This window comes from Xenorhabdus sp. PB61.4 (genome assembly GCF_963894935.1).
Taxonomy (GTDB): domain Bacteria; phylum Pseudomonadota; class Gammaproteobacteria; order Enterobacterales; family Enterobacteriaceae; genus Xenorhabdus; species Xenorhabdus stockiae.
This window is the reverse complement of record NZ_CAWQJR010000150.1, coordinates 1-43,284: the sequence shown is the minus strand read 5'-3', so window position 1 is coordinate 43,284 and position 43,284 is coordinate 1. Positions and strand designations below refer to the sequence as shown.

Below are 43,284 nucleotides of genomic sequence, written 5' to 3'. Positions count from 1 at the left end.
ATAATTAAGTGTAGAGTAAAGATGTCATTCATCAAGTGACAAAATGGGGGGGGATATAATAAGGGAGGGGATTTTAATATAACCCCCTTATTAATTTAAAAATTATAATGTGAATTTATTTTTTTCTCTTACTGGCTTTCTTTACTTGTGTCACCTGGCTCTCAACCCAACCATCCTGTACTCGTGTTTTCAGTGAATCACCCACTTTTACCTGCTTAACCTGCTTCAGCAACTTCCCATCCGGCGTTTCGCTGATACTATAACCGCGACTCAAGGTTGCCAGCGGGCTGACAGCTTCCATACGCGAACAGGAAACAGCGAATTTCTCTTTATAGCGGGATAATTGCCGCTCAATTGCCTGTTTTAAGCGAAAATCAATTTGTTGAATATGCTGGCTATAATGTCTTATCTCCTGCTCAGGAGTGTGTTGTAACAGACGCTGAATTAATTTTTCACTGGCAGCAGAATTCTGTTTTAAATGACGTAATAAACCGTCAATTAATTTCTGGCGTAATTCAGATAAACGATTTTGTTGACGAGCCAGCCGTAAATCAGGGCTTTGTTGCTGGAGGCGGTGGTGTAATCCATTAAAAACACGTTGCTTCTGGGCAAAGAAGTAATCCATTGCCATTTCGAGGCGCTGTTGCAGGGACTGAACTTGTCTCAGTAGCTCAAGTTGATTACGACTAACTAACTCAGCCGCAGCGGAAGGTGTGGGTGCACGTAAATCAGCGACGAAATCTGCAATGGTGACATCAGTTTCATGCCCGACGGCACTGACGACAGGAATTTGGCTGTGGAATATCGCCCGTGCTACTTGTTCATCATTAAAACACCATAAATCTTCCAGTGAGCCACCACCGCGCCCGAGAATGAGAACATCACATTCCTGCCGGATATTAGCTAATTCAATCGCCCGAATAATTTGTAACGGTGCTTCTGCTCCCTGAACTGCGGTAGGGTAAACAATAACGGGTAGAGAAGGGTCACGACGTTTCAGAATATTCAGAATATCGTGTAACGCAGCACCACTGGCTGAAGTAATCACACCAAGCCGTTTTGCAGGCGAGGGAAGCGATTTTTTATAAATCTGCTCAAATAACCCTTCAGCGGTGAGTTTTTGTTTTAAAACTTCAAATTGTTGTTGCAGCAACCCATCACCGGCAGGCTGGATACTTTCCACAATCAACTGATAATCACCCCGTGGCTCATACAGAGTGATCTGTGCTCTTACTAACACCTGCTGACCGTTTTGTGGCCGGAATGTTGCCCGTAAATTGTAACTACGAAACATTGCAGCCCGGATTTGTGCCCGCTCATCTTTCAGCGTGAAATACCAATGACCGGACGAAGGCTGGGAAAAGTTAGAAATTTCAGCACTGAGCCAAATTTTACCCATTTCCAGTTCTAATAGCTGACGAACCGTCTGATTCAGACGACTAACAGAAAAAATTCCAGTGTTGGTTGGCAGTGACATGTGAGCTAGATCAAATTTTAAAACAAGGACTTAATTGACTGATAATAACTGCTCGCCACCACTAATCAAGAAATTTTTTCAGAAAATGCTGGAGGCAACCGATTACGGCCTGTATAATGCCGCGGCAATATTTTATCCCTTATTGACGCCCCATAGCTTGGTGAGATATTGCTCATGTTACGAATTAAAAAAGAAGCATTAACTTTTGACGACGTTCTGTTGGTTCCTGCCCATTCTACAGTTCTGCCTAACACGGCAGATTTGTCCACACAATTAACATCTACTATTCGCCTGAACGTGCCTATGCTCTCAGCAGCAATGGATACCGTGACGGAATCTTCTCTGGCTATCGCGCTGGCACAGGAAGGGGGAATTGGTTTTATTCACAAAAACATGCCTATTGAACGTCAGGCTGAAGAAGTCAGCCGCGTGAAAAAACATGAAAGTGGTGTTGTCACCGATCCTGTCACTGTAACGCCACAAACGACACTGCGTGAAGTCAATGAATTAGCTGCGCGTAATGGCTTCGCTGGTTATCCTGTCGTAACTGAATCTAACGAACTGGTTGGTATCATCACTGGCCGTGATGTGCGTTTTGTTACAGATTTGGAATTGCCAGTTACCGCAGTCATGACGCCAAAAGAGCGTCTGGTGACGGTAAAAGAAGGTGAAGCCCGCGATGTAGTATTGCAGAAAATGCACGAAAAACGCGTTGAGAAAGCATTGGTTGTTGATGATAACTTCCATTTGCTCGGCATGATCACAGTGAAAGATTTTCAGAAAGCAGAACGTAAACCAAACGCTTGTAAAGATGAGCAGGGTCGTCTGCGTGTAGGTGCTGCTGTTGGTGCCGGTGCTGGCAATGAAGATCGTGTTGATGCGCTGGTAGCGGCTGGTGTGGACGTGTTGCTGATTGACTCATCCCACGGTCATTCTGAAGGTGTTTTGCAGCGTATCCGCGAAACCCGTGCTAAATACCCTAATCTGCAAATCATTGGTGGTAACGTAGCAACCGGTGAAGGCGCTAAAGCGCTGGTAGAAGCAGGTGTGAATGCCGTTAAAGTCGGTATCGGCCCTGGTTCTATCTGTACTACCCGTATCGTGACCGGTGTTGGTGTACCACAAATTACCGCGATTGCTGACGCAGTAGAAGCACTGGAAGGAACAGGGATCCCGGTTATTGCTGACGGTGGTATCCGCTTCTCCGGTGACATCGCTAAAGCGATTGCCGCAGGTGCTGCATGTGTGATGGTTGGTTCAATGCTGGCAGGTACAGAAGAATCTCCGGGTGAAATCGAACTCTATCAGGGCCGCTCGTTTAAATCCTATCGTGGAATGGGTTCTCTGGGCGCAATGTCCAAAGGTTCTTCTGATCGCTACTTCCAGACTGATAATGCGGCAGATAAATTAGTACCGGAAGGTATCGAAGGCCGTGTTGCTTATAAAGGATTGCTGAAAAATATCATTCACCAACAAATGGGTGGACTACGCTCCTGTATGGGTCTGACAGGCTGCGCTACGATTGATGAACTGAGAACTAAAGCAGAATTCGTTCGTATCAGTGGCGCTGGTATTCAGGAAAGTCACGTTCATGACGTGACTATCACGAAAGAATCACCAAATTACCGTTTAGGTCTGTAATTTACTTACACAGTGGCTCGCAATAGCGGGTCACTGATTTTTTTACTTTTTAATTGCCACTTGTTTTGGGAATTCACCTCTAATGACAACTAATATCCATCAGCATCGCATTCTGATCCTTGATTTTGGCTCGCAATATACACAACTTATTGCCCGCCGTATCCGTGAAATCGGTGTTTATTGTGAACTTTGGACATGGAATGTCACTGAAGAACAAATCCGTGCATTTAACCCTAGCGGTATCATTCTTTCTGGTGGCCCGGAAAGCACAACTGAGAACAACAGTCCACGTGCGCCAGAATATGTGTTCAACGCGGGTGTGCCGGTATTGGGTGTCTGCTATGGCATGCAAACCATGTCTATGCAATTGGGTGGAGAAGTTTCTACCTCTAATGAGCGTGAGTTTGGCTATGCTCAGGTTGAGCTGAAAGGTGATAGCGAACTGTTCCGCGGTATTCAGGATGCACTGAATGAATCAGGTACACCGGTACTGGATGTGTGGATGAGCCATGGCGATAAAGTTACTGCCATTCCGGAAGGCTTCACTACTGTAGCCAGCACTGATAGCTGCCCATTTGCTATCATGGCGAATGAAGAAAAACGTTTTTATGGTGTACAGTTCCACCCGGAAGTAACTCATACTCATCAGGGTCTGAACATCCTGAAACGCTTTGTGCTGGATATTTGTCAGTGTGAAGCCCTGTGGACACCTGCCTCTATCATTGATGATATCGTAGAGCGTCTGCGTGCGCAGATCGGTGATGATAAAGTTATCCTTGCTCTGTCTGGTGGTGTCGATTCCTCAGTAACAGCGCTGCTGCTGAACCGCGCAATTGGCAAACGTCTGACCTGCGTATTTGTAGACAATGGCCTGCTTCGTCTGAATGAAGCGGATCAGGTGATGGACATGTTCGAGGGTAAATTCGACCTGAACATCATCCATGTTAAAGCTGAAGATCGCTTCCTTTCCGCACTGGCGGGAATTAATGATCCTGAAGCTAAACGTAAAACCATCGGTCACGTATTTATCGACGTGTTTGATGAAGAAGCTTCAAAACAGACTCAGGTTAAATGGCTGGCACAGGGCACGATTTACCCGGATGTTATCGAATCAGCAGCATCAGCGACAGGTAACGCACATGTAATCAAATCTCACCACAACGTGGGTGGTTTGCCTGAAGATATGGCTCTGGGTCTGGTTGAGCCTCTGAAAGAGCTGTTCAAAGACGAAGTTCGCCGCATCGGTCTGGAACTGGGCCTGCCATATGACATGCTGTACCGCCACCCATTCCCGGGCCCGGGTCTTGGTGTACGTGTACTGGGTGAAGTGAAGAAAGAATACTGTGACTTGCTGCGTCGTGCTGATGCTATCTTTATTGAAGAGTTGCATAAAGCCGATCTGTATAACAAAGTTAGTCAGGCATTTACCGTATTCCTGCCAGTTCGTTCTGTCGGCGTAATGGGTGATGGACGTAAATATGACTGGGTTGTCTCCCTGCGTGCAGTAGAAACCATCGACTTTATGACCGCGCACTGGGCACACCTGCCATATGATTTCCTTGGCCGTGTATCAAACCGTATCATCAATGAAGTCAGTGGGATATCGCGCGTAGTCTATGACATAAGCGGTAAACCACCAGCAACAATTGAGTGGGAATGATATAAAGCCTTCCCAAGCCTCACCAAATCATCATGATTTTTAAATTAAGACCCTGATTTCAGGGTCTTTTCATCCCCAAACCTCACCGTATCAGCATGCGATTATTGACGGTATCAGAAAGATAAAAAGGATGCGGCTATGCTGACAGACACTAAGTTAAAAAACCTCAAACCTACCGATAAATTATACAAGATTTCTGACCGTGACGGACTCTAGTCTTAGACTGCCCCTATAGTACAGGACGGGGTTGCCTTCGGTGCTGTATTGTCTGTGGGAAAAACAGCCCAATTATGGATTTCAAGGTGCGAATTTCAACCAATGTCGCTTTGATATAATAACCAGAGTGGGTGCCAACAAAAACAAACTATAACGTTAATCAAATGAAAAAATTATCATCATTAAAAGTGACAGCAATTTTTGCTATTAGCGCTTTGCTATCTGCGTGCGCTGATAGCAATTACACAATGTTCCCAGATACGATGCCTGAATGGTGGTACAACCAGCATCATAGCGTCTATACAGGACCTGACTGGAACGCAAAAGAAATAAACAAAATGATAGAGTTAAAGAATCAGCAAAGTCATTAAATCTGATAGTATGCGCACCTGTGCGCATACTATCGTTATATGTAAATCGGGTTCGGGTGCCCCATGCCGACGCAGTCGCGGGGCTGAACCCGATTCAACATAACGGTGTATCAATTTCAGGAGCCGAATTTATAGTGCAAAATTGGCTCATTTGCCTGTTAAAAATGCCAAAAGTAGACAATGATGCATTCTTTTATCATCTAAAACAAAGTAATAACCAATATGCTGGATTTTGGAATAGATCACAGTGTTATCTCATTGATTTAGAGTATAAAACAGCACCATTTAAATCTAGGCGGGGTAATAGACAGTGCATACGATCGAAAAAACGATCCATCTGGCAGATTTATTTGTTTCTTATCGTAAAGACTTTAGTGAAAATCAGGAAAACTCCCAGAACCCAGTGATGTTTCTGCATGGTACAAATAGCGATGGAAATAGTAGTTTTGGAAAGATAAAAACTCCATTTAATCGTGACCGGACAGTTATTATCCCTGACTATGCGGGCTGTGGTAATTCCAGTTTGCCATCCGGAGAGCTGACGATTGAACACCTTGCAGAGCAAGTAGTCGCAGTTATCAATGATAGTAGCGATGAGCCTGTGGATTTAGTGGGGTTCTCTTTGGGGGCCGTTGTTGCTGTGGTTGTTGCCGCGACTCATCCACAATTAGTAAATCGACTAGTATTGACTGCTCCGTGGGCAACCAATGACGATCCCTATTTTAGGTTGATGTTCACAACTTGGTTAAAACTGGAAAACAGTGATCAGGCTTTAGCAACTGCCTTTGGCTTATCCCATGTTCTTAGCCCGGAATTTATTTCATCACTGGGGCAGGATACTCTCAATCAAATCTGTGCCAGACCCTCAGAAAAAGAGACGGACAAACGCATAGCTCTGGGGTTATCAGTAAATATCGAGAATCACCTGACCCGGATAAATAAAGACACATTAATTATCGGATTAAGTCACGATACGCTTATCCCGCCTTATCTGGTACGAGAAGTTCATCAGTCTGTGAAAAATAGCCAGTACAGGGAAGTGAAGAGTGGTCATGCTGTACCGCTGGAAAACCCAACAGAATGGGTGAGTGTTATCAACGATTTTTTACAGCGTCGCTAGCCAGAGCCGTAGTTTTTACTCTGAAAGGGTTGACGTAGAGGCTAAATTCACGGGTAAATATTTATAAATGGTTGACAGTGATACATCATAAATAATGGATAGTTGCTTTCGGGTATGGCCTTTATGCAGTAATCTGGCGGCCTGTTGTCGATCTTCTTCGGTAAATCTGACAGGCCGTCCGCCGATCCTGCCTTGTTCCCGGGCCGCAGCCAGGCCTGCATTTGTTCTTTCGACGATCAACTCACGTTCCATTTCTGCCAGTGCACTCATTACATGGAAGAAAAAACGCCCCATAGCGGTACTGGTATCAATACTATCCGTCAGACTTTGGAAATGAATTCCCTGTTCATTCAGTTCTGAAATTAATGTCACCAGATTTTTTACACTGCGCCCCAGACGATCCAGCTTCCAGACAACCAGCGTATCGCCAGATTTCAGATGCTTCAATGCACGTTTTAATCCCGGACGATTGGCGGTTCTTCCACTGATTTTATCTTCAAAAATCATTTCACAGTGGATATTGGCTAGTGCATTTCTTTGTAAATCACTATTCTGGTCACTTGTTGATACCCTGATATAACCAATTTTTGCCACGGATAACCCTTAATTATGTAATGAACTATTCATAAGGAGATAATACCGACTTTTCCATTATAAAAACCTAAAATTTACCAAATTACGTGATAAAAATTCACAAAATAGTGCTTTGTCCTTGATTTTGTTATGGCGAAGGACAGTATTAAATAAAATCATTAACATGCCGCCTGACTCGGTGATCATACTCACAGTATTAAGTTTTATTAACAAGAGATAGCAATTAGTTCTCGATTATTTTCTCAAAATGCTCTTTATTTAGTTGAAACAATTTTGTTGCTAACTTGTTATTTATAATTCCGAGGGTTGTATATGGAGCTGATCACACAATGGTTAGGTGCAATAAACGGGGTTGTATGGGGAGTACCAATGTTGATTGGTCTTCTGGGCATTGGTATTTTCATGCAAATCCGCCTGTCTTTCCTGCCTATCCGTAAATTAGGAACAGGTTTTAAATTACTTTTCCAAAAAAACAAACAACGTGGCGAAGGGCAGATTTCACCTTTTAATGCATTAATGACCGCATTATCCGCAACAATAGGTACAGGAAACATTGCCGGGGTAGCGACCGCTATTGTCATGGGTGGGCCAGGAGCACTGTTCTGGATGTGGATGACGGCATTGGTAGGAATGGCGACTAAATATTCTGAAGCCGTGCTGGCAGTACGTTACCGTGAAACAGACAAAAACGGTAACTATGTGGGCGGCCCCATGTACTACATCAAAAATGGATTAGGAAAAAAATGGGTCTGGCTGGGAACGTTATTTGCCTTATTTGGCAGTATGGCCGGTTTTGGTATTGGTAATACAGTACAGGCCAACTCGGTTGCTGAAGTACTACACAGTAGCTTTGGTATTGATAAAGCCATTACTGCCGTTGCACTGGTTCTTCTGGTTGGTGCGGTACTGATTGGTGGCATTAAGCGTATCTCTGATGTTGCAGGTAAACTGGTTCCTGTGATGACCGTCGGTTACTTGGCGATCGGGATTATCGTTCTGGGGCTTAACGTGACTGCTATTCCGGAAGCAATCGCTTTGATCATTAAGTCTGCGTTTACTCCTGTTGCGGCTCAGGGCGGATTTGCCGGTGCAGCAGTCTGGGCTGCAATCCGCTTTGGTATTGCCCGTGGTGTATTCTCTAACGAAGCCGGTATGGGAAGTGCGCCTATCGCTCACGCAGCAGCAAAAACTCAAAACCCTATCCGGCAGGGCTTAATCGCCATGTTGGGCACTTTTATCGATACCATTATAGTTTGCTCCATTACCGGGCTGACAATTGTTATTACCGGTGGCTGGCTGACAGGAGAAACCGGCGCAACACTAACAGCGAGTTCTTTCTCAGCAGTTATTCCGGGAGGGCACTACCTTGTTGCGCTTGCTCTGGCTATCTTTGCTTTCACAACCATCTTAGGCTGGAGTTTCTACGGTGAAAAATGTATCCAGTACTTATTTGGAACGAAAGCCATTACACCTTTTCGTATTGTCTGGATCATTGCCCTGCCAATTGGCGCGACTCAGTCACTAAGCTTAGTTTGGCTATTAGCAGATACACTCAATGCAATGATGGCTATCCCTAACTTAATTGCGATTGCCCTGTTAAGCCCGGTGGTATACCGTTTGACCAAAGATCATATCCATGATGTGAATGCGGACAGCCTTGAAATTAAGGCAAACAGCATTGAAATTAAAACGGCAATGAAAACAGATTAATAATTATTAAATAAAAGCTATAAATTGAAATTGCTCCTATGTCTCCAGCTAAGTGTTATCAAGCTTAACGCACAGATTGAGATATGGGAGCATGCTATTTATGAGAGGTACGAAATTAATGCAATTAATATAATAATGAAAATTAGAGGCAATAATAATGAAATATAGCCATGTCGTACCTCATTCTCAGCAAATTTTGACTACTTCAACTGAAAACTGGATTGACTGGCGCTGGCAGCAAAAAAATGCCATCCGTGATGAAGAAGCTTTACGTTTAGCCTGTGGCGGATGGAGTGAAGAAATAACCCAGCGTATTCAACAAAATCTACAAGGGCAAAAGATGCAGATCACCCCTTATTATCTGCGTCGTATTTTAGCCACCAGTCAATCTGACGATATCACTGCAAATCCACTCTGGCGGCAAGTTGTTCCATTCTGGAGTGAAGAAAAGTTGAATGGTTATGATGGGGAATCAGAAAACTGGGAACTGAATCATGAAATGAAAACCCCTATTTGCCAGCATAAATATGACAATCGAGTCATTTTGCGCATGGTCAATGCCTGTAATTCCTACTGTCAGTTCTGTTTTGAAGCCCTGCGAACATTGAAAGTTGATTCAGAAAAATCCAATGCAGGCCGTAGTTCCTTCCAGCAATCCATCGAATACATTAAGAATACGCCTTCGATCGAAGAAGTTATCCTGAGCGGCGGTGATCCCCTTATGCTGACGGATAACAAATTAGCTGAATCCCTCGCAGCTATCAGAGAAATCAGGGGTGATCTGTTAATTCGTATTCATTCCCGTGCTCTCACTTTTAATCCTTACCGTATTACCGATAATCTGTTAGAAGCTCTGGAAAAATATCGGGTTAATGCTTTTGGTGTACATATTTGTCATCCACTGGAAATCAGTGAGGAATTCCAGTCTGCGGTACGTCGTATTCAACAAGTTGTGCCGATTGTTTTTTCCAATATGCCTTTTTTACGTGGAATTAATGATAGTGAAGAAACCCTGCATAAGTTATTTATAGCGCTTTATCGTATTGGCGTGAAACCTTATTATCTCTATCACTTTATGCCTTTCTCGCCGGGTTCTTCAGAATATAAAGCCTCAATTAATGATGGTATCGCTATCATGAAAAAGCTCAAGCGCCGGGTTTCTAACATTGCCTTGCCGGAATATGTTTTGCCACATATGAAGGGGAAATTTACTGTTCCACTGTTCACGGATCCTGATGAAATTCCTTATTTCGAAACGCGTGGCAGTCAACATTATTACCGCTTTATCAATTGGAAAAATGAGCAATGTGAATGGTTAGATAATTAATCCCATTTATTGTTTTATCAACGGTTAATTTAATAAATTCAAAAATAAATGTATACCCGATAGATTTCAGGGCGTTGACAGCTGAGAGTCAGTCATCCAGCTATCTGAAATACTAAGGGTATATAGACTATGCATTTTAAGGATACCAAATGAAACCGAATGCAATTCTATTTGTTGATATTGATGAAGCGGATGTAACACGTTATTACTACCGAGAACCTCATTTTGCAGAAGCAAAAAAGATGGGAATATCTTGCCTGACGGTAGCGCATAAAGGTCGTCAGAATACAGAACGGCTTTTTGCTGACAGTGATGAAGTTTTTTTCTTAGCATCGTTATCGGCTGAATCCTTGCAGGAGTTTGTTATTAGCTTGCAACAAACTTACAATCTGTGCGCAATTCTCTGTTATGCGGGACAGGCTTCTGCCTATGGGCAGTTGGGCTGTATTATTGCTGAAATTTGCCAAAAAATCGGGATACCTCACACGTCTTCTGCTTCTATTGCTGCCTGTAACAACAAATTTCTTATGCGTCAGGCATTACAAAAGCATGGAGTTAGATCAATAAATTATGCATTGTGTAACAGTGAAGAGGAATTATATAAGCAGGCAGAAATAATTGGTTATCCGGTTATAGCAAAACCCCCTTTTGGCGCAGGTTCAGTTTTTATTAAGAAATGCAATAACTGGTCTGAATTACAATCTCATTACCAATTATTTAAAATACAGTACAAATCTACCGCTTCAATTCAGTTTCTGGGAATGATTGAGACCTATTTTACCGCTGAGGGTATATCACTCCTAAATCAGCCCGGACAAAGTATGCTGCTGGAAGAATATATTGAGGGTATTGAAGGGACTGTTGAGTGTGTAATGACTCAGGATGAAACTTATCCGATATTAATAAATGAAAAACTGATTTTGACTGAAAAAAATAATACGATATTAGAGAATTTGCTTATTTCTCCGCCTGTTTCATTTACCGAAACAGAACAGGAACAAATCAGAGATTATGCCATTGCCTGCATACAAGCTGTCGGGTTGAACTATTCTATTGCTCATCTTGAATTCCGCATGACGGCGGATGGCCCGATAGTTATTGAAATTAATCCGCGGCTTGGTGGTTTATTTGTAAGTACCGCATTTCGTGATGTTGCAGGATTAAATCCTTACCAGCTTTATCTTTCTATTCTTTTACATGAGCAAGATATTGATGCTCAGATTAAACTAGGCCAACAAAAGGCGATGACAGGCAAACAGCATTATTCTATGTTAGCTATTTATCCGGAAAATAGTGGTTATTTTCATGGAATAGAAAATATTGAGTACATCAAAAACAATGCTTGTGTCATCGAATGCCGGACTCAGCCGGCTGGCTGTTATATTGATGCGGAAACAGAAGAACATTACCTGATAAGGTGCTGGGCAAAAGTTGATAATGCTTTCCATGCCTATGCATTACACGATGAAATAATACAGCATGTAAAACCCATTATTACACCAATTTTATAAGGGCTGTCACTCATGCGAATTGCAGAAATTTCGGCACAATTAATGGATGAGCATTATTGCCATATTCCTCATTTTGATGAACTTATTTCATATTATGAAGAAGATGCCAGAACATTTAAAAATTATTGGAATAATTTAAAACTGGATCAGAACTTTAAAAACTATACGCACAGGGAAAGGCGAATTCTGCGTTACTATTATTATCCCGGCATGGAAAATCCTTTGCAACTTAACCGAGACAGTGAATATCGTTCATCAGTAATCTATAACGTTGAATATACAAAAGGAGTTAACCAACTTAGCTATGCGGAAGAAGGGTTTATTAACCACCCTATTATGCAACGTATTCTTTCAACGAATATTGCTATCTTGGGCGGACGATTAGTAAAAGGTCATCGTTATTCGATTGATATCCACCAATTCCGGGTGAAAGCTTCGTCAGGAAAAGAGAGTCCGACAACTTCCGGTATTCATCAGGATGGACAGGAGTGGATCTTTATGCATTTTATTCAGGGCAATAATATTGCTCCTGTGATTTCTGAGGTTCATGTAAGTAGCGATGAAGCTCCGCCTTTACTGCAAACAGCGATGACTAAATTTCTGGAAACGCTCGCAATAGATGACAAACAACTTTATCATCGGGCAAGCAATGTTCGGCAAATATCTCCTACCTCTGAGGCATTTCGGGATTTATTGTTGGTCACTTTCCGGCAGTTTCCTGAATAATAAGAGAGCTAATAATAATGTTAAGTCAGGAAAATAGTTTGAATGTGCGTTGGTCTGGCCGTAATGCGTTATTTATCGTGAGTGCGAGGTTTGTCTCTGATTTCGGCGCGTTTCTGAATATGGTGGCGTTATCCACTTACGTTTACCTGCTTAGTAACAGTGTCATGCACGTCAGTATTTTTCTGGCTTGTCGTGTTGCTGGTGGGGTTATTGCCAGTTTAATTGGAACCCCTTTTTTCCGGCGATATACAGGGCGATGGCCGCTGGTTTGTTTCGATTTATTGCGGGTTTTATTGCTGTGTTTGTTACTGATAATTCCGGTTTCACAGCAATTATTGATCTTACCAGCGATTGCTTTTGGGATTGGGCTGGGTAACTCAATGTTTGCCATCGGGTTAAACAGCCAGCTTCCACATTGGGTATCTGCTTCACAACGTATATCAACGAATTCCTGGCTGACTTCCGTTGCGGCCACCGGTGCAGTACTTGGCAGCCTGATATCCGGTTTACTGGTTGCCGGCAGTGGTTACGAAATGGTGTTTATTGTCAACATCATTACCTATCTGGTGGCAGCAATATTGATTATGCCACTGCGTTTTCTCACCAAACCAGAGTCACAAGGAACACGCGCTTTAGGGAGCGAATGGCGAGAATTACGTCTTGGGTTACGCGGAGCACCGATACTGGCCGGAATGTTATTTCTCAGTCTGGCGGATACACTGGGCAGTGCTGCCCATAACGTCGGTTTTCCTATCATTTCCAAGCTCCTGAACCCAGATAATGCCAGTACGGTAATGGGCCTGTTATTGGCAACATGGGCGGTGGGAAAATTCAGTGGTGCGCGTTTAGCCAGTTATTTGCTACGTAGCCGCAACTTATTGAAAATGGAAAAGCTGTTTTTTCTCGGTGTTGCATTGATGTCAACGGGCTTTATCCTGACGTTTCAACAAACTGACCAGCTTTGGTTGCTGGTGTTTGCAGTCTGGGCAGGGATTGGGGATGGAATTGCAGAAGTGAGTTTAATTTCCCGGGCACAAAGTGAACCGGAAAGCCTGCGGTTGCCCATTTTCAGTCTGCTGACCCTACTGCAAATGACAGGATTTGGTGTAGGAATGCTATTGGTCGCACCGTTCTACGTCTGGCTGCCACCTTCCAGCGTCATTATCATATTCCACGGTTTGCCACTGGCTGTGTTAGTTATGATTTTGCTATGGGCACGGCGTTTTACTGTCAGTAAGGTGTGAATTTCATCTATCTGCCACTTTCGAAATTCTTACCTTATTGGTTGCACTGAATACTTTTAATTCATGGGGCGTATAATGCCCCAAATATCCTCGCAAATTCCGCAGTGTTCCCGCCATTGAATTTCGTCGCTTTTGTCATGCTTAGCAATATTTTATTTGTCCTTTGCTGAAGCTTGTTAAGGACAAATTTCCTGCATGCAATAACGAATGCTCACCAAGGAAAGCTGTGGCTGAAGATAGCGATCTCGAAAAAACCGAAGAACCCACGCCCCATAAACGGGAAAAAGCTCGAAAAGAGGGGCAGATAGCGCGTTCGAAGGAACTCACTTCTATCCTGATGTTAGCGGGAGGTGTCAGTTTGCTCTGGATGAGCGGACAATCACTCACTCACGAACTTTCATTGATGGTATTCGAAGGATTTAATTTTGACCATAACATGGTCAGTAATGATAAACAGATGGTGCAACAGGTGGGTCGCTTGTTGAAACAGGCTGTCTGGGCAGTATTACCTGTGTTTACCGGATTGGTTTTGATTGCCCTGAGCGCACCAACGTTAATGGGCGGGCTGATATTCAGTTCGAAATCAATCAAATTTGATCTGACTAAACTGAACCCGATTGCGGGTCTGAAGAAAATCTTCTCCATGAATGCGTTGGCAGAGTTGTTCAAGGCAATTCTGAAAGCGTCATTGGTAGGAGGAGGGGCCGCACTATTTATCTGGGCAAACTGGCCTGCCATGCTGAACCTGACAACTCAACCACCGCTGGTGGCGTTGAGTGATGCCATGATGATGCTGATTTTTGCAGGCTACATTGTCCTGTTTATGCTGATACCAATGGTGGCGTTTGACGTGCTTTATCAGATCCGCAGCCACCTGAAAAAACTGAGAATGACCCGTCAGGAGATCAAGGATGAATTTAAGGAGCAGGAAGGGGATCCACATGTAAAGGCGCGTATTCGCCAACAGCAGCGTGCGGCTGCACGTAAGCGCATGATGGCGGATGTGCCGAAAGCGGATGTCATTGTCACGAACCCGACTCACTACGCAGTAGCTTTACAGTATGACAGTAACAAAATGGGCGCACCTAAAGTACTGGCGAAAGGGGCTGGGCTTATTGCCTTGCGTATCAAAGAGATTGGTGCGGAAAATCGAATTCCGTTATTGGAAGCGCCTCCATTAGCAAGGGCATTATTCCGTCATGCTGAAGTGGGGGGCTTTATTCCGGCAGCACTTTATGCTGCCGTTGCTGAAGTGCTTGCCTGGGTTTACCAATTAAAACGTTGGAAACGGGAAGGTGGCCTGAAACCAAAAACACCTGAAAATCTGCCAGTGCCGCCAGCACTGGATTTTGCTGGAGAAAATAATCGTCATGGCTAATCTGGCCTCATTATTACGTTTATCAGGGAATCGTTTACCGGGGAATATGAAAGGTTCCGAGTGGCAAATGCTTGCGGGGCCTGTACTGATCCTCATGATCCTGTCGATGATGGTACTACCGTTACCACCATTTCTGCTCGATCTCCTGTTCACATTCAACATTGCACTTTCCATCATGGTCTTGCTGGTGGCAATGTTTACGCGTCGGACACTGGATTTTGCTGCTTTTCCGACGATCCTACTGTTTTCGACTTTATTGCGTCTGTCACTGAACGTAGCTTCTACGCGTATCATTCTGATGGAAGGACATACCGGATCAGCGGCGGCAGGGCAGGTGGTAGAAGCCTTCGGCCACTTCCTTGTCGGTGGTAATTTTGCCATTGGTATTGTTGTGTTCGTCATCCTTATCCTGATTAACTTTATGGTCATCACCAAAGGTGCGGGGCGTATCGCCGAAGTCGGTGCGCGCTTTGTACTTGATGGAATGCCCGGCAAACAGATGGCGATTGATGCTGATTTGAATGCCGGATTGATTGGTGAAGATGAAGCGAAAAAACGTCGTGCAGAAGTGACACAAGAAGCGGATTTCTACGGTTCAATGGATGGTGCGAGTAAATTCGTGCGTGGAGATGCCATTGCCGGATTAATGATTCTGGTAATCAATATTATCGGTGGCTTAATTGTTGGTGTTGCCCAGCACAATATGAGTCTGGGTGATGCTGCGGAAGCCTATACGCTGTTGACCATTGGTGACGGTCTGGTTGCCCAGTTACCGGCGTTGATCATCTCTACCGCTGCGGGTGTTATCGTTACTCGCGTAGCGACTGACGAAGATGTTGGTCAGCAGATGGTGACTCAGCTTTTCAACAACCCTAAAGTTTTAATGTTGAGTGCTGGTGTATTAGGTTTACTTGGTTTAGTGCCGGGAATGCCTAACTTTGTTTTCCTGTTGTTCACTGCTGCATTAGCGGGAGTCGGTTATTTCCTGTTGCGTAAGGATAAAGATCCGTTTACGGCACAACATGCAGAGATGAAAGCGGTGGAAGAGCAACAGCAAACCGCGGAAGCTTCATGGTCTGATGTCCAACTGGAAGACCCACTGGGAATGGAAGTCGGTTATCGTTTGATCCCGATGGTTGATTTTCGTCAGAATGGCGAGTTGCTTGGTCGTATCAGTGGTATCCGTAAAAAATTCGCACAGGAAGTGGGTTATTTACCGCCTGTTGTCCATATCCGTGACAACCTTGAACTTGCTCCTGCAAGCTATCGCATCATGATGAAAGGGGTAGAAATTGGTCGTGGTGAAGCCCATCCGGGACGTTGGCTGGCAATTAATCCGGGTGGAGCAGTCGGTGATTTACAGGGTGACCTGACGAAAGACCCGGCCTTTGGTCTACCTGCTGTCTGGATTGATGACAGTTTAAGGGAACAGGCTCAGGTACAGGGTTATACCGTGGTAGCGGCAAGTACGGTTGTGGCGACACATCTTAACCATTTATTGTCTCAGCACTCCAGTGAACTGTTCGGCAGACATGAAGCACAGCAACTGTTCGAACGAGTGAGTCAGGAAATGCCGAAACTGACAGAAAACTTTATCCCTGATGTTGTCAGCCTGACGACCTTACATAAGGTTCTACAAAATCTGTTAGCGGAACAAGTACCAATCCGTGATATGCGAACTGTTATTGAAACGCTGGCGGAACATGCACCGGTACAGACTGACCCTTACGAACTGACAGCTGCCATCCGAATTGCACTGGGTAGAGCAATTGCTCAGCAATGGTTCCCGGGCGTGGATGAAATTAAAGTGATTGGTCTGGATGCAAACCTTGAGCGTATTCTGCTTCAGGCATTACAGGGTGGTGGCGGACTGGAGCCGGGATTGGCTGAAAGTCTGGAGCGTCAGGCGGCAGAAGCACTGGAGCGTCAGGAAATGCTGGGAGCACCACCGGTACTGTTGGTCAACCATGCGCTGCGCCCATTACTGTCACGTTTCTTGCGCCGTATATTGCCTCGGTTGGTTGTACTTTCTAATCTTGAAATTACCGATAATCGCCAGATAAGAATGACGGCGACAATTGGTGGTGCTAGGTAGTATTAGTTGTTGGAATAATAAGGTGATCATCTCAATGATCACCTTACTATAAAGTCATTAATCTTCAGGTCCTTTCCATTCTAATTTATTTCTCATTTCATCTGGCACCAACTCAAATAACATTTTGATTCTCTTTTTATGATAGTTATAGTTAGAACACATTCTGTCATTTGCATTTTCTAGATAATATCTGGCTTGACTATTTAAAAAATAAATATCGTGCTCACAAATTTCTGTCTCTTTTAGATAAGAAACAATATTATGTAATAATTCCGCCTCTTGATAGCAGGATTTATCTCGCCCTTTGCGAATAAAACCGTGTGTTTGCACATTTCTGATATGGGGAAGTGCAAATCTCAACATGTCAATATATATATCAATACGATTCATGATGTAATCCTAAACATAAAATTACCTTTCCTTAAAAAGTGGCCTGTTGTACAGTTACACAAATTTAATAGATATTTCTATAAATTCCTAGCTGCCATTGATTGATTTATTTAAAAGTAAAAATAGAGATAATATGTTTTCGTATAAAGATAATCCGATTCGAGCATTTTACACCGAACAATATATTCGGGTATATCAGGCATTTTCAGACTCAATTGCCGATAGCGCTATACAAAATAATACTTTCGTTTCTCCTCCTTTTAGTATGACACGCATGACATGGATCAAACCCTCATTCTTATGGATGATGTACCGATCCGGCTGGGGGATGAAAGACGAGGGTCAAAAACGCATTTTAGCAATTGATATTACCCATGAAGGATTTCGGGAAATTATCCAACAAGGTGTTATTAGCCACTATCATTCTGAATTCTCTGATTCAAGGGAAGTCTGGAAAAAGAAAGTACAACACAGTGATGTTGTTATTCAGTGGGATCCGGAACGGGATATCTCATTGAACAAATTAGAGCAGAGGACAATCCAGATCGGATTGCGAAATCAGGCTGTTGAAAACTATGTTAGTCATTGGATTAGTAATATCACTGATATCACCGACACAGTACATCACATCCATGAGTTGGTAAAAAATAATCAGTTGGATTTAGCCAAAGGTTTATTACCGGAAGAAAGAATTTATATTGAGCAATAAAGATAAATTTTTCCACAAAAGTGGATAATAAGGAATAGAAGAGATCTATGGAAACTAAATATAAAATTCTTTTAGGATTAGTGGCATTTGTTGGAGTTTTATTTCTTTTTGGTGCATTTCATTCTGCTAAATCGACAGTAGTGCTTATGTTGGATGGGGTGAAAACAACAGGGGTTGTAACAAAATTAGAGTTACATATCTCAAATTCAAATAAGTCTAAAGGAAAAAAAGAGAGCAAATATTATCATCCGGTTATTAATTTTACAACCGAAGAAGGTAAAGAAGTTCAATTCACCTCCTCTTCCGGAAGTAATCCAGCCAGCTATAACATTGGTGAAAAATTAGAGATTATCTATTTGAAAGATAATCCTGCTAATGCTCAATTAAATAATTTTTCTAGCCTTTATGGTATTGCTCTTATTTTTTCACTCTTTGGGTTTTTATTTTCTCTAATAGGCTTTTTCCCTCTGTTTAGAGCACGAAAAAGCAAAACAGTAAAACTATCGAAAAGAAGTAAGATCGTATCTTAATGTAATGAAAAGATTAGGAAATGCATCAAATTCAAAAGGCGCGAAAAGCGCCTTCTTTTTTTATTGATTATTTCTTTTTCTCTACCTGAAGGAATGGCATAGGAGCACCGCTGCCTAAATATTGAGGCATTACGCCATCCCATTTATTTACGGCTTCCAGTTGCAAAACTTCTGGGTTTTTACGCAGAGCTTCACCACGTAATGCGATGGCATCAGCTTCAGCCAGAGCTTTTAACCTGATGGATTCCGCCTGACCACGAGCCTCTTCAATCATTTTATCGGCTTCTGCTTTAGAGCGTTCAACTTCATTTTTGCGCATTTGCGCTTCTTGAACTGCTCTGTTTTTCTTATTGATTGCATCGATCACTTCATTTGGATAATCCATTTTACCAAGCCAGCTGACTTTTTGGATCTCAATACCTACAGGCTCCAATTGTTTACGCAAGTCAGTTGTTACTGACTCTAGTAATTGAGTTTTTCCACCGGAAGATAATTTATCAATATCCATTTTTGAGCCATGATTGATTAAAGAGTCAGCAATTAATTGGCGAATATTGCTATCTGTAATTTCTTTAACACCGGCTCGGTAAGTCTTAAATACTTCAATGACTTTATCTTCTACAACGCGATATTCTATGCCAACAGATGCGCTGACTGACATAGAATCAGAGGTTTGAAATAAAAACGGATCTTGATATTGGTGTAATTGCTTAAACAGAGGGAACAAATAAACTTCCTCGTTCCAACTTAGCCAATATTTTCCTGTACCTAACTTTTCGTTTTGTACTCCCTTATCTGAACCATACAAATCGACTTTGATCCCTACATTTCCGGCGGGTACCTTCGCCCGCTCACAACCAGCCAATCCGACCGCAATAAGTGAAACTAATATTGTTTTAATAAATCCCTTTCTAATACTCATTTATTTTTACTCCATTTTATTAGTTTTTTGATGGTGAAATAGAGGATGGCAGGCACCACAAATAAAATAATGATAATTGCTATAACTACAGATAAATCACTTTTAGCCGAAAATAGTGTTGGAGCGACACCAAAGACTAAAAATAAAGATAATAATATACTCGTTGTTATTAATAGATATTGCTTCATATTAATCTTCTCCATGATTAAGCGACTATATTTTTATACTTTTTTATCAATAAGTAAATGGAAAAATTAAATCCAGCTTATGTCATTCTTTTAAATTAAAAGAAATGGAGTTTAAAAAAAAGAAGCAACGATAGAGTGATAAGGTCAATCAAGTCTGATTGACCTTGAACATAAATATACACTTCGTCTTTCAGGTTGCCTCTTTGTTGGCTACGCTCGTTCACCCCAGTCACCGTTTTTATAAACATACGGTTATCTATGCTCCCGGGGATTCACTCCCTTGCCGCCGCGACGCATCTTGAAATCCATTGTGTATATCTAATGTCTTTGTCAGGCTACCCACGGCACTATGAAAATAGTTATTGCAGCAATACTGGCTGCCACATAGCCGATATTGATTAATCCTCACTCAGAAATCACTAACCCGCCAATGATTGCACCTAAACCAGTAATTTACTCAATCGCTTTATATTTTCATTAATTTCGGCTGGTGTATGGGCGGCGTAGCCGAAAAGAATCGCTTTATCAGAAAAGGAGTGAATACAGTAGCGTGATAATGGCTGAGCACCTAAACCTAATTGCCTGCATTTTGTAATAATCCCTTTTTCGGTAAAACCGTCTTTTAACCGGCACACCATATGGATGCCCGAATCAGTGATATTCACATCGAAAATATGAGGAAGGTATCGATTTATGGCATTAAATAATGCGGTTTGCCTTTCATAACATAATTTTCTGACGCGACGTACATGGCGCGCATAATGGCCTTCTTGTATGAAATGAGCTAATACTACCTGTTCCAGATAACCAGAGAGTGTATCGCTGTAATATTTCATCATCGTGAACGTATCAATTAATGCCTCTGGAACGACTAAAAAACCAATGCGTAAACCGGGGTACAGCATTTTTGAGAAGGTGCCGGCGTAAATGACCCGCTGAGTGGTATCCAATCCTTGCAGTGCCTGAATGGGCTTAGAAAAATAGCGGTACTCACTGTTATAGTCGTCTTCAAAAATCCATGCATTGTGTTGATTAGCCCAGTCAAGAAGCGCTAAACGCCGTGATAGTGCCAATGTAGTTCCCAGCGGGAATTGGTGGGAAGGGGAAGTATAAACTAACCTTGCATCGGAGTGATTGGCTGCGCCATAAGCAATATCCATCCCTTGTTCATCGGAAGGAATAGGCGCGATTTGTGCGCCCATCGAGGTGAATATGGCTCTGGCACTGTCATAACCGGGGTCATCTAACCAGACTTTATCATCAGGTTGTAATAATGCCTGAGCAGTTAAATTGATTGCCTGCTGAGTACCGTTAACAATAATAATTTGATCTTCGTGGCAATTTACACCGCGGGTCGAATGAACGTAATCAGCCAGCACTTTTTTTAGTAATGGATAGCCATCAGGTCGGTTAAATTGGCCAATTGCTTTTTTAGAGTGACGCCAGACTCTGCCGGTTAACCGTCCCCATAATTCATGAGGAAATTGATCCACACAACCGACACCAATATTAAATGTGGAAGATTGGCCATTCGTTAATGGTATTTTTTCCCAGAATGGTATCAGTCTATTTGCAGTAGCGCTGAGGTCTGGTGCTGAAATCACTTTTCTTTTCGGGTAATCAGGAGAAGGATTTGTTGTGATCAACTCATCCGGGATCGTGGTTGATACATAGGTTCCTGAACCTTTACGTGCTGTCAAATATCCTTCATCTATCAGGCGCTCAAAACCGGCAATCGCGGAATTACGTGAAATTGCCATCATTTCAGCCAGTGCTCTTGTGGATGGGATTTTGGTGTTTTCGGTGAGCCGACCATCAAGAATAGCATTTCTTATCGTGTGGTAAACCTGATCCTTAATGTAGCCATTATTTAAGAGTAAATGCGGAAACGGGGACTGTGGTTTGCACACCATGATAAAGTGGATCCTTAAATAATAATAAAAGTGTATCTTATTAAGTACCAAATGGAATTGTAATATTGCTCCGTCATTTCGTCATTATGATTTTTACGATCAAAATCAAATAGGATGGCTTTTATTTGAGAGGAGTTATCATGAGCAATGATTTATTACCGGTTACTGTTGAATTTGTTTCTCCTGAACATTATTCGCAATGGCTGGTTTATTGGCAGGCATATCAGGATTTTTATAAAGTTGATTTAGCGAAAAATATTACTGAAAAGACGTGGGCCAGATTTTTTGATGTAAAAGAACCCATGCACTGTGCGGTCGCATTAGAGAGCGGTAAAATTCTTGGCTTTGTTCATTATCTCTATCACCGTGCTACATGGTCTGAAACTGACTTTTGTTACCTTGAAGATCTCTTTGTTTCACCGGAATTCAGAGGGCGTCATATCGGTAAAAAGCTGATTGAATTTGTCCAACATGAAGCACAAAAACAACATTGTGGGCGGTTATACTGGCATACACATGAAACGAATCTGCGTGGTCAGCGCCTTTATAACTGGGTGGCTGAAAAGTCAGGCATGATTGAATACCGTATGCCATTGTAATTGGGTTTTGTTAAATAAATATGCCGATCTTCAGGATCGGTATTTTTCTTTAACAAAAGAAAAACAATTTGATGATTTAATAATTCAAATTCCTTCCTGGTTTAATTTCTCCATTCATTTTCGCCATACCTAAATTATTACACTCTAATTTCTATTTATGATTAATTTTATCTCTGGTTAATTTTTGATTAGTGTTTTCAATTTATTCATTAAATTATTTTTGATGGTTATTAAACGTTATTAAGTGCTACAAAAATTAATTTATTAATTCGGGAAGGTGAATTTGCATAAAAAGCAATTTGCATTATTGGCAATGTACTCAATATAAAATTTTCGGCACGATCAATGCCGATATAAAACTAACAACGCTACAAAAATTTTTCAGAAGAAAGTTTACTTTCATTTTGTGGCGGTAGCTTTATCTAAACAAATGCTTTTCTGCACCCTAAGTAATTTAATCAACCATAATCACTTTTATTTAAAAGAGAGGCTATTATGTCTACAAGTACGTCTCAAATTGCTGCTGAATATCCTATTCCTTCTTATCGTTTTGTTGTTTCTGTTGGCGGTGAACAGATTCCATTCAATAGCGTTTCAGGTCTGGATATTAATTATGAAACCATCGAATATCGTGACGGTGTAGGTAATTGGTTCAAAATGCCAGGTCAACATCAACCTATTAATATTACCCTGCGTAAAGGTGTTTTTCCGGGTAAAACTGAGTTATTTGACTGGATTAATTCTATCCAACTGAATCAAGTTGAGAAAAAAGATATTACCATTAGCTTAACCAATGATGCAGGTTCTGAATTATTAATGACCTGGAATGTCGCTAATGCTTTTCCTACTTCATTAACGTCTCCTTCCTTTGATGCCACCAGCAATGATATTGCCGTTCAGGAAATTACGCTGGCGGCTGATCGCGTCACTATGCAGGCTAATTGAGGCATTGATAGTTAATCATTCCATATAAGGGATTTTTTATGACAACAGTTACCAGCTACCCCGGCGTTTATATTGAAGAATTAAATAATCTGGCGCTATCTATATCCAGTAGTGCTACAGCCGTTCCTGTTTTTGCAGTGAATGAAAAAAATAATGTTATTGCCGAAAACACCGCATTCCGAATTAACTCCTGGATGGAATACCTTAATAAGGTATCAAACAAATTTGATGCAGAAGATAAATTATCAGTTTCTCTGCGGGCTTATTTTACTAATGGCGGAGGTTATTGTTATCTCATCAAGACCAGTAATTTAGAAAAAGTGGTTCCAACCTTAGATGATGTCACTTTGCTGGTTGCTGCGGGTGAAGATATTAAAACAGCCGCAGCAATTTTATGTCAGCCGGGAAAAGGATTATTTGCCATTTTTGATGGCCCTGAAGAAGCCTTGACTATCACGAATGTAGAAACCATCAAGAGTAAATATGACGCTACCGCGTTTGCCGCAGTTTACTACCCATGGCTGAAAGCGGATTGGGCAAAAATTACTATTCCACCGAGTGCGGTTATGGCTGGTGTTTATGCTTCCGTCGATCTCTCCCGCGGTGTATGGAAAGCCCCTGCCAATGTTGCATTAAAGGGCGGACTGGAACCGGCATTTTTGGTCACGGATGAAGTTCAGGGAGCATATAACGCTAAGCGTGCCATTAATATGATCCGCACTTTCAGTAATACCGGCACCACCGTTTGGGGAGCAAGGACGTTGGAAGACAGTGACAACTGGCGCTATGTCCCTGTGCGTCGTTTATTCAATACCATCGAGCGGGATGTTAAGCGCACCATGAGCTTTGCCATGTTTGAACCTAACAGCCAGCCAACGTGGGAACGTGTTAGAGCAGCAATCAATAATTATCTTTATAGCTTGTGGCAACAAGGCGGATTGGCGGGCACCAAAGAAGAGGAAGCCTATTTCGTGCAGATTGGCAAGGGAATTACGATGACAGAAGATCAAATTAATCAGGGACAAATGGTAGTCAAAGTCGGTCTGGCTGCTGTTCGACCTGCGGAATTTATCATCCTCCAGTTTACGCAAGATGTAGAACAGCGTTAATCATATTGATTGATAAGGAATTATCATGGTAGCTGATCTAAAAACGCCCGGCGTTTATATTGAAGAAGATGCTTCCCTTGCATTGTCTGTCAGCAACAGTCCCACAGCTGTGCCTGTTTTTATCGGTAAGTTTACCCCAAATACGGTAGAGCCAGTCCAGGCCTGTATCCGTATCAATAATTGGCTTGAATTTACTTCCGCTTTTTCTTTGGCACCAGTGACAGATGTTGTTATCAAATCAAGCCTCCCTTCTGATAGTGGAACAAAAAAAGAAGCCCAAGAAACACCTGAGGTTCAGATTCTCGCTGCTTCTGTTGCTGAAGGAGAAACCCAAAAATGGATCCACAGTATTGAGAGAATTAATCAATCTCTGGCCGTAGAAGCCCTGAGGCTCTATTTTCAAAATGGAGGAGGGAGCTGTTATATCTACCCATTAAACAATATTAATAACGAGTTGGCTTTGGCAGCTATTCCCGAATTAATTGAACAACAAGGGGATATCACTCTGCTGGTTTGTCCGGAAGCAGAATGGGATTACAAAAACAGAGTTTATGATGCAGCCAGTTCATTACTAAATGATAACAAAGTAGGCTATTTTCTGATTGCAGACAGCCCTGATGGTGAATCGATACCAAGTTCGGGAACTCGCACCAGAATTGCCGCTTATTATCCTCAGTTGGAAACTAACCTGACATTCTCTGCCTTGCCCGTTGATAAGAATGTGATTATCAGTGGATACGAGGATGAATCAGGTAAAGATAAACTGAAAAATCTGGATGAACTCAGGAAAAAAAATGAAACGCTGGCGCGGAATATTGATGCCAGATTAAAACAGGAACAACAACGCCAGCTTATTCTTCCTTCCAGCCCCGCCATTGCCGGAGTTTATTGCCAAACGGATAACCAGCGTGGTGTCTGGAAAGCACCTGCGAATGTTGCACTTACTGGTATCAAAGGACTGACTGATAAAGTTGACGATGCTCGGCAAGGAACCATGAATGACAAAGGCATTAATGTCATCCGATCATTTACCGGTCGTGGTTTTATGGTTTGGGGAGCCCGTACTTGTACGGAGGTTAACAACACCAGTTGGCGCTACATTCCTGTCCGTCGTCTGTTCAATTCTGTTGAGCGTGATATTCGTCAGGCACTGCGGGCTGTGTTATTTGAAACCAATAATCAACCGACCTGGATGCGTGCCAAGGCTGCCGTTGACCACTATCTTTATGCTCTCTGGCAAAAGAATGCGCTGATGGGAAATACCCCTGAAGAGGCTTATTTTGTCCATATCGGTCAGGATATCACTATGTCTGATGCGGATATCAAACAAGGCAAAATGATCATGAAAGTGGGTCTGGCCCCAGTACGACCGGCTGAATTTATCGTTCTGCAATTTACGCAGGATATTGTTCAGTAATCTCCGTGATTAAACATAAGGCACTGTATTGACAGTGCCTATCTCACCCAATTAAAGGAGATGATGATGGAAAGAATTCAACCGGGCGTAACATTAACAGAAAGTATCATTACCACAGGGCAACAGGAAATACCCAGTGCAGTGCCTGTATTTATTGGTTATACCAGCCGTAATCAACAACACGCAAAAACCGCAGTTCGTATCGACAATCTGGCGGAATATATCCGGCTCTTTGGCGACAACTATTTGATGGCATTTGCAGTCAGGCACTATTTCGATAATGGCGGGCAACAGGCTTTTGTTTTACCGCTGCAAGGAAATATACCTTCGGCAAACATCACCCAAACGGAAGCGGAAACCCTGATGGCAGCATTAAGCAGCAACGCGGTGCAAGAAGCCATTAGCGCAGAAACACAAATTACCCTGATTCTGGCACCGGATATCGCCCGCATGAATGACAATGTCATTGATGATCAACAAATTTTATCCAATTTGTGGTCTGAAGTCTGGATGGTATTGCTGCAATTGAGTCAGACCCGTTCTAATCTCTTTGTGCTGCTGGATGCGCCGGATGAGATAGAGCAGGCAAAGCAATGTCTGAAAGATCTCTCATCAGGATATCGTCAATGGGGTGCCGCCTATTGGCCTCGTCTGGAAACGACATATCAGGATATATCCGGCTCCAAAAATATTGTGCTCTCGCCTACCGCCGCTATCGCAGCACTTATTCAACATACGGATAGTGAAGTCGGTGTATGGAAAGCGCCCGCCAATATTGCTCTGTCTCAGGTTATCCGGCCGGTTAAGTCGTATCTTCAAGGAAGTGAACTATTTAACAGTAATGGGACTTCTCTCAATGTGATCCGCACTTTTCCCGGTAAAGGTATACGCGTATGGGGATGTCGTACTCTGGAAAACACAGATAACACGCCGTGGCGCTATCTGCAAACACGGCGCCTAGTTTCTTATGTCATCGCGCATTTGGCGCAATTGGCCCGTATGTACATCTTTGAGCCTAATAACGAACTGACATGGATGAAATGCAAAGGGCAAAGTTATAACTGGCTGCGACAACTATGGTTACAGGGAGGCTTGTACGGTTCACGTGAAGATGAAGCATTTACTGTGTTGTTAGGCGTAAATGAAACGATGACCGAAGAGGATATCCGAACAGGGAAAATGATCATGAAAGTCGCCTTAGCCGTGTTGTCTCCCGCCGAATTTATCGAAATCAGTTTGGTATTTGATACCCAAACGGGCGCGCTTTTATCTTAAAAAGGAAAGATCACAATGACCGATTTTTTCACTCCTGTGGTATCCCACCGTTTTATGGCGAGTTTTATTTTCAACGGTATTCCTGACCCACTGGATATCCGCTTTCAGCGTATTGCAGGCCTGAACCGGGAACTTCAGGTCACCCAGCACAGTCAAGGCGGTGAAAACGCCCGTAATAACTATCTGGCTGAAAAGATCCAGCACGGCACATTAACGCTGGAGCGTGGTGTGATGACAGTTTCTCCTTTGACCCTGATGTTTGACCGTGTGTTGCGTGGGGAAAATATCGCCTATGCGGATGTGGTGATTATGCTGTTAAACGAAAATTCATTGCCCTTGTCCAGCTGGATATTGAGCAATGCCTTACCGGTACGCTGGCAGACCAGCGATTTTGATGCGAACAGTAATGCCATTTTGGTGAATACCCTTGAACTGCGCTATCAGGATATTTGCTGGCTGGGAGTCAAAGTATGACAGTCGAAATCAGAGAATTAATTATTCAGGCAAAAGTGGTTTCATCAATGCCGCCAACCGGCTCAGAGCAACAAAGCTATTCGTTGGTTCAGGAAAGTCTGGATGAGGCGGCTTTAGTTGAAAAAATTAAACGTGAAGTGCTGGCTGCATTACGCGATGAGGAAAGGTGGCGCTCATGAGTTTAATTGAACGTGGTTTAGCAAAGCTGACCATTAACGCTTATAAAGACAGAGAGGGCAAAATACAGGCAGGTACCATTCAAGCTATGTATAACCCTGATTCCCTGCAACTGGATTACCAAACGGATTACCAACAATCTCTGGCAATTAATAGCGAAAAACAGAGCAGCATTTATGTACAGGCTAAGCCCGCAGGGTTATCCCTTGAGCTGATTTTTGACGGCACAATGCCGGACAATAAAATCCCTGTTGAAGCTCAGTTAATGCAACTCAAGCAGTTGTGCAGCGTGGATGCCACCAGTTATGAAACACAATTCCTGCAAATCAAATGGGGAAAAATGCGTTGGGAAAACCGCGGCTATTTTGCCGGCAGGGCAAAAAGTTTGTCTGTGAATTATACCTTGTTTGATCGTGATGCCACACCTTTGCGGGCACGGGTTATCCTGACACTGGTGGCGGATGAAAGTCTGGTTTTACAGGAGACAGAACAAAACCTGAAATCACCGGCGCAAATCGCTTTACGGGTACAGGATGGCGTTTCACTGGCTATGATGGCGGCCAGCACGGCATCGACGCTGTCTGGAGGTGTTGATTACCTGACACTGGCTTCGCAAAATAATCTGGATAATCTCAACGGGTTTGCACCGGGTGAGATATTGCAGGCCACCAGAGGAAATCCCTGATGAACCATCAACTGAAAATCATTGCCGATGGTCAGGAATTGTCCTTGCTGGCTGTCGTTGATGTCGATACCAACTTCTGCGTTAACAGCATCCCTTCTGCAACATTGAAGCTCAGTTTACCGGACAGGCCACTTTCTTTTTTCAGTCAGGCAGATGTACAGGCTGAATTGGCTCATTGTCAGACAGGGAAAACACTGCTTCTGGAATTGATTGAAGGGGGACAAAAATCAGTACTGTTTAACGGCCAGATTACCCGCAACTCACTAAAGATCAAAAATAAGCAATTATTGCTTACTTTGGTAGTCCGGCATCGACTACAACTGATGGCAGATACTCAGCATTCACAGTTGTTTAAAGCCAGTAACGAAAAAACTATTCTGAATACCTTGCTGAGTCAGGCGGGTATCAAGGCACGTTTTGATCAGATAGCCGCATTGGATCAAAAACATGAACAGATGGTGCAATTTCGTTGTTCCGACTGGCGTTTTCTGTTGTGTCGGCTACTGGCAACGGGTGTATGGTTGTTACCCACGATAGAAGGCGCTCAGCTTGTTCAACCTAATACCCTGAAATCCAACCCAACTCATATCCTGAAAAGTCGTGGAGATGAGGAAAAAGATATCCTCGTCAAAGATGCCAGCTGGCAATTTGATAACTATCTGAATCCTGCTTCGTTGGAAGTCAGTGGTTGGGATATCAATAAGCAACAAGAATTGTCAGGCGGGCGCTACAGCAGTATTGCGGTGGGGGAAGCGGCACTCTCTTCTGATCGGTCAGCGTTTTTAAATAAAACAAACTGGGACATTCGCTACAGCCGCCCGTTAACTACCCAAGAGAGTGGTCATCTGGCACAGGGGTTATTGCTGAATCAGCGAATTTCTGGGGTTACAGGCGACTTCCTGCTTAAAGGTAATGGGCGTTATCAGCTAGGTGACAACATTCAATTAACGGGGTTCGGTTCTCAATTGGATGGTACAGCAAGTATTACTGCGGTCCGCCATCATTTTAACCGACAAATTGATTGGGAAACGACGTTAAGCATTGGCTTGCAAAGGGAGTATCTGCCGATGCTTCCCGATGCGACTGAACTCCATATTGCGACTGTCGCAAAGTATCAGCAGGACAAAGCAGCCCTGAACCGTATTCCTATTATTCTGCCGGTACTGAATCGTCCGAATGAATTTTTATGGGCTCGATTGGGGAAACCTTACGCCAGCCACGAAAGCGGTTTCTGTTTTTATCCAGAACCCGGTGACGAAGTCATTGTCGGTTTTTTTGAACATGATCCGCGTTATCCGGTCATTCTGGGGGCAATGCACAACCCGAAAAATAAAGCGCCTTTAGAACCCAGCCAAGATAATCAGGAAAAAGCGCTGGTGGTGAAAAAAGAACTCACGCTGAAAGGGCAGACCATGAATGCCGAAATGAGCAAATCACTCAATATGTCAGGCAAGAACAGTGTTGAGATCAAAGGCAACAAAATTAATCTTACCCAGTGAAAGGTGAACAATGGAAAACCAAATACTGACACACCTCTATGGTCGTGGTTGGGCTTTTCCTCCCGCTTTTTCCCTTGAAGAAGGGGTGAAAATGGCAGAAGGAGCAGAAGATGTGCGCCAGAGTCTGCACATCCTGTTCAAAACTGAACCGGGGGAACGCTTAATGCGAGAAAATTATGGCTGCGGATTAAATGATTTTATGTTTGAAAATATTCGCAACGAATTATTTGCTGAAATTGAGTCCCATATTCATGACAGCGTATTGCGTTATGAGTCACGGGCGGATATTACCGAGATTCAGGTTCGTCAGTCGCCAAATAATAAAAGTACCTTACAAGTAAAGGTGATGTATCGCCTGCGGGGAAGCGATATCCATCAGCAGATTCAGGGGACACTGGCGCTGAGTGAAGGCCGAGGGATGGAGGTATCATGAGTGAATCTATTGTAACAGACGGTGATATTCTACAGTTTGAGCCTCAATTTGGGCATAGACAGGTAAAAGTTACCATCCCCGGCAAAATTAGGGGCACAGGTCATGCGCGGGTCAACGGTAAAAAAGTTTGTATTTTGGGGGATGAGAAACGGGTTACTGTTTCTGCAACTTATACCACAATAACGCATATGACACCGGGAATTGGCACTCTGACCATCAGTATGCTAGATATCAGCCAGCTGGCTCTTCAATATACCAGTGGTGCGGCCTTAATTATCAAAGGGAAAAAATTCATGGCGATATTTACGCCTAAATTCCCGGCCATAAATAATACAGTGATCCCACCACAACCAGATATTATGACACCTTCGTTAGGTACAGGAAGTTTTATTACTCAACAAAATTTTGCCACTGTAAATTAAGATATTGGCTGAACTTTATATATCTAAAATACAAATGGTATACACACAATGAATTTCAAGATGCGTCGCGGCGGCAAGCGAGTAAATCCCCGGGAACATAGATAACCGTATGTTTATAAAAACGGTGACTGGGGTGAATGAGCGTAGCCAACAAAGAGGCAACTTGAAAGACGAAGTATATAGAAAGTTAAATGGTGTGAATAATTAATATATTCACAAAAGAATCGCTGTGTCATACAGGTGATATCATGGAATTAACTGAGTTAAATAAAAAACTGTCAGATTTGGTGCCGATGAGCGACTTTAAATTAGATAGTCGAACCAGTTTGCAATTACTCCAATATATTGAAGAATACACTAAAATAATTCCTTTTAATGAAATCTCTGCTAAATCTTCTAATGAAGAAAATAAACATTGGAATGATTTTTTCTTTATGGCAAATAATACGCCAGAAAAACTTGCCGAATTATACCAAGGGAAAATGGAAGCCAATGGAAAATTATTACCTCATCAGGCTTTTCTATTGGCAATATTACGATTATTAGAAACACCGATATCTTTATTTAATGCTTTACCTGCAACTCACCGTAATCTCTATTATCGGGCATTGTTGGGATTATCTCCTCGTCCGGCACAATCTGACCAAGTCGCTTTATCTGTGGAACTGAATAGTACGGTCACAGAACAGCAGCTCACTAAAGGCACCTTATTTGAAGCAGGACAAGATGAACAGGGCAATCCCCTGCAATATGCGCTGGATACCAGTTTGCTGGCGAATCGTGGCTATATCAGTGAATTGTACTGGTTACGAAAAAAAGAAAAAAATCAGTGGGTAACCTCTGCGCCGTGGGATTCACAGACACAATCATCATTACCGTCTGGTGGAATACGATTATTCAGCGAAACTGATTCGGATAAAACTGTACAGGGTGGCGTGTTTATCACTTCGAAACTTCTGGCGATGGAAGAAGGAACAAGAGAGATAACGGTTACCTTTGAGAAGAATATTAATAGTCAATATTTAGCGGCACAAATCAGCAGTGGAAACCAATGGCTAGACTTGACTGCCAAGGGAAAAGGAACAGAAATCATACTGACTCTTTCAGATAAAGAGCCTGCAACCAGTGCGCCAGAAGATTTGGATAATCTTGTTTTTAAGGAACCGGTGCTCAGGCTACAGGGAAAAAACAGCCCACCATTGCCGACGATAACAGCCCTCAAGATACAAGGTATAGCTGAAGCTCCATTCCAGACATATTACCTTACCCCGTTTGGCTATGGCCCTGAGGTTGAACCACTGGAAGAACATCCCACATTATACCTTGGTATTACTGACATTGAGCCGGGGCAAAACGTATCGTTATATTGGAAATTAAAAGCACCACAGCAACCCGAAGACGTTTCCTGGTATTACCTGAATCAAAAGAATCAATGGATTGCATTGGATGCATGGGTGAATGATGAAACCCAACATCTGTATCAAGATGGCATCTGGCAAGTTGCCCTGCCGGCAGATGCTTCCAGGCAGGCCACCCAAATGCCAGCGGAGCGCTGTTGGTTAAAAGCTGTCGTGGCAATACCCACGCCTAAAGGCTCATGGGGGAAAAACCCGTGGTTATACGGCCTAATCTATAACGCGATGACAGCAACATTAGTGAACACCGATAGCATCAGTCGCAACCATTTCTTAGCGCCATTACCGGCAGGCACGATTCAACGCCCGGTTGCCCCCATCATTACAGTAGCTTCAGTCAACCAGCCTTGGGCATCATGGAATGGACGTGTACCGGAATCCTATAACGCCTTTTTTGAACGGGGAGCACAACACCTGTCCCACCGTAACCGGGCTTTAACCTGGGGCAATATGGCAACACTGCTAAAAGAGCGTTATGTCAGCATTTTTGATGTTAAATACCCCGGCAATGATGAACTCACCCGGGTACCCGCGTTAGAGAAGCAACAGCTGACGATCATTCCGGCTAACCGATACAACGACAGCGATGATCCTTTGCGTCCGGTGCTAAACCTGGCACGTCTGCAAGGAATGGCAAAGTGGTTACAGCAAAAAGGCTCTCTCTGGGCTGAGATTGAGATCAGTAATCCGAAATACGTCGATGTAAAAATCGATTACAACGTGATTTTCAGGCCAGAAGTTAACGAAGATTTTGGCTATCGCCAGCTACGACAGAAACTCAGTGAAACATATATGCCCTGGAGCGTCGATGAACAACGCCCCGTGATGTTGCATAACAGCATTAATTATTACCAGTTGCTGGCGACCATTCAACAGCAACCGCTGGTTGAGAGAATCACGAGTCTGACGCTGAGTCGGTCAGATGCGACTAAAGACAGTGATACCAACACATCAGTGGAAGCTAAAGATAATGAAGTGTTGATTTTAGTCTGGGAAGCGGGTGACAAGCTCTAATACTGAGGAAATAACTATGAGTAATCAAGATGTACTGTTTCACAAAGTGAAAGACGATATTCACTTTGATACCTTGCTGGAACAGGCTCATCAGGTCATTGAGCAACAGGCAGGAAAATTGTGGAGCGACACAGCGGAACACGATCCCGGAATAACTTTTTTGGAAGGGTTCAGCTATGGTGTGTCAGATCTGTCTTACCGTCATACACTTCCCTTAACAGACTTACTGACACCAGCCCCTAATAAGCAGCAACAGCAAGGCGGAATTTTTCCCGCTGAATTTGGCCCCCACAATACACTGACCTGTGGACCAATCACCAGCGATGATTATCGAAAAGCATTGCTGGATTTACATAGCAGTGACTGGGTAAAAGAAAAGCCAGAATCAGAACAGGATAAAGGGGATTTTCTGTTCCGTAATGTGCAATTAGTCCGTGAACCGGAAGCGCAACGCTATACCTATTGGTATGATGCCACTAAGAGGGAATATAGCTTTGTCAGTAGTCAGGATGCGAAAAAGTTTACGTTGCGGGGAAATTACTGGCTTTATCTGGAACCGACACGCCGTACTCAGGAAAATTTGAATAGTGCCATCCAACAATTAACCGATTTTTTGACCAAGAACCGCAATATTGGTGAATCTGTCAGTCAGATTATCTGGACAAAACCGGCTGATTTTCCGCTATTACTGGAGATTGAACTGGATGACGATGTGCAAAATGTCGCGGGTATTTTTGCTGCCGTCTATAGCGCAGCAGAACAGTATCTGATGCCTGAAGTGCAGCGTTTCAGTACGTTAGCGCTAAAAGAGGCGGGAATGCGCAATGACGAAATCTTTGAAGGGCCGCAATTAAAACATGGTTGGTGCCCTGAATTGCCGATAGCCCGTGATTACACTAGAAAACTCAACCTCAATCTTAGCCGACTGGTTAATAAGCTGCTTGAGATTAAGGGTGTTCAGAATGTGAATCGTCTTCGTCTGGATGACAGCTTTGACAAAACTTTGATTGAGCCGATTAACAAAGATAGCTGGTCATGGTCAATCAAAAAAGGTTATTACCCTCGTCTATGGGGGCAAAATCCGCTCCATCAATTGGCACAACATGATGGCCCTTTGCGGGTGATCACCAGAGGCGGGATTAGTGTTACAGCCGATGAAAATCAAATTCGGGCTAATTTACCCAATCCTCCCCTGATCCAAAATAAGCCTGTAGTACTACCTTACGGGCGGCACCGTGATGTGGGCAGCTATTATCCCGTCAGTGATACGTTGCCCGCTTGCTATGAATTACAGCAGCCTTTACCTAAAAGTGAGCCCTTATCTGAATGTGAGAATATTCAACGTCAGCGCCTGATACCACTTCATCAATTTATGCTGCCATTTGAACAGCTTTTGGCTTGTGGCTGTCAGCAAATTGCCATGCTGCCAAAATTACTGGCCTTTAAGCGTGAAGGATATGAAGTTTGGGGCGATCAATGGCCATTTAAGCCGGATTCTGTCAGTAATGATGCCCATCAGAATTATGCTCCGGCATTAAAGGAACTATTAAAACAAATTGCTCATGATAGCGATCATGAATTGGACATTGTTAATTACCTGCTCGGATACTTTGGCACCCAGCGGGCACCACGTACCTTTCTCACCGACATCAATGATTTTCGCGTTATGCAACAAGGTTATCTGGCTCAACAGCCGATATTAACTTATCACCGTGCCAATATTCGGATTGATCAGGTTTCATCGCTACAAAAGCGCATTGCTGCCCGTATCGGGTTAGGTGGTGAGCTGTTTAAACCAGAACCTGACCTGAGCAAACTGCCTTTTTATCTGGTGGAGCATCGGGCATTACTGCCCATCAAACCCAACAATCAGTTTGATAAAGAGCAGAAACCAGATTCAGTGACAGAAGAGAATCAAGCTAACCAGCATTATTTAATCATTCAGCAAGCAGGTATTAAGGGCAAACTGACTCAAGGGCAAGTGATCAATTTAGTCATCTATGAGGGTGAGCAGAATCAAAACCAATTTACGATATATAGTCAAATGATAGCCAAAGTCGGAGGAGATCAGTTTTGGCTGGATGTGGGTAATAGCACTCAATTGGAATACAATCTGGAACGGGTAATGACTGCTGCTAAAACAAAAAAATTGTTCTGGCAAAATAGCAGGGTCTGGATGGAAGATATGAGCTATCGTCTGGCCTACGCCAGCGACCAATCCCAAAATGGAAACCCATTACCTGAAAACCAGCGGCGTCTGTCCCGCACAGCACAGACTCCTTTTCCATCCCTGATTACGGTAGATAATGAAATTATCCTGACCAAAAAATTAGGGGCAGACAGTGTCACACAGGGATATGCGGATATATCAGAAAAACTGTATGCAAAAATTGTCAGCTTTGACCGCATCAAAGGTACCTTAGTTATTGAACGTCAGGATAATTCGACATTGAAATTTCCTGCTCCAGAAGAAGCATGGGAATACAGTTGGCATTTTTCAGGCGCGAAATATGAAACGACAGACCGTTTCTCATTTGTTATTAGTGTCGTGGTAAACAATGAATTAATTAAAATTTCCGGCGTTGATCCCTATAAATTGGAGGCGTGGATTAAAGAAACGATGCTTACTGAATTTCCTGCCCATATCTCCATGATTATTCACTGGATGGATCAGGAGGCCTTTTTAAATTTCGGCAATACTTATCAGCGTTGGCAAAATAATGGTGCTCCATTAGGAGATGCTGCATATTCTATTCTGGAAAAATTAACATTAGGTAAATTGCCAGCTTCTTTAAAAGGAATTGGAACAATGCGTATTGCTACGCCATATCAGAGAGAGGAAGTTGTCGGTAAAAATAATGATCAGTGGAATGCCGATAAAATAGTCCAGAATGAATTATTCTATGTTCCAAAAGAGAATAAATAAAAATACCTACCAGCAAAAAATCATATTCAATATATTTTATGGAGTTAACCATGAAAGAAATTATCTATTCCGCAAAAATACAAGATCAACAAATATCATCTAATGAAAAAGGTGTTGGCCCTGAAACTGATAAATTGAAATATAAATTTAAAGAAGGCAGCATTCCTTTACAAATTGATTTCAGCCAGTTAATTGATATTGCGGATATTGGGCGTAAAGCCTGTGGCCAGGCACCACAACAAAATGGCCCGGGAGCAGGATTAAAGCTGGGTGATGACGGTACGCTGAATTTAAAAATGGGAACTTTTGATCACAGAAATTCTGCTCCACTAATACTAGAAGAAGATATTTTATCTGTCAGGCTGGGTAGTGGCCTAACTAATAATAGAAGCGATGGAATATCTATTGGTCAGGGACATGGAATTACAGTTCATACAAATAGTATTGCGGTAAAAGTAGCTGCTAATAAAGGATTGGTTGTTGATGGCAATGGTATCGCCATAAAAACAGGCAGCGGAATAAAATTGAACTCAGACGGTGAATTAGAAGCGGCATCAGCAGATTCCAGCATCACAGTTGATAGCTCCGGCATAAAAGTTAAGGCCGGGAAGGGAATTAAAGTTGGTGATGGCTTGGAAGTCCATCTTCATACAGATGGTGGTATCGGTAATAGTTCGTCAGGTATCCGCGTTAAAACGGGGAATGGTATTAAGATAGATGATGATCGTATTACCATTGATCCTAATACTGTATTGCCAAAAGGTATGATTACCATGTTTTCAGGCTCAGCCATACCTCAAGGCTGGGCATTATGTGATGGTACTAAGGGAACACCGGATCTAATTGATCGATTTATACTTGGTGGAACCCTTGAAGACATCGGTGGAAAAAGTTCAAAGAGTGCAGCAGGGCAAAAAAATTCCAAATTTTTTATCGTCAATAGCAAAGAAAATGCAACGGAAATAATGGATGTCAGGGTAAATGAAACTAAATTAAATATAAAACAAATACCAAAGCATAAACACATACAAGGTGGAGGCTTCACACAAAATACAGGTTTAAGATATAGTGCAGTATTAAATAATGATCTGAATGATGAAATTAATAACAATGATCTTAGCGGCTATCGAATAATATATAATTCTACAGAAGAGCAGTGGATAAGAACGGTTAATTATGATCATTGGTGGCCTTACACCAGTTCAGTAGGCAGCTCAGAAGGCCATGGTCATACTGCATCTGCTACTCTTCCTAGCCATACACATCAAGTCAATACAGTATCACCTTACTATATTTTAGCATTTATTATGAAGCTATAAACATTTAACAATGGGCGTTAATATTTTTCGCCCATTAAAAATATTCACGAAATGTAAAGTGGCGACTATTGTGGAAAAGAATCACAAAATAAAATTCAACAACGTGATTGATAAATTATCAATTTCACTTGAAATAGAAAAACACCATAGTAATAAAATACTTAAAAAGTGTTCTGATCTATTTAAGCTAAAACTTCGTTACTTAATTGATGAGGACGTGGGGCAATGGTCATCACAGGATAATGATAATTCATTGGAAAAAATAGTTTTAAATCTTGGAGAAATTGATTTTGAAAATTTTGAACAACAGTTTATCTGGCGTCTGGAAAGAGAATTAAAAAATAAAACCAAAGAGTTAACAATAAATGTAAAGCACAATATAGATTGTGACCTATTTATTTCAGGAGAAATTTGCTCTGTAAGTAAGGATTTATCAAAATCTAAACCTAATTCTAGTGCATCCAGTACATTAAATTCAGGAGAATTCACACTAAATAACATTGATAACTATTTAAATCATGGTTACTGGGAATCATCGATTTTATGTCAACAGGTAAAAAATACTGAGTTCAGTTATTGGTTAATTGAAAATATTAGCCTGCACCCACAACAATGGCTCCCTATGTTAGCTACACACTGCTTACAACCTGCGGGATTAAACCGATTAATTCAAATTTGCCAACCAAATGTTCTTAGTTTACTAATAAAACTATTTTCTGAAGAAATAACATCCGAATTTATTAACTCGCAAACACAGATAACCATAGATAAAAAGGTGACGCCAGAAAAATTGAGTTTATCTGCTGAGTATTATCTGAAACAACAGGTGAAATATGAACATGCCGTAAAAAAAGAATTTATTTTACAAACCGAAAATAAACTGATATCGGAGAGAGAGTTTGTTGAAAATAATTTCAACTCATTAAAACAGGATAATAATGAAGTCTATACACAAACAGAAACGACACTAAACGTTAAAAACGAGATGATATCGGAGAGAGAGTTTGTTGAAAATAGTTTCAACTCATTAAAACAGGATAATAATGAAGTCTATACACAAACAGAAACGACACTAAACGTTAAAAACGAGATGATATCGGAGAGAAAGCTTGTTGAAAATAGTTTCAATTCATTAAAGTCGGATACTAATGAAATCAATACACAAACCGAAAAGACACTAGATGTTAAAAATAAGCTAACATCGGAGAGAAAGCTTGTTGAAAATAGTTTCAATTTATTAAAACCGGATAATAATGAAATCAATACACAAACCGAAAAGACACTAAATGTTAAAAATAAACTAATGACGGAGAGAGAGCTTGTTGATGATATTTTCAATTCATTAAAACCGGATAATAATGGAATCAATACACAAACCGAAAAGACACTAAATGTTAAAAACGAGCTGACATCGGAGAGAGGATTTATTGAAAGTAGTGTTGATTTATTAAAGCTGAATAATGATAAACTCCATATGCCAGCAGAAATGGAATTGAACGTTAAAGATAAGCTGGCATCGGAGAGAGAACTTGCTGATAATAATTTCAGTTCATTAAAACCGGATAATAATGGAATCCATACACAAACAGAAACGAAACTAAACGTCAAAAATAAGCTGACATCGGAGAAAAAACTTGTTGAAAATAGCACTCATTTGTTAAAGCCAGATAATAAAGAAATTTATATACCAGCAGAAAAGATACTAAATTTTAAAAACAAGCAGACATCGGAGAGAGAACAGGTTGAAAATAGTTTTAATTCATTAAAATCAAATAATAATAAAACCCATATACTAACAGAAAGAACATTACAAACTAAAATTAAGAAAATACCCACAGTAAATATCATTCAGGATGAGTGTAATCAATTAAAACAGACTCACAATGAAACCGAAATACAAATAGGTGCAGTATCGTCAATACCTCAACTTATACAAGCACAGTATCAATCAGCAGCTACACAACAGCATGATGGTTTGATAAAGAAGACAGTAAAACAAAATGATTCAATTTTAAAAAACAGGGAACAACACAGCGAATTATTGAAACCGGCTTCTTTAGCGAAAATTTCATCCATACAACCTAATACTGGGATTAAAACTTCATCAGCACAATCTGTTTTATCTATCAGCAATGCCGGTTGCATGATTTTATGGCCATTATTGCCAACATTTTTCCGCTCTTTTGATTTATTGGAGAAAAATCAATTTGTCAGTCTTGAAGCGCAAAGGAAAGCTGTCTGTTTACTTGATTGGCTGATTTGGGCCGAAGAGGAAATACCCGTGTGGCGGTTGACCCTCAATAAAATACTTTGTGGGTTACCCATGCATGATAACGCGCTATGGCTCACACCAGAGCCAGAACAGCAAACTGCCATCAACCAATGGCTGGAAAAAACCGTTGTACAACTTCCGGCCTGGAAAAAAATGGGCATAAATGATGTTCGGCATTTATTTTTGCAGCGTTCCGGGGAATTAAATGAATTAAACGGTTTAATAAATATCCATATTAGACCCGAAGTTTATGATGTGCTGATAAGTGAATGGCCGTGGCCAATCAATATCGCGCGCTTTAGCTGGTTGCAATACCCCATCACCATAACGTGGTTATAACAATCAAACACAGTAAATAGTCTGAGTAAGAATTTATGAATACAGCGTCTGTCTTCCCTAATTTATTCCAGCAAAATAACGATGCAAATTTAGCATTTTTATTTAGTCAACTGGAACGTATTGATCTTGTTCTTCAATACCATTGCCATTGTATATCAGGGCAGCAAGATGATCTCCTTGATGAATTTTTGTTAAGTGAAGAGGATATTATCGCCAGACTGGAGAATCCAATGGGTAAACCTCATTGGTTCAATGAGGATTGTCTGGTAATACCGCAAACTGTCAAGCCAGTGGCATCCCGACTAACTGATTTGGTCGATCGTTTTGAGCTGACTGATTTCGAAAGAGATGTTTTGCTGTTAGGTTTACTTCCCCATTTTGATAGCCGTTACTATCAACTTTTTGCATTAATTCAAGGAGAACAACAATCTCGATTTCCTTCTTTTACGCTGGCGTTGGAACTATTTTGTCACTCAATGACGGAGAAACAGGCACAGCAGGTCAGTTTTTTGCATAATTCCCCCCTGATTGGCTGCCAGCTATTATCCATTGATAGCCGTAAAAAAATGGCGTCCTGGATTCAGACTTCTTTTATCACAGATAACAGTGTGTATCATTTTTTACTTGGGCATCACTATATTCCGCCTGATTTAGAATATTATTGTGAGTGGCTAATGCCCGCAGAGAATGGCTATTATCCAGCCAAATTAAAGCAATTGCTTAATAATGTATTGTTATCTGACCACGATGATATTCGTCCGATTATCTTATTAAAGGGCATTACCGGTAGTGCCAGAGCTTATGCGGTTACCAATATCATGGCGTCAGAAGAACGACAAACGTTGATGGTGGATATCGCTAAATTGGCTGACAATGATGATAAAGCTTTGCTTTCGCGAATAAAGCATATTTTGCGGGAAATCCGTATGCGTGGCGCTTGTTTATTACTGCGAAATTTTTGCTTATTCGCCGAACAGAATAAACAGCTACTGGAGCCTCTTTCCGCTTTATTGCAGCAACCTGGATTAAGGGTGATTTGTTTAATTGAACCTTCTTCTCCGATGGTCTGGCTGAGAAAGTTATCAGTATTATTGGTCGAAATGCCGGTTCTGACTTCAAAGGAAAAAAACAATCTATTGACGGCACAATTGCCCAATCACTGTGCCAATAATATTGACGCAATAGCCTTAAGCCAGCGTTACACTTTTAATCCCGAAACTTTGCCATGGATTCTGGAAGAAGCTCAGTTTTATCAAAAACAGCGAGATCCTTTGGATATATTGCAGCAATGCGATATCCATAAGGCGCTCAATTTACGTGCCCAACAAAATTTTGGTCAATTGGCACAGCGGATAACGCCTAAACGTTCATTAAAAGATTTATTGGTCTCTGATGAGATTGCTCAACAAATACAGGAAATACTCACGGCCATTAAATATCGGGAACAAGTTCTGGCGGGAGGTTTTAAAGATAAAATTGGTTATGGCACCGGTATTAGTGCGTTGTTTTATGGTGATTCTGGGACAGGGAAAACGATGGCGGCAGAAGTGATTGCCAACTGTCTTGGTGTTGACTTAATAAAAGTGGATTTATCCACTGTGGTAAATAAATACATTGGTGAAACCGAGAAAAACTTATCCCGTATCTTCGATTTGGCAGAACAGGATGCCGGTGTTTTATTCTTTGATGAAGCGGATGCGCTGTTTGGTAAACGTAGTGAAACTAAAGATGCGCAAGACAGACATGCCAATATTGAAGTCTCTTATTTGTTGCAACGGCTGGAGAATTATCCGGGCTTGGTTATTTTATCCACCAATAATCGTAGCCATTTGGACAACGCCTTTAATCGCCGTTTTACTTTTATTACTCGCTTTACTTATCCGGATGAAGCTATCCGCAAGAAAATGTGGCAGGCAATCTGGCCTGAGAATATAAAAGTCGCTCAGGATGTGGATTTTGATAAATTAGCCCAACAAACAAGTGTCACAGGAGCCAATATTCGTAACATTGCTTTATTGTCTTCACTATTTTCCGTAGAGAACAAACATCACGAAGTTAATAATAATAACATTGAAACCGCATTATCACGAGAATTAGATAAAGTAGGTAGATTAACGTTTAAAAATTAATAGAAATAAACATAGATAAAAATTAAATGTATTAATGACCTGACCGTGTTCAAAATAATAAAATAAGAGGATTTTTTATGCTAAAAATGCAAACTGTTATTGACGTTAATAAAGCAATGAAGGGAATTCTGGAAAAGTATCTGGATAAAAAAGTGGCAATCCGTTTCGATCTGCCTGAATTAGATACCGTACAATCTGATGCAATGGTGAGTGTCTTTCTTTACGATATACATGAAGATCTACAGCTTCGCTCAACAGAATCCAGAGTGTTTAATGCCACCTCCGGGAGGTTATTACCGGGTTGGGTCAATATTAAATGTAATTATCTGATTACCTATTGGGAATCGGCTAAACCCGCAACTGATCCCAACAGCCCGGATAGTCAACCGGATAATCAGGCTATACGAGTTATGTCACAAGTCTTGAATGCATTGATTAATAACCGCCAATTGGCAGGCATTCCCGGCGCTTATACTCAGGTTGTACCACCGAAAGAAAGTTTAAATAGTTTAGGGAGTTTCTGGCAGTCACTGGGAAATCGCCCACGGCTTTCGCTGAATTATTCAGTGACAATACCGATTAGCCTCACCGATGAGCAGGATAAAGTGATACCGATAAATACCATTTCTTCAACTGTGGAACAAATTGCATCATTCAGTCAGGAAAAGATTGGTCATGCTTTGCGGGAGTTATTGATTATAGAACTACAAAGACAGCCAGTTGCGGAATCAGAAAATGAAGAGAATATTAGGCTGGCACTGAGCAAAATTGAACTATTAGCAATCAAAGAGGCTACGACTTCAAATAATTCAGCGGAAATTTCGGTATCTCTGTCTGTATCAGGAATTACCCATCAGAAATATCTACAAGGCATCAATAAAATCTTTGAATTCTGGTTAAATAATAACAAGATTATTACCACGGTCGATGATTATGGAATCTGTATTAAAAGTATAGAAAAAGATCATCTTTTCGGAATTTGATTTATTTTTATAACTTATGGAATGGCAAAGACTAACCAATTAAGAGTGATTTTCTGTATTTTTATGTGATCACATTGTTAATTACTCTGACTTAACGCTAATGATATTTAAATTTGATTTATGAATAATG

General features: G+C 41.9%; 35 protein-coding genes. 29 read left to right on the top strand and 6 right to left on the bottom strand.

Annotated features, from left to right (window positions below; genetic code table 11):
* Nucleotides 1-115: 115 nt before the first annotated feature.
* Nucleotides 116-1,477: an exodeoxyribonuclease VII large subunit gene (gene xseA, locus AACX68_RS08865; RefSeq protein ID WP_228858921.1), complete on the bottom strand. Its 1,362-nt coding sequence runs from the start codon at nt 1,475-1,477 to the stop codon at nt 116-118.
* A gap of 174 nt (nt 1,478-1,651) precedes the next feature.
* On the opposite strand from xseA, the gene guaB reads away from it, so the two are divergent.
* From guaB to AACX68_RS08850, 3 genes are all read left to right on the top strand, one after another.
* Entirely contained in the window at nt 1,652-3,118 is a 1,467-nt protein-coding gene (gene guaB, locus AACX68_RS08860) for an IMP dehydrogenase (RefSeq protein ID WP_228858920.1), read from the top strand.
* An 82-nt stretch (nt 3,119-3,200) separates the two neighbouring features.
* Entirely contained in the window at nt 3,201-4,778 is a 1,578-nt protein-coding gene (guaA, locus tag AACX68_RS08855) for a glutamine-hydrolyzing GMP synthase (protein ID WP_099110908.1), read from the top strand.
* A gap of 897 nt (nt 4,779-5,675) precedes the next feature.
* The gene (locus tag AACX68_RS08850) at nt 5,676-6,485 is read left to right on the top strand and encodes an alpha/beta fold hydrolase (protein WP_228858919.1); all 810 of its coding nucleotides are present in this window, start codon (nt 5,676-5,678) and stop codon (nt 6,483-6,485) included.
* Between the two features lie 15 nt (nt 6,486-6,500).
* On the opposite strand, the gene AACX68_RS08845 is transcribed toward AACX68_RS08850, so the two are convergent.
* Nucleotides 6,501-7,079, bottom strand: coding sequence for a recombinase family protein (locus AACX68_RS08845; RefSeq protein ID WP_099124242.1), 579 nt, complete (start codon nt 7,077-7,079; stop codon nt 6,501-6,503).
* A 312-nt stretch (nt 7,080-7,391) separates the two neighbouring features.
* Between AACX68_RS08845 and AACX68_RS08840 the strand changes: the two genes are divergently transcribed.
* The 7 genes from AACX68_RS08840 (at nt 7,392) to flhA (ending at nt 17,070) form a co-directional block, all read left to right on the top strand.
* Nucleotides 7,392-8,789 carry an alanine/glycine:cation symporter family protein gene (locus tag AACX68_RS08840; protein WP_228858918.1) on the top strand — a complete coding sequence of 466 codons (1,398 nt, stop codon included), beginning with the start codon at nt 7,392-7,394 and terminating at the stop codon, nt 8,787-8,789.
* A gap of 157 nt (nt 8,790-8,946) precedes the next feature.
* Nucleotides 8,947-10,116 carry a KamA family radical SAM protein gene (locus tag AACX68_RS08835; RefSeq protein WP_228858917.1) on the top strand — a complete coding sequence of 390 codons (1,170 nt, stop codon included), beginning with the start codon at nt 8,947-8,949 and terminating at the stop codon, nt 10,114-10,116.
* A 149-nt stretch (nt 10,117-10,265) separates the two neighbouring features.
* Nucleotides 10,266-11,627 carry an ATP-grasp domain-containing protein gene (locus AACX68_RS08830; RefSeq protein ID WP_228858916.1) on the top strand — a complete coding sequence of 454 codons (1,362 nt, stop codon included), beginning with the start codon at nt 10,266-10,268 and terminating at the stop codon, nt 11,625-11,627.
* Nucleotides 11,628-11,639: 12 nt separating this feature from the next.
* Nucleotides 11,640-12,353, top strand: coding sequence for a 2OG-Fe dioxygenase family protein (locus tag AACX68_RS08825; protein WP_228858915.1), 714 nt, complete (start codon nt 11,640-11,642; stop codon nt 12,351-12,353).
* Nucleotides 12,354-12,370: 17 nt separating this feature from the next.
* On the top strand, nt 12,371-13,597 hold the full coding sequence (locus tag AACX68_RS08820) for an MFS transporter (protein WP_228858914.1): 1,227 nt from the start codon (nt 12,371-12,373) through the stop codon (nt 13,595-13,597).
* A 226-nt stretch (nt 13,598-13,823) separates the two neighbouring features.
* Nucleotides 13,824-14,975: a flagellar biosynthesis protein FlhB gene (flhB, locus tag AACX68_RS08815; protein ID WP_099110913.1), complete on the top strand. Its 1,152-nt coding sequence runs from the start codon at nt 13,824-13,826 to the stop codon at nt 14,973-14,975.
* Nucleotides 14,968-17,070 carry a flagellar biosynthesis protein FlhA gene (gene flhA, locus AACX68_RS08810; RefSeq protein WP_228858913.1) on the top strand — a complete coding sequence of 701 codons (2,103 nt, stop codon included), beginning with the start codon at nt 14,968-14,970 and terminating at the stop codon, nt 17,068-17,070. Before flhB ends, flhA begins: the two co-directional genes overlap by 8 nt.
* A 57-nt stretch (nt 17,071-17,127) precedes the next feature.
* Here the strand turns inward: flhA and AACX68_RS08805 are convergent, their stop codons facing one another.
* Entirely contained in the window at nt 17,128-17,460 is a 333-nt protein-coding gene (locus AACX68_RS08805; protein WP_228858912.1) for a hypothetical protein, read from the bottom strand.
* Nucleotides 17,461-17,593: 133 nt separating this feature from the next.
* On the opposite strand from AACX68_RS08805, the gene AACX68_RS08800 reads away from it, so the two are divergent.
* Nucleotides 17,594-18,169 (top strand): DUF4291 domain-containing protein, encoded by a 576-nt coding sequence (locus AACX68_RS08800; RefSeq protein ID WP_228858911.1) that lies wholly within the window; start codon nt 17,594-17,596, stop codon nt 18,167-18,169.
* A 47-nt stretch (nt 18,170-18,216) separates the two neighbouring features.
* Nucleotides 18,217-18,699, top strand: coding sequence for a DUF3592 domain-containing protein (locus tag AACX68_RS08795; protein WP_228858910.1), 483 nt, complete (start codon nt 18,217-18,219; stop codon nt 18,697-18,699).
* Nucleotides 18,700-18,766: 67 nt separating this feature from the next.
* On the opposite strand, the gene AACX68_RS08790 is transcribed toward AACX68_RS08795, so the two are convergent.
* The 3 genes from AACX68_RS08790 to pdxR form a co-directional block, all read right to left on the bottom strand.
* On the bottom strand, nt 18,767-19,621 hold the full coding sequence (locus AACX68_RS08790; RefSeq protein ID WP_228858909.1) for an SPFH domain-containing protein: 855 nt from the start codon (nt 19,619-19,621) through the stop codon (nt 18,767-18,769).
* A complete protein-coding gene (locus tag AACX68_RS08785; protein ID WP_228858908.1) occupies nt 19,618-19,809 on the bottom strand; it encodes a hypothetical protein in 192 nt (63 codons plus the stop codon). Before AACX68_RS08785 ends, AACX68_RS08790 begins: the two co-directional genes overlap by 4 nt.
* Nucleotides 19,810-20,249: 440 nt before the next feature.
* The gene (gene pdxR, locus AACX68_RS08780) at nt 20,250-21,722 is read right to left on the bottom strand and encodes a MocR-like pyridoxine biosynthesis transcription factor PdxR (protein ID WP_228858907.1); all 1,473 of its coding nucleotides are present in this window, start codon (nt 21,720-21,722) and stop codon (nt 20,250-20,252) included.
* A gap of 140 nt (nt 21,723-21,862) precedes the next feature.
* On the opposite strand from pdxR, the gene AACX68_RS08775 reads away from it, so the two are divergent.
* From AACX68_RS08775 to AACX68_RS08695, 17 genes are all read left to right on the top strand, one after another.
* On the top strand, nt 21,863-22,321 hold the full coding sequence (locus AACX68_RS08775) for a GNAT family N-acetyltransferase (protein ID WP_228858906.1): 459 nt from the start codon (nt 21,863-21,865) through the stop codon (nt 22,319-22,321).
* Nucleotides 22,322-22,816: 495 nt separating this feature from the next.
* Nucleotides 22,817-23,266 (top strand): phage tail protein, encoded by a 450-nt coding sequence (locus tag AACX68_RS08770; RefSeq protein WP_228858905.1) that lies wholly within the window; start codon nt 22,817-22,819, stop codon nt 23,264-23,266.
* Nucleotides 23,267-23,304: 38 nt separating this feature from the next.
* A complete protein-coding gene (locus AACX68_RS08765; protein WP_228858904.1) occupies nt 23,305-24,375 on the top strand; it encodes a phage tail sheath family protein in 1,071 nt (356 codons plus the stop codon).
* A gap of 25 nt (nt 24,376-24,400) precedes the next feature.
* Entirely contained in the window at nt 24,401-25,792 is a 1,392-nt protein-coding gene (locus AACX68_RS08760) for a phage tail sheath family protein (protein ID WP_228858903.1), read from the top strand.
* A gap of 66 nt (nt 25,793-25,858) precedes the next feature.
* A complete protein-coding gene (locus AACX68_RS08755; RefSeq protein ID WP_228858902.1) occupies nt 25,859-27,067 on the top strand; it encodes a phage tail sheath family protein in 1,209 nt (402 codons plus the stop codon).
* Nucleotides 27,068-27,082: 15 nt separating this feature from the next.
* Nucleotides 27,083-27,541: a phage tail protein gene (locus tag AACX68_RS08750; protein ID WP_228858901.1), complete on the top strand. Its 459-nt coding sequence runs from the start codon at nt 27,083-27,085 to the stop codon at nt 27,539-27,541.
* On the top strand, nt 27,538-27,720 hold the full coding sequence (locus AACX68_RS08745) for a DUF5908 family protein (protein ID WP_228858900.1): 183 nt from the start codon (nt 27,538-27,540) through the stop codon (nt 27,718-27,720). The genes AACX68_RS08750 and AACX68_RS08745 overlap by 4 nt, the downstream gene beginning before the upstream one ends.
* A complete protein-coding gene (locus tag AACX68_RS08740; RefSeq protein WP_228858899.1) occupies nt 27,717-28,403 on the top strand; it encodes a CIS tube protein in 687 nt (228 codons plus the stop codon). Before AACX68_RS08745 ends, AACX68_RS08740 begins: the two co-directional genes overlap by 4 nt.
* A complete protein-coding gene (locus tag AACX68_RS08735) occupies nt 28,403-29,902 on the top strand; it encodes a phage baseplate assembly protein V (RefSeq protein ID WP_228858898.1) in 1,500 nt (499 codons plus the stop codon). Before AACX68_RS08740 ends, AACX68_RS08735 begins: the two co-directional genes overlap by 1 nt.
* Nucleotides 29,903-29,912: 10 nt before the next feature.
* Nucleotides 29,913-30,335: a GPW/gp25 family protein gene (locus AACX68_RS08730; RefSeq protein ID WP_228858897.1), complete on the top strand. Its 423-nt coding sequence runs from the start codon at nt 29,913-29,915 to the stop codon at nt 30,333-30,335.
* Nucleotides 30,332-30,757 carry a hypothetical protein gene (locus AACX68_RS08725; protein WP_228858896.1) on the top strand — a complete coding sequence of 142 codons (426 nt, stop codon included), beginning with the start codon at nt 30,332-30,334 and terminating at the stop codon, nt 30,755-30,757. The genes AACX68_RS08730 and AACX68_RS08725 overlap by 4 nt, the downstream gene beginning before the upstream one ends.
* Nucleotides 30,758-31,005: 248 nt before the next feature.
* Entirely contained in the window at nt 31,006-33,186 is a 2,181-nt protein-coding gene (locus AACX68_RS08720) for a hypothetical protein (protein ID WP_228858895.1), read from the top strand.
* Nucleotides 33,187-33,202: 16 nt separating this feature from the next.
* Nucleotides 33,203-36,112 carry a hypothetical protein gene (locus AACX68_RS08715; RefSeq protein ID WP_228858894.1) on the top strand — a complete coding sequence of 970 codons (2,910 nt, stop codon included), beginning with the start codon at nt 33,203-33,205 and terminating at the stop codon, nt 36,110-36,112.
* A 50-nt stretch (nt 36,113-36,162) separates the two neighbouring features.
* Entirely contained in the window at nt 36,163-37,431 is a 1,269-nt protein-coding gene (locus tag AACX68_RS08710) for a tail fiber protein (RefSeq protein WP_228858893.1), read from the top strand.
* 70 nt (nt 37,432-37,501) lie between these two features.
* Nucleotides 37,502-40,042, top strand: a complete 2,541-nt coding sequence (locus AACX68_RS08705; protein WP_228858892.1) for a contractile injection system tape measure protein — start codon at nt 37,502-37,504, stop codon at nt 40,040-40,042.
* A 35-nt stretch (nt 40,043-40,077) separates the two neighbouring features.
* On the top strand, nt 40,078-42,171 hold the full coding sequence (locus AACX68_RS08700) for an ATP-binding protein (RefSeq protein ID WP_228858891.1): 2,094 nt from the start codon (nt 40,078-40,080) through the stop codon (nt 42,169-42,171).
* Nucleotides 42,172-42,248: 77 nt separating this feature from the next.
* Entirely contained in the window at nt 42,249-43,154 is a 906-nt protein-coding gene (locus AACX68_RS08695) for a DUF4255 domain-containing protein (RefSeq protein ID WP_228858890.1), read from the top strand.
* Nucleotides 43,155-43,284: the final 130 nt, after the last annotated feature.

Bases quoted from the DNA above. Each gene is read 5' to 3' on its own strand.
- flhA (WP_228858913.1), top strand. From the start codon at position 14,968: ATGGCTAATCTGGCCTCATTATTACGTTTATCAGGGAATCGTTTACCG.
- AACX68_RS08730 (WP_228858897.1), top strand. From the start codon at position 29,913: ATGGAAAACCAAATACTGACACACCTCTATGGTCGTGGTTGGGCTTTT.
- AACX68_RS08825 (WP_228858915.1), top strand. From the start codon at position 11,640: ATGCGAATTGCAGAAATTTCGGCACAATTAATGGATGAGCATTATTGC.
- AACX68_RS08740 (WP_228858899.1), top strand. From the start codon at position 27,717: ATGAGTTTAATTGAACGTGGTTTAGCAAAGCTGACCATTAACGCTTAT.
- AACX68_RS08790 (WP_228858909.1), bottom strand. From the start codon at position 19,621: ATGAGTATTAGAAAGGGATTTATTAAAACAATATTAGTTTCACTTATT.
- AACX68_RS08695 (WP_228858890.1), top strand. From the start codon at position 42,249: ATGCTAAAAATGCAAACTGTTATTGACGTTAATAAAGCAATGAAGGGA.
- guaB (WP_228858920.1), top strand. From the start codon at position 1,652: ATGTTACGAATTAAAAAAGAAGCATTAACTTTTGACGACGTTCTGTTG.
- AACX68_RS08700 (WP_228858891.1), top strand. From the start codon at position 40,078: ATGAATACAGCGTCTGTCTTCCCTAATTTATTCCAGCAAAATAACGAT.
- guaA (WP_099110908.1), top strand. From the start codon at position 3,201: ATGACAACTAATATCCATCAGCATCGCATTCTGATCCTTGATTTTGGC.
- AACX68_RS08830 (WP_228858916.1), top strand. From the start codon at position 10,266: ATGAAACCGAATGCAATTCTATTTGTTGATATTGATGAAGCGGATGTA.
- AACX68_RS08805 (WP_228858912.1), bottom strand. From the start codon at position 17,460: ATGAATCGTATTGATATATATATTGACATGTTGAGATTTGCACTTCCC.
- AACX68_RS08710 (WP_228858893.1), top strand. From the start codon at position 36,163: ATGAAAGAAATTATCTATTCCGCAAAAATACAAGATCAACAAATATCA.
- AACX68_RS08770 (WP_228858905.1), top strand. From the start codon at position 22,817: ATGTCTACAAGTACGTCTCAAATTGCTGCTGAATATCCTATTCCTTCT.
- AACX68_RS08795 (WP_228858910.1), top strand. From the start codon at position 18,217: ATGGAAACTAAATATAAAATTCTTTTAGGATTAGTGGCATTTGTTGGA.
- AACX68_RS08840 (WP_228858918.1), top strand. From the start codon at position 7,392: ATGGAGCTGATCACACAATGGTTAGGTGCAATAAACGGGGTTGTATGG.
- AACX68_RS08800 (WP_228858911.1), top strand. From the start codon at position 17,594: ATGTTTTCGTATAAAGATAATCCGATTCGAGCATTTTACACCGAACAA.
- AACX68_RS08735 (WP_228858898.1), top strand. From the start codon at position 28,403: ATGAACCATCAACTGAAAATCATTGCCGATGGTCAGGAATTGTCCTTG.
- xseA (WP_228858921.1), bottom strand. From the start codon at position 1,477: ATGTCACTGCCAACCAACACTGGAATTTTTTCTGTTAGTCGTCTGAAT.
- AACX68_RS08775 (WP_228858906.1), top strand. From the start codon at position 21,863: ATGAGCAATGATTTATTACCGGTTACTGTTGAATTTGTTTCTCCTGAA.
- AACX68_RS08835 (WP_228858917.1), top strand. From the start codon at position 8,947: ATGAAATATAGCCATGTCGTACCTCATTCTCAGCAAATTTTGACTACT.
- AACX68_RS08760 (WP_228858903.1), top strand. From the start codon at position 24,401: ATGGTAGCTGATCTAAAAACGCCCGGCGTTTATATTGAAGAAGATGCT.
- AACX68_RS08765 (WP_228858904.1), top strand. From the start codon at position 23,305: ATGACAACAGTTACCAGCTACCCCGGCGTTTATATTGAAGAATTAAAT.
- AACX68_RS08745 (WP_228858900.1), top strand. From the start codon at position 27,538: ATGACAGTCGAAATCAGAGAATTAATTATTCAGGCAAAAGTGGTTTCA.
- AACX68_RS08725 (WP_228858896.1), top strand. From the start codon at position 30,332: ATGAGTGAATCTATTGTAACAGACGGTGATATTCTACAGTTTGAGCCT.
- AACX68_RS08715 (WP_228858894.1), top strand. From the start codon at position 33,203: ATGAGTAATCAAGATGTACTGTTTCACAAAGTGAAAGACGATATTCAC.
- AACX68_RS08785 (WP_228858908.1), bottom strand. From the start codon at position 19,809: ATGAAGCAATATCTATTAATAACAACGAGTATATTATTATCTTTATTT.
- pdxR (WP_228858907.1), bottom strand. From the start codon at position 21,722: ATGGTGTGCAAACCACAGTCCCCGTTTCCGCATTTACTCTTAAATAAT.
- AACX68_RS08750 (WP_228858901.1), top strand. From the start codon at position 27,083: ATGACCGATTTTTTCACTCCTGTGGTATCCCACCGTTTTATGGCGAGT.
- AACX68_RS08755 (WP_228858902.1), top strand. From the start codon at position 25,859: ATGGAAAGAATTCAACCGGGCGTAACATTAACAGAAAGTATCATTACC.
- AACX68_RS08820 (WP_228858914.1), top strand. From the start codon at position 12,371: ATGTTAAGTCAGGAAAATAGTTTGAATGTGCGTTGGTCTGGCCGTAAT.
- AACX68_RS08720 (WP_228858895.1), top strand. From the start codon at position 31,006: ATGGAATTAACTGAGTTAAATAAAAAACTGTCAGATTTGGTGCCGATG.